The organism is Clostridium sp., assembly GCF_051650885.1.
Classification (GTDB): Bacteria; Bacillota; Clostridia; order Clostridiales; family Clostridiaceae; genus Clostridium.
Genome location: NZ_JBOFRG010000187.1, coordinates 1 through 57,671, shown reverse-complemented (window position 1 = coordinate 57,671; position 57,671 = coordinate 1). Strand labels below are relative to the sequence as shown.

The 57,671-nt window shown below is 30.0% G+C and carries 56 protein-coding genes (1 of these 56 running past the window's edge); 3 read left to right on the top strand and 53 right to left on the bottom strand.

Features of this window, described 5'->3' with window-relative positions; genetic code table 11:
- Window positions 1-657, bottom strand: the 5' portion of a protein-coding gene (locus ACRC28_RS09360; protein ID WP_438543182.1) for a pyridoxamine kinase. The gene continues 159 nt to the left of window position 1, outside the view; only the first 657 of its 816 coding nucleotides appear in the window; its start codon is at window positions 655-657; its stop codon lies off the left edge, out of view.
- Between the two features lie 161 nt (window positions 658-818).
- On the opposite strand from ACRC28_RS09360, the gene ACRC28_RS09355 reads away from it, so the two are divergent.
- Entirely contained in the window at window positions 819-1,058 is a 240-nt protein-coding gene (locus tag ACRC28_RS09355) for a hypothetical protein (RefSeq protein ID WP_438543181.1), read from the top strand.
- Between the two features lie 156 nt (window positions 1,059-1,214).
- Here ACRC28_RS09355 and ACRC28_RS09350 read toward each other — a convergent pair whose 3' ends face one another.
- From ACRC28_RS09350 to ACRC28_RS09335, 4 genes are read right to left on the bottom strand one after another with little or no spacing between them, the layout of a single operon-like run.
- Window positions 1,215-1,829: a PH domain-containing protein gene (locus tag ACRC28_RS09350; protein WP_438543180.1), complete on the bottom strand. Its 615-nt coding sequence runs from the start codon at window positions 1,827-1,829 to the stop codon at window positions 1,215-1,217.
- Between the two features lie 29 nt (window positions 1,830-1,858).
- Window positions 1,859-4,093 carry an AAA family ATPase gene (locus tag ACRC28_RS09345; protein WP_438543179.1) on the bottom strand — a complete coding sequence of 745 codons (2,235 nt, stop codon included), beginning with the start codon at window positions 4,091-4,093 and terminating at the stop codon, window positions 1,859-1,861.
- Between the two features lie 4 nt (window positions 4,094-4,097).
- The gene (locus tag ACRC28_RS09340; RefSeq protein WP_438543178.1) at window positions 4,098-4,391 is read right to left on the bottom strand and encodes an ATP-dependent Clp protease adaptor ClpS; all 294 of its coding nucleotides are present in this window, start codon (window positions 4,389-4,391) and stop codon (window positions 4,098-4,100) included.
- A gap of 51 nt (window positions 4,392-4,442) precedes the next feature.
- A complete protein-coding gene (locus ACRC28_RS09335) occupies window positions 4,443-5,054 on the bottom strand; it encodes a DedA family protein (RefSeq protein WP_438543177.1) in 612 nt (203 codons plus the stop codon).
- A gap of 234 nt (window positions 5,055-5,288) precedes the next feature.
- Here ACRC28_RS09335 and ACRC28_RS09330 point away from each other — a divergent pair, with 234 nt between their 5' ends.
- Entirely contained in the window at window positions 5,289-5,663 is a 375-nt protein-coding gene (locus ACRC28_RS09330; protein WP_438543176.1) for a hypothetical protein, read from the top strand.
- 68 nt (window positions 5,664-5,731) lie between these two features.
- On the opposite strand, the gene ACRC28_RS09325 is transcribed toward ACRC28_RS09330, so the two are convergent.
- The 41 genes from ACRC28_RS09325 to ACRC28_RS09125 all read right to left on the bottom strand — a co-directional run bounded on the left by ACRC28_RS09325 (window position 5,732) and on the right by ACRC28_RS09125 (window position 53,228).
- Window positions 5,732-7,234, bottom strand: coding sequence for a cobyric acid synthase (locus tag ACRC28_RS09325; RefSeq protein ID WP_438543175.1), 1,503 nt, complete (start codon window positions 7,232-7,234; stop codon window positions 5,732-5,734).
- A 216-nt stretch (window positions 7,235-7,450) separates the two neighbouring features.
- Window positions 7,451-8,881: an adenylosuccinate lyase gene (purB, locus tag ACRC28_RS09320; RefSeq protein WP_438543174.1), complete on the bottom strand. Its 1,431-nt coding sequence runs from the start codon at window positions 8,879-8,881 to the stop codon at window positions 7,451-7,453.
- A 146-nt stretch (window positions 8,882-9,027) separates the two neighbouring features.
- Window positions 9,028-9,855: a Cof-type HAD-IIB family hydrolase gene (locus ACRC28_RS09315; RefSeq protein WP_438543173.1), complete on the bottom strand. Its 828-nt coding sequence runs from the start codon at window positions 9,853-9,855 to the stop codon at window positions 9,028-9,030.
- Window positions 9,856-10,197: 342 nt separating this feature from the next.
- Complete coding sequence (locus tag ACRC28_RS09310; protein WP_438543172.1) at window positions 10,198-11,178, bottom strand: aldo/keto reductase; 981 nt, start codon at window positions 11,176-11,178, stop codon at window positions 10,198-10,200.
- A gap of 161 nt (window positions 11,179-11,339) precedes the next feature.
- Window positions 11,340-11,600, bottom strand: a complete 261-nt coding sequence (locus ACRC28_RS09305; protein ID WP_438543171.1) for an HPr family phosphocarrier protein — start codon at window positions 11,598-11,600, stop codon at window positions 11,340-11,342.
- Window positions 11,601-11,792: 192 nt separating this feature from the next.
- Window positions 11,793-12,053: a stage V sporulation protein S gene (locus ACRC28_RS09300; protein ID WP_438543170.1), complete on the bottom strand. Its 261-nt coding sequence runs from the start codon at window positions 12,051-12,053 to the stop codon at window positions 11,793-11,795.
- Between the two features lie 257 nt (window positions 12,054-12,310).
- The gene (rny, locus tag ACRC28_RS09295) at window positions 12,311-13,849 is read right to left on the bottom strand and encodes a ribonuclease Y (RefSeq protein WP_438543169.1); all 1,539 of its coding nucleotides are present in this window, start codon (window positions 13,847-13,849) and stop codon (window positions 12,311-12,313) included.
- Between the two features lie 318 nt (window positions 13,850-14,167).
- Complete coding sequence (recA, locus tag ACRC28_RS09290; RefSeq protein WP_438543168.1) at window positions 14,168-15,223, bottom strand: recombinase RecA; 1,056 nt, start codon at window positions 15,221-15,223, stop codon at window positions 14,168-14,170.
- Between the two features lie 196 nt (window positions 15,224-15,419).
- The gene (gene pgsA, locus ACRC28_RS09285) at window positions 15,420-16,010 is read right to left on the bottom strand and encodes a CDP-diacylglycerol--glycerol-3-phosphate 3-phosphatidyltransferase (RefSeq protein WP_438543167.1); all 591 of its coding nucleotides are present in this window, start codon (window positions 16,008-16,010) and stop codon (window positions 15,420-15,422) included.
- Window positions 15,994-17,334, bottom strand: coding sequence for a 30S ribosomal protein S12 methylthiotransferase RimO (gene rimO, locus ACRC28_RS09280; RefSeq protein WP_438543166.1), 1,341 nt, complete (start codon window positions 17,332-17,334; stop codon window positions 15,994-15,996). The genes pgsA and rimO overlap by 17 nt, the downstream gene beginning before the upstream one ends.
- 78 nt (window positions 17,335-17,412) lie before the next feature.
- Entirely contained in the window at window positions 17,413-19,818 is a 2,406-nt protein-coding gene (locus ACRC28_RS09275; protein WP_438543165.1) for a DNA translocase FtsK 4TM domain-containing protein, read from the bottom strand.
- Between the two features lie 95 nt (window positions 19,819-19,913).
- On the bottom strand, window positions 19,914-20,615 hold the full coding sequence (locus ACRC28_RS09270) for a ClpP family protease (RefSeq protein ID WP_438543164.1): 702 nt from the start codon (window positions 20,613-20,615) through the stop codon (window positions 19,914-19,916).
- Between the two features lie 56 nt (window positions 20,616-20,671).
- Window positions 20,672-21,871 carry an aspartate kinase gene (gene dapG, locus ACRC28_RS09265; RefSeq protein ID WP_438543163.1) on the bottom strand — a complete coding sequence of 400 codons (1,200 nt, stop codon included), beginning with the start codon at window positions 21,869-21,871 and terminating at the stop codon, window positions 20,672-20,674.
- An 18-nt stretch (window positions 21,872-21,889) separates the two neighbouring features.
- Window positions 21,890-22,180: a YlmC/YmxH family sporulation protein gene (locus tag ACRC28_RS09260; protein WP_438543162.1), complete on the bottom strand. Its 291-nt coding sequence runs from the start codon at window positions 22,178-22,180 to the stop codon at window positions 21,890-21,892.
- 109 nt (window positions 22,181-22,289) lie between these two features.
- Window positions 22,290-23,549, bottom strand: coding sequence for a M16 family metallopeptidase (locus tag ACRC28_RS09255; RefSeq protein WP_438543161.1), 1,260 nt, complete (start codon window positions 23,547-23,549; stop codon window positions 22,290-22,292).
- Window positions 23,550-23,624: 75 nt separating this feature from the next.
- Window positions 23,625-25,730 carry a polyribonucleotide nucleotidyltransferase gene (locus tag ACRC28_RS09250; RefSeq protein ID WP_438543160.1) on the bottom strand — a complete coding sequence of 702 codons (2,106 nt, stop codon included), beginning with the start codon at window positions 25,728-25,730 and terminating at the stop codon, window positions 23,625-23,627.
- Window positions 25,731-25,810: 80 nt separating this feature from the next.
- Window positions 25,811-26,074 (bottom strand): 30S ribosomal protein S15, encoded by a 264-nt coding sequence (gene rpsO, locus ACRC28_RS09245; RefSeq protein WP_438543159.1) that lies wholly within the window; start codon window positions 26,072-26,074, stop codon window positions 25,811-25,813.
- A 120-nt stretch (window positions 26,075-26,194) separates the two neighbouring features.
- Window positions 26,195-27,097 (bottom strand): bifunctional riboflavin kinase/FAD synthetase, encoded by a 903-nt coding sequence (locus ACRC28_RS09240; RefSeq protein WP_438543158.1) that lies wholly within the window; start codon window positions 27,095-27,097, stop codon window positions 26,195-26,197.
- A 17-nt stretch (window positions 27,098-27,114) separates the two neighbouring features.
- The gene (gene truB, locus ACRC28_RS09235; RefSeq protein WP_438543157.1) at window positions 27,115-27,990 is read right to left on the bottom strand and encodes a tRNA pseudouridine(55) synthase TruB; all 876 of its coding nucleotides are present in this window, start codon (window positions 27,988-27,990) and stop codon (window positions 27,115-27,117) included.
- Window positions 27,978-28,964, bottom strand: a complete 987-nt coding sequence (locus ACRC28_RS09230; RefSeq protein ID WP_438543156.1) for a DHH family phosphoesterase — start codon at window positions 28,962-28,964, stop codon at window positions 27,978-27,980. The genes truB and ACRC28_RS09230 overlap by 13 nt, the downstream gene beginning before the upstream one ends.
- A complete protein-coding gene (rbfA, locus tag ACRC28_RS09225) occupies window positions 28,964-29,311 on the bottom strand; it encodes a 30S ribosome-binding factor RbfA (RefSeq protein ID WP_438543155.1) in 348 nt (115 codons plus the stop codon). Before rbfA ends, ACRC28_RS09230 begins: the two co-directional genes overlap by 1 nt.
- 23 nt (window positions 29,312-29,334) lie before the next feature.
- A complete protein-coding gene (gene infB / locus ACRC28_RS09220; protein ID WP_438543154.1) occupies window positions 29,335-31,389 on the bottom strand; it encodes a translation initiation factor IF-2 in 2,055 nt (684 codons plus the stop codon).
- A 22-nt stretch (window positions 31,390-31,411) separates the two neighbouring features.
- Window positions 31,412-31,723 carry a ribosomal L7Ae/L30e/S12e/Gadd45 family protein gene (locus ACRC28_RS09215; RefSeq protein ID WP_438543188.1) on the bottom strand — a complete coding sequence of 104 codons (312 nt, stop codon included), beginning with the start codon at window positions 31,721-31,723 and terminating at the stop codon, window positions 31,412-31,414.
- Complete coding sequence (gene rnpM, locus ACRC28_RS09210; RefSeq protein WP_438543153.1) at window positions 31,716-31,982, bottom strand: RNase P modulator RnpM; 267 nt, start codon at window positions 31,980-31,982, stop codon at window positions 31,716-31,718. Before rnpM ends, ACRC28_RS09215 begins: the two co-directional genes overlap by 8 nt.
- Window positions 31,983-32,003: 21 nt before the next feature.
- Entirely contained in the window at window positions 32,004-33,143 is a 1,140-nt protein-coding gene (nusA, locus tag ACRC28_RS09205) for a transcription termination factor NusA (RefSeq protein WP_438543152.1), read from the bottom strand.
- A gap of 15 nt (window positions 33,144-33,158) precedes the next feature.
- Window positions 33,159-33,617, bottom strand: coding sequence for a ribosome maturation factor RimP (rimP, locus tag ACRC28_RS09200; protein WP_438543151.1), 459 nt, complete (start codon window positions 33,615-33,617; stop codon window positions 33,159-33,161).
- A gap of 253 nt (window positions 33,618-33,870) precedes the next feature.
- Window positions 33,871-38,217, bottom strand: a complete 4,347-nt coding sequence (locus ACRC28_RS09195) for a PolC-type DNA polymerase III (protein WP_438543150.1) — start codon at window positions 38,215-38,217, stop codon at window positions 33,871-33,873.
- Between the two features lie 73 nt (window positions 38,218-38,290).
- Window positions 38,291-39,340, bottom strand: a complete 1,050-nt coding sequence (gene ispG / locus ACRC28_RS09190) for a flavodoxin-dependent (E)-4-hydroxy-3-methylbut-2-enyl-diphosphate synthase (RefSeq protein ID WP_438543149.1) — start codon at window positions 39,338-39,340, stop codon at window positions 38,291-38,293.
- A gap of 10 nt (window positions 39,341-39,350) precedes the next feature.
- Complete coding sequence (gene rseP, locus ACRC28_RS09185) at window positions 39,351-40,370, bottom strand: RIP metalloprotease RseP (protein WP_438543148.1); 1,020 nt, start codon at window positions 40,368-40,370, stop codon at window positions 39,351-39,353.
- A gap of 12 nt (window positions 40,371-40,382) precedes the next feature.
- Complete coding sequence (gene dxr / locus ACRC28_RS09180; RefSeq protein WP_438543147.1) at window positions 40,383-41,537, bottom strand: 1-deoxy-D-xylulose-5-phosphate reductoisomerase; 1,155 nt, start codon at window positions 41,535-41,537, stop codon at window positions 40,383-40,385.
- 20 nt (window positions 41,538-41,557) lie between these two features.
- Entirely contained in the window at window positions 41,558-42,517 is a 960-nt protein-coding gene (locus ACRC28_RS09175) for an AI-2E family transporter (protein ID WP_438543146.1), read from the bottom strand.
- 75 nt (window positions 42,518-42,592) lie between these two features.
- Window positions 42,593-43,387: a phosphatidate cytidylyltransferase gene (locus ACRC28_RS09170; RefSeq protein WP_438543145.1), complete on the bottom strand. Its 795-nt coding sequence runs from the start codon at window positions 43,385-43,387 to the stop codon at window positions 42,593-42,595.
- Between the two features lie 16 nt (window positions 43,388-43,403).
- Window positions 43,404-44,171, bottom strand: a complete 768-nt coding sequence (locus ACRC28_RS09165) for an isoprenyl transferase (RefSeq protein ID WP_438543144.1) — start codon at window positions 44,169-44,171, stop codon at window positions 43,404-43,406.
- A 54-nt stretch (window positions 44,172-44,225) separates the two neighbouring features.
- Entirely contained in the window at window positions 44,226-44,783 is a 558-nt protein-coding gene (frr, locus tag ACRC28_RS09160; RefSeq protein ID WP_438543143.1) for a ribosome recycling factor, read from the bottom strand.
- A gap of 11 nt (window positions 44,784-44,794) precedes the next feature.
- Window positions 44,795-45,505 (bottom strand): UMP kinase, encoded by a 711-nt coding sequence (pyrH, locus tag ACRC28_RS09155; RefSeq protein WP_438543142.1) that lies wholly within the window; start codon window positions 45,503-45,505, stop codon window positions 44,795-44,797.
- A gap of 93 nt (window positions 45,506-45,598) precedes the next feature.
- Complete coding sequence (gene tsf / locus ACRC28_RS09150; protein WP_438543141.1) at window positions 45,599-46,507, bottom strand: translation elongation factor Ts; 909 nt, start codon at window positions 46,505-46,507, stop codon at window positions 45,599-45,601.
- Window positions 46,508-46,596: 89 nt separating this feature from the next.
- Window positions 46,597-47,298, bottom strand: coding sequence for a 30S ribosomal protein S2 (gene rpsB / locus ACRC28_RS09145; protein WP_438543140.1), 702 nt, complete (start codon window positions 47,296-47,298; stop codon window positions 46,597-46,599).
- Between the two features lie 231 nt (window positions 47,299-47,529).
- A complete protein-coding gene (gene codY / locus ACRC28_RS09140) occupies window positions 47,530-48,306 on the bottom strand; it encodes a GTP-sensing pleiotropic transcriptional regulator CodY (RefSeq protein WP_438543139.1) in 777 nt (258 codons plus the stop codon).
- Between the two features lie 215 nt (window positions 48,307-48,521).
- Complete coding sequence (gene topA, locus ACRC28_RS09135; protein ID WP_438543138.1) at window positions 48,522-50,618, bottom strand: type I DNA topoisomerase; 2,097 nt, start codon at window positions 50,616-50,618, stop codon at window positions 48,522-48,524.
- Between the two features lie 43 nt (window positions 50,619-50,661).
- Window positions 50,662-51,693, bottom strand: a complete 1,032-nt coding sequence (gene dprA, locus ACRC28_RS09130) for a DNA-processing protein DprA (protein WP_438543137.1) — start codon at window positions 51,691-51,693, stop codon at window positions 50,662-50,664.
- A gap of 14 nt (window positions 51,694-51,707) precedes the next feature.
- Window positions 51,708-53,228: a YifB family Mg chelatase-like AAA ATPase gene (locus ACRC28_RS09125; RefSeq protein ID WP_438543136.1), complete on the bottom strand. Its 1,521-nt coding sequence runs from the start codon at window positions 53,226-53,228 to the stop codon at window positions 51,708-51,710.
- A gap of 111 nt (window positions 53,229-53,339) precedes the next feature.
- On the opposite strand from ACRC28_RS09125, the gene ACRC28_RS09120 reads away from it, so the two are divergent.
- Window positions 53,340-53,708 (top strand): YraN family protein, encoded by a 369-nt coding sequence (locus ACRC28_RS09120; RefSeq protein WP_438543135.1) that lies wholly within the window; start codon window positions 53,340-53,342, stop codon window positions 53,706-53,708.
- A gap of 54 nt (window positions 53,709-53,762) precedes the next feature.
- Here ACRC28_RS09120 and ACRC28_RS09115 read toward each other — a convergent pair whose 3' ends face one another.
- From ACRC28_RS09115 to rpsP, 7 genes are all read right to left on the bottom strand, one after another.
- Complete coding sequence (locus ACRC28_RS09115) at window positions 53,763-54,575, bottom strand: ribonuclease HII (RefSeq protein ID WP_438543134.1); 813 nt, start codon at window positions 54,573-54,575, stop codon at window positions 53,763-53,765.
- Window positions 54,576-54,583: 8 nt separating this feature from the next.
- Window positions 54,584-55,426, bottom strand: coding sequence for a ribosome biogenesis GTPase YlqF (gene ylqF / locus ACRC28_RS09110; protein WP_438543133.1), 843 nt, complete (start codon window positions 55,424-55,426; stop codon window positions 54,584-54,586).
- A 77-nt stretch (window positions 55,427-55,503) separates the two neighbouring features.
- Window positions 55,504-55,854, bottom strand: coding sequence for a 50S ribosomal protein L19 (gene rplS / locus ACRC28_RS09105; protein WP_438543132.1), 351 nt, complete (start codon window positions 55,852-55,854; stop codon window positions 55,504-55,506).
- 99 nt (window positions 55,855-55,953) lie between these two features.
- Window positions 55,954-56,679, bottom strand: a complete 726-nt coding sequence (gene trmD, locus ACRC28_RS09100; protein ID WP_438543131.1) for a tRNA (guanosine(37)-N1)-methyltransferase TrmD — start codon at window positions 56,677-56,679, stop codon at window positions 55,954-55,956.
- Window positions 56,669-57,166: a ribosome maturation factor RimM gene (gene rimM / locus ACRC28_RS09095; protein WP_438543130.1), complete on the bottom strand. Its 498-nt coding sequence runs from the start codon at window positions 57,164-57,166 to the stop codon at window positions 56,669-56,671. The genes trmD and rimM overlap by 11 nt, the downstream gene beginning before the upstream one ends.
- A gap of 84 nt (window positions 57,167-57,250) precedes the next feature.
- Window positions 57,251-57,478 carry a KH domain-containing protein gene (locus tag ACRC28_RS09090; RefSeq protein WP_438543129.1) on the bottom strand — a complete coding sequence of 76 codons (228 nt, stop codon included), beginning with the start codon at window positions 57,476-57,478 and terminating at the stop codon, window positions 57,251-57,253.
- 42 nt (window positions 57,479-57,520) lie between these two features.
- The coding region (rpsP, locus tag ACRC28_RS09085) for a 30S ribosomal protein S16 (protein ID WP_438543187.1) at window positions 57,521-57,671 on the bottom strand (151 nt) is incomplete at its 5' end.

The window sequence follows — 57,671 nt, the reverse complement described above, 5'->3', positions numbered from 1 at the left end:
TACTGATGTAAATAAATCTCCTGTTCCACTAAAAGAATATGGATAATATTTTTCTTTAGCTATATAAACCTTATCCTTTTCTTTATCATATGCCATATTTATTATTTCATTTCCTTTTATTATTCCAGTTAAAACTACTATCTTAGGACCAAGCTCACTAAGTTCTCTTAAAATAAAGCTTCCTTCCTCTAAGCTTATTTCTTTTCCTAAAGTTCTGTCTGTAAGAATTTTTGCTTCTGTTATATTTGGCGTTATTAAACTAGAATATCTTATAAGCTCCTTCATTTTTCTGCACATCTCTTTAGAATATGTACTATAAACCTTCTCATTGTCTCCCATTATAGGGTCTACAATAACAAAGGCTTCTTTATTTTTTAATATAAAATTTCTTATTATATCTATTTGATTTATCGAACCTAAAAACCCTGTGTATATATAATTAAATTTTCGCTTTTCTTTTTCCCAAACATCCATATACCCTTCCATATGTGGAGTAAAATCGAAAAAAGAAAAGTCTTTAAAACCTGTTTGATTCGATAAAATTGCTGTTATTATAGGATATGATTCTATTTCAAAATATGAAAATACTGGTATCGATGCTGTAAGTGAGCATTTCCCCACTCCTGAAATATCATTTATTAAAGCTATATTATCCATATTTATTCCCCCGCTATTTAAAATTTCCATTTTAAATTTTATCATAAAATTCTTATTCTTTAAAAAGTACCGATACACTTTTTCTGTAACAAATGATACGGATTTTTTCTTTTAAAAGGGTTATACTATATTTAAATTCAATTTATTTAGGAGGTGTTTTTATGGCTTGTGGATGCGGAAGCACTAATGGTGATGGAAAGAAAATATGTGATTTAGTAAGAAGTAAAGGGTTTGACTCTATGCCTACAAAAGTTGTACATACAATAGAATGTTCTTGTGGTAAAGAATTTCAAATGGATACTTTAGTTCAAAATTGCCCACACTGTGGTATTACTTATGCAGTAACTCCTTGTAGTTCTGATAAAAAAGAAAGCATTGCTTCATGTGGTGAAAATTACTAGAAGTTATTAAAAAGCTATCTTAAAATAGATAGCCTATAAACTTTAATCTTGTATTTTACAATTTTATATAAGTTTTCAACTTAAATTAAAACCCAAGTAGAATCAAACTTCTCTACCTGGGTTTTTTGCTATCATTTTTTTGAAACAACTACGCTTTTAATTATTTATATATAATTCAAATACTTGTGCAAAATCTCTTACTGTATTATTTTTAATACTATCTATAATCCACTTACTTGAAAACTCTGTTATTTCTTTAAAGTCTTTTGCTATATCTGTGCTTGAAATTTTATCACCTGCAAAAACTTCTTCTGCACGTTTTAATGCGTCTCTATTAATATTCATTATAAGTTTATTGTCTCTTTGAATCATTTCTATTCTTAAAAGACTTTTATAAAGGTCCTTTAATCTTTCTAACTGCTTTTTATCTACATCTATAGAAAATCCTCTGTCACCTATTCCAAACTTTATTTCTACATCTAAATCAATATTTCCTGCTGTTTCTAAGCTTACATTGCTTATTTCATTTAAATAATACTCATATCTGTAAAGATTTCTTTTTTTACTTACCGCATTAGCTCCATCTACATGAATTAATGCTCTATTTGTAAAACAGTATTCATCTGATTTTGATTTTATAAGAAAAAATATTTTTTCCCCATCTTCATGTAATATATAATCATCCGATTCTACCTTATTGAAATCACTAGGATCTATTACCTTTCCTATATCTGATAATCCAAGTGCATCTGCTGCCATTTTTCCAAACATTTTAAACTCCCCCTTAATCCTCTTTTATATTATTCTACTATAAAACTATTCATATAATAAATGCTTAATTTATCTTTTTTAGAAAATAATATTTTTTCTGCAAGAATTGGCTTTAATTCTCTATTTACAACCTTAACTATATCACGTCCACCAAACTCTTTTATTTTAGCTTTTTCTAAAATTCCTTCAATTAAGCTATCGTAGCACATAACTACTTCTATATTTTTTTCTTTGATTTTATTTTCTAGCTTAATTAATTCTTTTTTAGCTATAAGCTTTCCTACCTTTTCATCAATAGGATTAAATTTTATTACTTCATCTAATCTATTTCTAAACTCTGGTGAAAATACTTTTTTAACTTCTTCAAATACAGAATCACTTTTTATTTCTCTTTCTAAGAAACCAACTAAAGGCTTTCCTATATTTCTAGCTCCTGCATTTGATGTCATTATTATAATTACATTTCTAAAGCTTACACGTCTTCCCTTGTTGTCTGAAAGGCTTCCATAATCCATAACTTGAAGTAATGTATCAAACACGTCTCCATGAGCCTTTTCTATTTCATCTAAAAGAAGAACTGCATTTGGATTTTTATAAATTGCATCTGTTAAAAGTCCACCATCTTCATATCCTACATACCCTGGTGGTGTTCCTATAAGCTTAGCTGCTGAATGCTTTTCTCCATATTCACTCATGTCAAATCTTAAAAGCTTTAAGTTCATTTCATCACTTAATACCTTTGCAATTTCAGTTTTACCTACTCCTGTTTGACCAACAAAAAGAAGGGATGCAACTGGTTTATCTTCATCCTTAAGTCCTGCCTTTGAAAGATTTATAGCCTTGCAAAGCTTATTTATAGCCTCTTCTTGACCAAATATTTTACTTTCTAATGCATTTTTAAGTCCTTTTATTCTTTCAAATTCATCTTTTTCAACAACTTCTTTTGGAATACTTACGATTTTAGAAATTGTTTCTTCAATCTCTCTTTTTCCTATGACTTTCTTTCCTTCTGTCATTGCACTTAATGCACCAGCTTCATCTATAATATCAATAGCCTTATCTGGAAGATATCTATCATTTATAAATTTATTTGTAAGCTTTACTGATTCTACTAATGCTTCTTCTGTATATGAAACATTGTGGTATTCTTCAAACTTTTCTTTTAAGCCTTTTAAAATCTCTATTGCTTCTTCTTCTGTTGATTCCTTTATTTCAATAGTTTGGAATCTTCTTTGAAGTGCCTTATCTTTTTCAAAGTATTTCTTATATTCATCAAAGGTTGTTGAACCTATAAATCTTATATTTCCTTCTTGAAGATATGGTTTAAATATACTTGATGCATCTAAATTACTTCCACCAAGTGCACCTGCACCTATAATATTATGAATTTCATCAATATATACTATTGGATTTTCATTTTTCTCTACATCTTTTAAAACAGATTTTATTCTTTCTTCAAAGTCTCCTCTGTACTTAGCCCCTGCAAGCATTCCTCCCATATCTAATGAAAATATTTTTGAATTCTTAAATCTCTCTGGAACATTTCCAGAAGAAATAAGATTTGCAAGCCCTCTAACTATAGATGTTTTACCAACTCCTGCTTCACCTATGTGAATTGGATTGTTTTTATTTCTTCTTAAAAGGACTTGAATAGTTCTAGCTATTTCTTTTTCTCTTCCTATAACTGGGTCAAGAAGATTATTTTTTCCTTTTTCTACAAGCTCTTCAGAATATTTATCTATATTTCTCTTTTTTTCTTTTTTTATCCCTTCAGCTTCTTCTTTAAACTCTTCTTCAAATTCGCCTTCTTCTAATATTTCTTCTTCTAACTCTTCTTCATTACCTGTTCTATTTAATAAATAAATTAAGATTTCTCTTTTTTTAATATTGTTGCTTTCTAATATATATAAAGAAAAGGATTCCTTAAGCTCATAGAAAGCTCCTACTATATGCTCAAGCTTTAATACACTATTTCCACTGCTTTCTGTCATAACTCCTGCATAAGATAATAATTTAGTAAACATATAGCTTTCAACTGCTATACTAGCTTCTTCTACTTCTTCATTGTTTTCCTCTATATATTCTTCTAATTCTTTTTTTATTTCTTCTATATTGATATTTTTCTCTTTTATAAACTCTTCTAAAACATCACTTTCTAAAATTTTCAAAAGTAACATTTCAGGAGTTATATACTCATATTTTTTCTTTTTAGCTTCTAAAAATATTTCTAAAATCATTTCATTTAATATGTCTTCTAATCTCATAATTTTAAACCTCTTCTACTGTCATCTTAAAAGGATAGTCATATTCTTTTGCAAACCTTAAAGCAGTGTTTACCTTTGTCATAGCTATATCATAGCTGTAGGTTCCTGCAATACCTCTTCCTTTATTATGAACATCTAACATTATTTTATTTGCTTCTATATCATTTTTCTTAAATATGTCTCTTAAAATAAAAACAACAAACTCCATTGTAGTAAAATCATCATTGTACATAATTGCATTGTACTTCTTAGGTTTTTTAAACTTAATTTTTTCTATAGGCTTTAAGCTTTCTTCCATTTTCTGTCCTCCATGTCTAACCTTTAAATAATATTCTTTAACACAATTATACTATATTTTTTTATTTAATCTCTTTTTATTTTTAAAATAGAAATATACAAATGTAAAAGCTATGGATACACATCCTATTGTATAACATTTATTTAATATACCTTCTATTGAGTGAATTTTTTCTGTTAAAAAATATCCCCCTATTATAAAGCTTGTATTCCATATAGTAATTCCTAAAAATGAATACACTAAAAAATCTATAAATTTAACCTTTTGAAGTCCTGCCCAAACTGATATAAACTTTCTTGTCATAGGAAGTATTCTGCATACTACTAAAGCATACCTTCCACATTTCCTTTCCCAAAACTCAAACTCTTGTAATAAGGCTTTTACTCCTGTATATTTTTTATTTGATAAGCTATATATTTTTCCACGTCCAAAATATCCAAAGTAATAAGCTACACTTGACCCTATAAGCCCCGCTATAATAGTTATTATTATTACCTCTAAATAAGAAAACATCTTTATATATATTAATACTCCTAAAAATAAGAGTGCTAATTCACTTGATATTGGCATTGAAGTATGTTCAATGCTAATAATTATAAAAATTCCAAGAAGTCCAAAATTACTAAAACATATATTTAATATACTTACTATTTCTTCAAACATCTTTCTCCCCTTTTTAACTTCTTTATTATAATTATTCTTTTTTTCTTTTTATATTTCTACTTTGCTAAAATAAATTTATTTTTTTTAATTTATTTTAATTTTTCCCTCTTTTTTTAAACTTTTTATAATTTGTATTTTTTATGAAGGATTTACTTATTTTTCCTAGAATAAATATATATAAGAAGTATAAAACCTATGAAAATGATGAGAGTAACGTAAAGGGGTGTATTATTTATGGGAATTTCAAATTTAAAGAGCATTGCTAACAAGAGTAACATTATTGAAAGAAAAGCTCTTCATGAATTATTAGAAAATGATAATTCTATCGACTTCTTAATATCTAATTCAATAAGCAATTTAGGATTTGATGTAAAAAAAGAATATTATTCAGAGGATGTTTTAATTCATTTTGTTTACTTAGATATTTTAAAAAATCATATTTATGGTAAAGAACAAAATTATTCTAATTTCCAAATAATTTTAGATCACATCGAAAAAGTAGAGGATATTTTAAATAATTTAGATTCAAATTCTAATATTGGACTTACAAACTTCAGAGCTTGGCTTGGAATTTCTGAAGCCTTCCATGAAGCTTTAATTTCACAATAAAAAACAAAAGCCACATAAAGGACTAATTCATACTTCTTTTAATCCTTTTATGTGGCTTTTTTTATTTTTTAAACTTCTTCACCATTTAAAACTTTATTTAATTTTTCTAAGTCTATATTTTCTTTAAAGATATTATAAAATTCTTCAAATCTTTTTTCCTTATATTCTTTGAAAGATTTTTCTTCTAAACCTTTATTGCTTGTTACAACACCATGCTTTTCTTTTAATATTTTTAATAAGCCTTGTCTAAACTCTTTACTTTCAAAAATACCGTGCATAAATGTTCCAAAAACATTTCCTTCTTTATTAGATAATCCAATAATATTATTCATTTTATCTACCATAAATGCTTCTGAACCTTCAAGCATATCGCTATCACCTTCTATAGATTCATATCCATAAATTTTTATTCCTGATAAAGATTTTAGGCTATTTGTCATATTACAAACATTTCCCTTTGCTATTGTTGTTTTATTTACAAAATCATATGTTGTTTTAAGAGGTATTAATCCTAAACCTTTTTCCTTAGCTCCTTTATTTTCAATGCTATAAAGATCTTCAATCTCTTCTCCTAGTATTTGAAAACCTCCACAGATTCCCATTACTGTCTTTCCTTTTTCTGCACCTTCTATAATCTTTTTATCTAATCCTGTTTTCTTTAAAAATTCTAAGTCCTTTAAAGTATTTTTACTGCCTGGCATAACTATAAAGTCAACATCATCAATATGCTCTGGCTTTTCAATTAAAGTCATTTTAACTTCTTTTTCATCTTCAAAAGGATAGAAATCTGATACATGAGAAAGTCCTGGTGTTTTAACAACTCCAATTATTAAATCGCCTTTCTTATCAAATCTATAATTCTTTCCATAATCTTCTGCTGTTAAAATATCTGTGTTTATGTTTGGCATAACTCCTAAGAAAGGAATCTTTAATCTTTTTTCAAGCTTTGAAAGTCCTTTATTTAAATACTCCATATCTCCATCATAGTTATTTATAATAATTCCTTTTATTCTTTTTCTATCATCCTTAGTTACTAATGAAAGAGTTCCATAAATGTTTGCAAATGTATTGTTATCTTCAAAATCACTAACTAAAATTATGTCTGATTGAACCTTTTTAGCAAAATTAAAGTTTAAGAACTCCTCTTCACGTTCCACATACTCTAAGCATTCACCAAAGCCTTCAATTAATGTAAAGCCTTCACCTTTTATCTCTTCAAAAGCATTATCCATAAATTCTTCAAAATCTAATCTTAACTTTTTATAGTCAAACTCTTCAGCCTTTGCATAACTTTTTCCATTTACATAAACCTTAGCTTTATTCTTGTTTTTTTCTATAACAATTGGATTATTAAATACACTTTTTTCACATTCTAATGCATCCATTTTTAAGCTTTCTTTATATCCTATTTTTAAGTCTTCTCCAATTGAAATAACTTTATTATCTATATCAAATGTTTTAAAAGGAATAACCTTTATACTTTTCTCTTTTAAAAATTTACCTATACACATACTAATTAGACTTTTTCCAACCTTTTCTCTTGTTCCTACTATCATTATTTTATCTTTCAAATCTATCATCTCCACAATTTCATCTTCTATTTTAAATGTTATACTCCTATTTTATCATCTACTCTTTTTATATTAAAGATTTATTTATGTACTTCCTTATTCTAAGTAATATATTTATTTTCTTTTACATATAAATAATCGAAAACTTCCTTTTATTCATATAATAAGTAAAGGTTCTAAACCAAACTTTGATTTAGAACCTTTTTCCTGTTTTAATTATACGTTTATTTCACTTTTTATATCTACTGCCTCTTTATATTTATCTACTATTGGATTTACATACTCATCTATAAATTCTACAACCTGACTTGATGCTCTTCCTGTAAATAATTTAGGGTCTATAATATCTAAAATTTCTTTTTCACTTAAGTTAAATGATTTATCATTTATGATTCTCTTAATTAAATCATTATCTAAACCTTCACCTTTAACTCTCTTTGCAGCTTCCATAGAGTGAACTCTTATATTTTCATGAAGTTCTTGTCTATCTCCACCTCTTTTAACACTTTCCATCATAATGTTTTCTGTTGCCATAAATGGTAACTCATTATCTACGTGAGCTCTTATTACCTTTTCATAAACAACCATACTTTCTGAAATGTTGATATAAAGATTTAATACTCCATCTAATGCTAAGAATCCTTCTGCCATAGCTATTCTCTTGTTTGCTGAATCATCTAATGTTCTTTCAAACCATTGAGTTGAAGCAGTTATAGCAGGGTTTAAAGCATCAACTATAACGTATCTTGCTAATGCTCCCATTCTTTCACTTCTCATAGGATTTCTCTTATATGCCATCGCAGATGATCCTATTTGGTGCTTTTCAAATGGTTCTTCCATTTCTTTCATACTTTGAAGTAATCTTAAGTCATTACTAAATTTATAACAACTTTGTGCAACTTCTGATAAAGTATTTAAAACTATTGAATCAAGCTTTCTTGGGTAAGTTTGACCTGTTACTCCATAGCTTGTAGAGAATCCCATCTTCTTTGCAACTATCTTATCTAGTTCCTTAACCTTTTCTTCATCTCCATCAAAAAGAGTCATAAAACTTGCTTGAGTTCCTGTAGTTCCTTTAACTCCTCTTAATTTTAAAGTGCTTAAAAGGAATTCAATGTTTTCCATATCCATTACTAAGTCTTGCATCCATAATGTAGCTCTCTTACCTACTGTAGTTAATTGAGCTGGTTGGAAATGAGTAAACCCAAGTGTTGGCATATCCTTATATTCCATAGCAAATTTACTTAATCTATCTAAAACTGTTACAATCTTATCACGTACAAGCTCTAAACCATCTCTTAAGATAATTACATCTGTATTATCTCCTACATAGCAGCTAGTTGCTCCTAAATGGATTATTCCCTTAGCACTAGGACACTGTAGTCCATATGCATATACATGACTCATAACATCATGTCTAACTTCTTTTTCCTTAGCAATTGCTTCATCATAATTTATGTTATCTATATTCGCTCTTAATTCATCTAACTGTTCTTCAGTTATATTTAAACCAAGCTCCTTTTCCCCTTCTGCTAAAGCCACCCATAGCTTTCTCCATGTTGAAAACTTCATGTCATCAGAAAAAATATAGCTCATTTCTTTAGACGCATATCTACTGTTAAGTGGTGTATTATAAATATTTCTCATATTATACCTCCATACGAATATATTTTTATTTTTTATTCTTTTCATTCGTATTATATCACATTTTTTCATTTTTTGATAATTTTTCTTTTAAATTTTAACTTTAAATTATAATTTTTATAATAATACTTTTCACCTATTAAAATAGCTTACTTTATCATTTCATAAATAGCATTGGCAACACCTGCATGGTCATTATCTAAAGTTACAAAATCTGCTTTTTCCTTTACAAAATCTAAAGCATTTCCCATAGCTACTCCCACACCTGCATATTGAAGCATTGAAAGGTCATTTTCACTATCTCCAATACAAAGTATTTCTTCTTTCTTTATATCAAACATTTCGGCTAACTTCTTAACTGCAAAACCTTTAGAAGTTCCTTTTTTCATTACCTCAAAATTATAAGGACTTGAACAAACTACTTCATATTTATTTAAATCTTCAATTTCTTTTCTTGCCTTTTTAACTTCTTCAAGCTTTTCCTTTGAATAATCTATGCAAATAGCCTTTAAAACTTCTCCATTATAGCTCTCTAAAGCTTCCTCTACATTTTCAGATACTACAAATTTAGTTTTTTCTTCCTCTGTGCATCCTTCATTACTAATCTTATATCCATGGTTACTTATAAACTCAGAATCACTAATTGCAGTATTCCAAGTATTAAAAAATCTACTTAAATCATATTTTTTTAATATCTTATAAATTTCTCTTCCCTCTTCTAAAGAAAGAGGACTTTTAAATAAAACCTTATTATTCTCTACATCCTTTATGTAAGAACCATTTGATGAAATTATAGGTGTCTTTATCCCTATAAGTCTTCCATAAAAATTTGCAGAAGTAAAAAGTCTACCAGTAGAAATAGCTATATGTACCCCTTTATCCAAAGCATATTTTAAGGCCTGCTTGTTTTCTTCACTCACAGAATGGTCTGTATTTAAAAGAGTTCCATCCATATCAGTACAAATTAATTTAATCATCATCATCACCTCTATAAAATCAGTCTAGCACCTAAAACTCCCTCTGTAAAGCACACCACCCCCTCCCACCTTCCAATCCTCCTTATCACCTCCCACTTCCCACTTTCCACTTCTCTTACGATAAAATTTGTCAACAGACAAATTTTGAGTCCCCAAACCCTCCCCTAAACTCTTCACTCTCACTTATTAACTCTTACCCCTTACCTCTTAACTCTTACTTATTAACTCTTACTTATTACCTCTTAACTCTTAACTCTCCCTCCTATTTCCAAAAAGAAAAAAACTCGCCAACAGCGAGTTTTCTTCAACAATTCTAAATTCTTAATTCTAAATTTCCAATTACTACCATAACTTATGAACTGATTCTTTTATATCTCTATCATAAATTTCTTTTACTATATCCATTTCTTCTTTTGTGAAATCTTCCATATCACTAGCTTTTGCATTATTTTTTATCTGCTCTGGTCTACTAGCACCTGGAATTACAGTTGAAACTTCATTGTACATAAGTATATATTTTAAAGCTTTCATAGCTAAATTTTCAGTATTTAATCTAGTCTTTAATTCTTTACTAGCTTTAATTCCAGTATTATAATCTACTCCTGAGAAAGTTTCTCCTTTATCGAAGAATTCTCCATTTCTATTATAATTTCTATGGTCTTCTTTTGAGAAAACAGTTTTCTCATCATATTTTCCTGTTAATAATCCACTTGCAAGAGGTACTCTTACAATTATACCAACATTCTTTTCTTTTGCCTTTTTAAAGAATTCTTCACTTGGTTTTAATCTAAACATATTAAATATGATTTCAACTGCTGAAATTCCATAATTTAAAGCTTCCATAGCCTCACTTACTTTTTCAACACTTACTCCATATGCATTTATCTTACCTTCAGTTTTTAATTCTTCTAATGCATTGAATACTTCATCTTTTTTATAAACTTCTGATGGTGGGCAATGTAATAAAACTAAATCTAAGTTTTTTACATCCATATTCTCTATTGAAGCTTCTACAAATGCTCTAATGTTTTCTCTATTGTACCCTTCTTCATTATGAGGATCTAACTTACGTCCACATTTAGTAATTACAAATATTTTATCTTCTTTTCCTTTAATGAACTTTCCAATAGCTTTTTCGCTTAATCCATTTTGATATATATCTGCTGTGTCAAAACAGTTTATTCCTTCATTAAATGCTGCTTCTAATGTATTTAATGCTACTTCTTCATTAAATTCATCTCCCCATTTTGAACCTAATTGCCAAGTTCCTAAAGAAACCTCACTTATTTTAAATCCTGTATTTCCAAACTCTCTATATTTCATACTTTTCTCCTTTTCTCTTTGCAATAGTCTTCTTTTATTTTTACATTTATTTTTCTTATATTCAAGTAGTTACTCTAACGTGCTTTAGTGAAATAGAAGTAACTATTAATTATTTTTAGATACAATAAAAGACCTTCAATTATGAAGGCCTTCTAAGTTAATTAATCCTCTAAGTTAGCGATTAATGTTGATATTTCTTCAACAGCTGCAGCTTCGTCGTCTCCTGAAGCTATAACAGTTACACTTGAGTTAGCTGTTACTGCTAAAGATAAAACTCCGATTAAACTTTTAACGTTAGCTTTTTTTCCGTTGAATTCAATGCTTACATCTGATTTGAAAGATGAAGCTTTCTTTACTAATAAAGTTGCTGGTCTAGCGTGTAAACCAGTAGCATTTTTTACTAAAACCTCTTTAGATACCATGCGAAATACACCTCTTTGCTTAATATTGTGTTAATTATTATTAACTTTCTTAATTATAAACGTTTTTATTTATAATTTCAACTATTCATAATATATTTATTGCATTATAAACCTATTATTTCCGCTTGTATACTTTTCACATTTCACTTTAGATTATTTTAACAAATTTTTATGCTATCTTTTTAATTTAATTTATCTAACTTGAACTATTAATTTTATTGCTGTTCTTTCTTCACCATCAATCTCTATATCTGTAAATGCTGGTATACATATTATATCTTTACCTGTTGGTGCTACGAATCCTCTTGCTATTGCAATTGCCTTTATCGCTTGATTTATGGCTCCAGCCCCTACAGCTTGTATTTCTACAGTATTTTTTTCCTTTATTATTGCAGCTAAAGCTCCTGCTACTGAATTTGGACTTGATTTAGTTGATACCTTTAGTACTTCCATTTTTATTTCCTCCCTAGTTTTACGAATAAATTTATTTATAATACCCATCTTCTGGTACTTTATATATATTCTACATTTATTTCAAATTTCCTTTATTTATTTGTCGAAAAAAGAAAATTTTATTCATTTTTCCTTTATTTATCTATTTTAATTAAATTTCATCACTTAAACTTAAGTTTTTTTGTTTATCTATGAAATATTTTACAGTAAAATTTAAAAGAGGTTATACTGAATAAAAATTCAATATAACCTCTTTCTTATTTCGCAAAATCAATGGCTCTAGTTTCCCTAATTACACTGATTTTTATTTGTCCTGGATATTCTAGTTGCTCTTCTACACTCTTAACTATATTACGTGAAAGTTCTATAGCTCCTGCATCGTCAACTTGATCTGGTTTAACCATAATTCTAATCTCTCTACCAGCTTGAATGGCATATGACTTTTCTACACCTTCGTACGAATTTGCAATTTCTTCTAATTTTTCTAATCTTTTAATATATGCCTCTAATGTTTCTCTTCTTGCTCCTGGTCTAGCTGCAGATATAGCATCCGCTGCTTGAACTAAGACTGATTCTAAGCACTCCATTTCAACATCTCCATGATGAGCTGATATAGCATTTACTACTGCACTAGATTCGCCGTATTTCTTAGCAAGTTCACCACCTATTAATGCATGTGGTCCTTCTTGATCTTGATCTACAACTTTACCTATATCGTGTAATAATCCTGCTCTTCTAGCTAGAGTAACATCTAAACCTAGTTCTGAAGCCATTAATCCAGCTAAATATGAAACTTCTATAGAATGTTTTAATACATTCTGTCCATAGCTAGTTCTATACTTTAATCTTCCAATTAGTTTTATAAGCTCTGGGTGAAGACCGTGAACAGCAGTTTCTAATGTTGCTTGTTCTCCTTCTTCTTTAATATTGTTTTCTATTTCTTTTTGAGCTTTTATTACCATTTCTTCGATTCTTGCTGGATGGATTCTTCCATCCACTATTAACTTTTCAAGTGCCATTCTAGCAACTTCTCTCCTTATAGGATCAAAGCTAGATAAAATAACTGCTTCTGGAGTATCATCTATTATTAAGTCTACTCCTGTTAAAGTTTCTAAAGTTCTAATGTTTCTTCCTTCTCTACCTATTATTCTACCCTTCATTTCGTCATTTGGCAGTGCAACAACGTGAACTGTTGTTTCTGAAACATGGTCGGCAGCACATCTTTGAATAGCAGTTGTAACGATCTCACGAGCTTTTTTATCGCCCTCTTCCTTCGCTCTGCTTTCAATTTCTTTTATCATCATAGCTGCATCGTGTGATATCTCTTTCTTTATTTCATCTAAAAGAATTTCTTTTGCTTCCTCTCCAGAAAGACTAGCTATTCTTTCAAGTTCTTCCCTTCTTTTAGAATGAAGATTATTTGCATCATCTTCTATTTTCTGAACATCAATCACTCGTCTATTAAGTACCTCTTCTCTTTTCTCTAAAAGATCGCTCTTTTTGTCAAGAGATTCTTCTCTTTGAATTACTCTTCTTTCAAGTCTTTGAACTTCTGATCTTCTCTCACGAGAATCTTTTTCTAGTTCATTCCTTAATTTATGAACCTCTTCTTTAGCTTCTAAGATAGCTTCTTTCTTTGTAGATTCCGCTTCCTTTTTAGCATTTTCTAGAACCTTTTCAGCTTCCTTCTCTAGAGCCTCAATTTTATTTTTTGATTTTATTTGAATTGTTTTGTATACTACTACTCCTAAGATAAGTAATATTACTATATATCCAATAATACCTGCAATCTGCAAAATAACACCTCCTAAGCCTAATTCTCTACTAGCATAGTCAGTGTCATATTTCATTCATGGTTATTCTTGAATATGATAAACCAGTATTTGTTATTATTGTATATTAAAATTAAAATTATGTCAAGTTAAGTGATTTAAAGAAAAATTCTAGTGCTTTTCTTCTTTTTTCTTCTCTTTACACCATTATTCTATTATTTTTTTCTTCTTTCTTAAAGCTATCATTTGAAAATTCTTTTCATCACTTTTGTACATTTTATTAAATCATATTTTTACTATAAAAAAAGCATATCCACTTGAATATGCTTTTCAAAAAAAATTCTATTTTTCTTCTTTAGATGCTGCTTTATCTGCTGCAACTTCTAATTTAGCTTCCATTATTGGAAGATTATATTTTTCTCTAATTGTGTTTTCAATTTCTAATGCTACTTCTGGATTTTCTTTTAAATATCCTTTTGCATTTTCTCTACCTTGACCTAATCTTATATCTCCATAAGAGAACCAAGCTCCACTTTTTTGTACAATACTTTCTTTAACTCCAACATCTACAATATTTCCTTCTCTTGAGATACCTTCGTTGTACATAATGTCAAATTCCGCTTGTCTAAATGGTGGTGCAACTTTATTTTTTATAACCTTAACTCTTGTTCTGTTACCTACCATGTTTTCACCTTGTTTTATAGAGTCAATTCTTCTAACATCTAGTCTTACTGATGAATAGAATTTTAACGCTCTTCCTCCAGGTGTTGTTTCAGGACTTCCAAACATAACTCCAACCTTTTCTCTAAGTTGGTTTATGAATATAGCTACACAGTTAGTTTTATTTATTGTTCCTGCAAGCTTTCTTAATGCTTGTGACATAAGTCTTGCTTGAAGACCTACGTGAGAATCTCCCATTTCACCTTCAATTTCCGCTCTTGGTACAAGTGCTGCAACTGAGTCAATTACAATTGTATCTATTGCTCCTGATCTTACTAACGCCTCTGTTATTTCTAGAGCTTGTTCTCCTGTATCTGGTTGTGAAACTATAAGACTTTCAGTATCTACTCCTAAGTTTCTTGCATATGATGGGTCTAAAGCATGCTCTGCATCAATAAATGCTACTGCTCCGCCTCTTTTTTGTGTTTCTGCTACTATGTGAAGAGCAACTGTTGTTTTACCTGAACTTTCTGGTCCATATATTTCAACTATTCTTCCTTTTGGTACTCCACCAATTCCAAGTGCGATATCTAAATCTAAACACCCTGTTGATATTGCTTCTATGTCTAAAGTCGCTTTTTCTCCAAGCTTCATTACTGCACCTTTACCAAATTGCTTTTCAATCTGTCCCATTGCAGCTTCTATGGCTTTTAATTTATTAACATCTATATTGCTCATTAATTCATTTCCTCCTCTTATAGAACAAACGTTCTTCTTAATTATTAGTATATAGTATCATATTATTATAGTCAACATAATTTATCAATATTATACATATGTTTTTTACTTTTATTCCATTTTATGTATTTTAAATAAATGCATAAAATAAGAGAGTGTCTTTAAGCTAAGACATTCTCTTATTTCTTTTAATAAACTACTTATTTGTTGATATTACTCCTCTATTTTTTGCAAAGTAATCATACCCTGAAATAAGTGTTATTATAACTGCTAAATATAACATTATTGCTGGAAGCCCTGTAAATATAAAGTGTATTATACTATTACTATTTACAAATGTAGTAAGCCATGCTGAGGTATTAATATTTACTTCAATCAATAACAATATTATTGCTATCATTTGGATAACAGTTTTTATTTTTCCCCACCAACTTGCTGCTATAACTTTCCCCTCTGATGCCGCAAGAGTTCTTAGTCCCGAAACTGCAAATTCTCTAGCTATAATTATTATTGCTGCCCAACTTGGAACAAACCCTAATTCTACTAATGATATTAATGCAGCTGTTACTAGTAATTTATCTGCTAATGGGTCCATAAACTTTCCAAAATTCGTTATTTGATTTCTACTTCTTGCAATATATCCATCTAACTTATCTGTTATAGATGCAAGAATGAATATGAACGTTGCAATAAAAGTTCCATATGGTATGCCCTTAACTATTATAAATACTAGGAATATTGGAACTAATAAAATTCTTATTATTGTTAGCTTATTTGCAAGATTCACATATACCAACTCCTATTAGATCATACTCCTCATTGTCTTCAATTTTCACTTTTACAAAATCACCTTTTTTAACATCATCACAGCCTTTTTTAAAGAATACTGTTCCATCGATATCTGGTGCCATTTCGTAATTTCTTCCTATATAATATTCTCCATTTTTTCCTTCAACAAGAACATCATAAACTTTCCCAACTTTTTCTCTATTTACTTCTTTAGATACTTTTCCTTGAACAAGCATAAGTTCTTTTTCTCTTAAAGCCTTTACTTCTTCATCTACTTGATTTTCCATAATAGCCGCTGGTGTTCCTTCTTCTCTTGAATAACTGAATACTCCAACTTTATCTAACTTCTTTTCTATTAAGAAATCTTTAAGTTCATTAAATTCTTCTATTCCTTCATTTGGGAATCCTACAATAAGTGATGTTCTTAGAACTATTCCTTCTACTTCATTTCTTAAAGTATCAATCTTATCTAAGATATCTTTTTTAGTTGTTTTTCTTCCCATAAGTTTAAGTATTTTATCACTTATATGTTGTATTGGTAAATCTAAGTATTTTACTACCTTTTCGTTTACTTTCATTTCCTCTATTAATTCTGGATAAATTTCTTCTGGATAACAGTAAAGTAATCTTATCCATTTTAAACCTTCTATTTTAGAAAGTTCTCTTAATAGTATATGTAGGTTTTGTTCCCCATATATATCACTTCCATACATTGTTGTATCTTGTGCTATTAAAATTATCTCTTTTGTTCCTGAGTTTACTAATGTATTAGCCTCCTCAAGAATGTTTTCCATTTTTCTACTTCTGAATTTACCTCTTATTTTAGGTATTATGCAGTAAGTACAAAAATTATCACACCCTTCAGCTATTCTTAAATATGCTGTGCTTTTATCTGTTGTAAGTAATCTTATACCTTCATTTATGTTTTGATCTGAATAATTTACTGCATCTAAGATTTCATTGTTATCTATAAACTTAACTATCATCTTATCTATCTCAGCATAATCATTTACACCAAGTATAATATCTATTTCTGGCATTAACTCTTGAAGTTCTTTTCCATATCTTTGAGTTAAACATCCAGTTGCAATAAGAAGCTTACATTTATGGTCTTCTTTATATTTTGCCATTTCTAAAATTGTATCAATTGATTCTTGTTTCGCTTTTTCAATGAATCCACATGTATTAACGATTATTATGTCAGCTTCTGTTGGATTATTTGTTATTTCATAAACCTTATTCATAACACCAAGCATTATTTCTGAGTCTACTCTGTTTTTATCGCAGCCTAAACTGACCATTCCTACTTTATATTTTGCCAAACCATTTTCCTCCTGTGTTCCTGTTTGCTTATTTTATTGTATATCTCTTTTTATTTTATGACAAGTAATTTTTCTTATCTACTCTTCATCACTAAAGTATTCTTCTTTACTTACTAAAACTTGTCTCGGTTTACTTCCATCTCTTTCTGAGATTATTCCTCTTTCTTCAAGCTCATCCATTATTCTAGAGGCTCTGTTAAATCCAACCTTAAATTTTCTTTGTATAAATGAAGTAGATGCTTGATTAAATGTAATTACAGTTTCTATAACATCATTTAAAAGCTCATCAACCTCTTCTCCTCCTCCACTACTTGCAGTGTTTTGAGTTTCCTTTTGAATATGTTCTAATATATCTTCTTCATATTTTACTTCTTCTGAATCTTTTTTCACATATTCAACAACCTTTTCAACTTCTTCTTCTGATATGAAGCATCCTTGAACTCTTAAAGGCTTACTTTCTCCAACAGGATAATAAAGCATATCTCCTCTTCCAAGTAATTTTTCTGCTCCACTACTATCTAAAATAGTTCTTGAATCAATTTGTGATGAAACAGCAAAGGATATTCTTGATGGTATATTTGCTTTTATAACCCCTGTTATAACATCTACTGATGGTCTTTGAGTTGCAATTACAAGATGCATTCCTGCAGCTCTCGCCATCTGTGCAAGTCTTCCTATATAGTCTTCTACGTCATTTGCGCAAACCATCATAAGGTCTGCAAGCTCATCTACTATTATAACTATATAAGGTAATTTTTCCTCTATTACACCTTTTTTATACAATTGATTGTAAGAATCTATATTTCTAGCTCCTGAATCTGCAAACAGCTTATATCTTCTTGTCATTTCATTTACAGCCCAATTTAAAGCTGCTGCTGCTTTTTTAGGATCTGTTACAACTGGAATTAAAAGATGTGGTATTCCATTATATACGCTTAATTCTACAACCTTTGGGTCTACCATAAGAAGCTTAACCTCGTCTGGTGAGTATTTATAAAGAATACTTACTATTAATGTATTTATACATACACTTTTTCCTGAACCTGTAGCTCCTGCAATTAATGTATGTGGCATTTTACTTAAATCTCCAATAACACATTCTCCACCTATATCTTTTCCAAGGGCAATAGCAAGTTTTTTATCACTATCTAAAAATTCACTTGTTCCTAAAACTTCTCTTAAAAATACTGGAGTTTGTGTTTTATTTGGAACCTCAATTCCAACTGCTGCCTTCCCTGGGATTGGTGCTTCAATTCTTACCCCTGATGCTGCAAGTCCAAGGGCTATATCATCTGCTAAATTAACTATTTTACTTACCTTTACCCCTGGGCTTGGTTGTAATTCAAATCTAGTAACCGATGGTCCTTTTGTAACTTGGTTTACTTCTGCTTCAACACCAAAGCTTAAAAGTGTGCTAGTTAGCTTGTCCGCACTCTTTATTAAATCTTTTCTATCACTTCCATTTAACTCAGTGTCTTTGTTTATTTCTAAAAGCTCTATACTCGGCTTTATATAAACAGAATTCTCTTCACTCTTTTTGCTTTCTCTTAAACTATCTTCAATTTCTCTATTTACACTTTCTTTTTCTGAAGCATCTTTTTTACTAGCCTTTTCTATCATTGGCTCATTTATTCTAGGTATAGTTTTCTTTTTCTCTTCTACTTTAGGCTTAGATATGTTGGTAACTTTTTTCTCTATAAAGCCATCCTCTTCTTCATCTTCAACATGCATTTTAGAATTATGCATAAACTCCATTGTCTTTAACTTATTTTTATAGTCATCACCGAAGGATTCAGTTTTAGATTTTTCTTTTTCTATCTTTTTAGGCCTTATACTCTCTTCTTTTTCTTCACGTTTTATATTTCTTACATTTTTTATTACTTTACTTTTATCCTTAACCTTTAGTCCTAAATCATATAAGGTTATATCAAAAACTAAGATTGTTCCTATTACTACAAATGCAAAGTATACAATGTACGAACCTATTGACCCTAAAAATTTATATAATGGGTATGCAATAAAATATCCAAGGACTCCTCCATTGATTCCTCCTGTACTTTTTACTATGCTATTAAATCCTTCTGAAAAGCTAAGCTTTTGTACTCCACTTAGATATATAGTTGAACTAATTAATATAAATATAATTACGTAAATTGTTACCCCAGTGAAATTCCTATTTAACTCTACGCTTCCTTTTCCTTTCACGTACTCATATCCTAAATATAATACATATATAGGTATTGCATATCCTCCAATTCCGATTAAGAATCGAGCTATATTTTGTGACATTACAGATAATGTTCCTATTAAATTAGTATATATTGCTAAGGATAGTATTATTCCAATAGCTATAAATACTACTCCTTTTATATCTCCACTTTTATTTGAGCTTCCTTTATTTGAATTCCCCTTAGTTTGTACTGTTTTTTTTCGACCTGTATTTCCATTTACTTTTGTTCCCCTACTTTTATTTTTTGTACTCACTTAATCACCTCACTTTTTTTATTCTACAAAGAGATAGAAAATTCCTTTTTTAAACAGAACAAAATCAGCCATATTAATATAGCTGACCTTAATCTTTACTCTTGGTCTATTAAGCTATCAAGCTTTTTAATGGCTTCTTTTATTCCACCAACGCTATCTATAAGTCCGCATTCTACAGCTTGTTCTCCAATTAAAATAGTCCCCATATCATTTAAAAGGTCTCCTGTTTGTCTTAACAATTCTTCTAATTTTTTCTCTTTTATTTTTGATGTTCTTATTATAAATCCATTTATTCTTTCTTGCATCCTTTTAAAATATTCAAATGTTTGTGATACTCCAATTATAAATCCATTCATTCTAATTGGATGAACTATCATTGTTGCTGATGGTGTAATAAAGGAATATGTTGCTGATGTAGCAAGTGGCACACCTATTGAATGTCCTCCACCAATTACTATAGAAACTGTTGGTTTTGATATTGAATTTATCATTTCAGCTATCCCAAGTCCCGCCTCTACATCTCCTCCTACTGTATTTATTACAATTAGGATTCCTTTTACCTTTTTATTTTGTTCCATCTCTATAATCTGTGGAATAATATGTTCATATTTTGTTGCTTTTGTTTGTGCAGGTACTGCTACATGCCCCTCTATCTGCCCAATTATTGATAACACCCTTATTCTTTCATTGTTATCTACAACTCCTGTATTTCCAAGTTCCTTTATAGCCTCAACCTTTGCATTTTCTATCTTTGAATCTTCTATTACTTCTTTTTTTTCTTCTATCTTTTTTTTCATAAAAACACCTCCCGTACAAATTTATTTTGTACGAGAGTTATTTTTTTATACATTAATTATGCTAATTCAAAAGTTTTATGTAGGGCATTTATCGCCTTTTCTACATTTTTTGTATGAATAAGACACCAAATAGTCATATGTGAATCTGCTGTTTGTAATACTTCAATATTATTATCATTTAAGCCTTGAACTATTTTTGCAATTACACCTGGTATACCAGTCATTCTACTTCCAACTATAGCAAGTTGACTACATTCCTCTACTAATTCATATTTTAAACCTATAGAATGAAGGACTTTTTCTAGCTTTTCTTTTCTATCAGCACCTATAGTAAACACTTGTCTTTCTGGGAAAATGTTTATTAAATCTAAGCTAATATCATTTGCGGCTAAAAGCCCTAAAAGATTTCTATAATTTGAATTGTTTTTATTTTCATCAAATTGTATTTTTACTTGAATTCTATCATTTTGATGTGTAATTCCTGTAATAATCTTAGGATGCTTTATATCACCATTATTATTTATAAGAGTTCCTTCACAGTCACTCATTGTATTTTTTATTAATAATGGAATATTCCCTTTCATAGCCACATCAATTGCTCTAGGATGAATAACCTTAGCTCCATGGTCTGCTAATTGGAATACCTCATTATAGCTTATAACATTAATAAGAGATGCTTCTTCTACAATCCTTGGGTCTGCTGTCATTATTCCATCTACATCTGTATATATTTCAATTCTTTCAGCTTCTAACGCAACTCCAAGTATAGCACCACTTGTATCACTTCCACCTCTTCCAAGTGTTGTAAAATATCCATCTTCTGTCATACCTTGAAACCCTGTTACAACTGGTACTTTACCCTTAGCTAATAATTTTTTAATCTCTTCAGCATTTACTTTTATATGTTCTGCTTGAGTAAACTCATTATTTGTTATGATACCAGCTTGCCCACCTGTTAATGCTGTTGCATCTATCCCTGCATTGAATAATTCATTACACATTACAACCGAGCTTATAAATTCACCGCAACAAGTTAAAAGGTCTGTTGATTGTTTATTATACATTTTAAACTTATTGTCTATTAAAGAAAGTAATGTATCCGTTGCATAAGGTTCTCCTTTTCTTCCCATAGCCGATACAACAACTACTGGAGAAAAACCTTCATTTATAGCTTTTTTTACTTTTTCTATTACTTTCTCTCGTCTTTCTTTTGTTGATACAGATGTTCCACCAAATTTTTGAACAACTATTTTCACTTTAATTCCCCCTTTAATCTATACCTTTGCCCGCCTCATACTTCTTTCATCGGCATCAAGTATTATGGTTTTCGCCCCAACTTTTTGAACACAGTTCCAGTCAATTTCTAAAACTTCTCTAGCTCCACCAAAAAGACTAAACTTAGATGTTGCTACATCTATCAAGAGAAACTTTATATTCCCTTCATCATCTATAACAATGTCATTATTTTGAAGATAATCATACTTTTCTCCATCATTAATATTTATAAGTTCATACCTTTCAAGCTCACTTAGATATTTTATATTCTTTTCACCATGTATATACATAAATATACCTCCCTTTATTAATAAATACTATATGTATATTCATTCTCCAGGGAGATATTCTTAATTATATATCATGTTTTATTTTTTTTCTATTTATATATATTAGTTTTTAATTAAATATAATTGAATTTAATTCTTCTCTATCAATAGTTGGCCCTACATACGCAGTGTTCAAAGCCCCGTCTTTAAAGCAATACTCGATTACTTCATTAACATTTTCCATAGATATATTATCTATTTTTTCTATAACCTTTTCCTCTGTTCTTATCTCACCTCTAAATAGTAAAGATTTGGCATTGGCGAACATTTTTGAACTTGTGCTTTCCTGACCTAATATATATGTCCCTTTTATTTTTTCTTTATTTATCTTAAGCTCTTCTTCTGTTATTCCTTTTTGAACAAAGTTATCCATGCTTTCCTTTATAACTTCTAAGGCTTTTTTAGCTGAATTTTTATTTAAACCTAAGTATATATTCATACCTCCAGCACCTCTATATGAATCCATATATGAGTATATAGAGTAACATAACCCAAGTTCTTCACGAACCTTATTAAATAATATTGAAGATGCTCCACCACCTAGTATAGTATTTACTAAAACTAATGCATATGAATTTTTATGATTATAAGGAAGTCCTTTATATCCAATATTTATATGTAATTGCTCAATTTCCTTTTCTATACTTAAACTGCCTTCTTTTGCTTCAAACTTTTCATTATTCTCTTTAATTTCTTCTTTATTCTTCCATTCCCCAAAATATTTTGTAACTAAATCTTCTATCTCATTAAATTCTAACTTTCCACAAATAGATATTACTGAGTTTTTAGGTACATAACGTCTTTCTATGTAATCTACTATCTTTTCTCTTGTAAAACTCTTTACAGTTTCATGAGTTCCAAGTATTGGTCTTTCTAAAGAGGTATCTTTAAATGCTATGCTAGAATGTAAATCCTCTAAAACTTCCTCTGGTGAGTCAGTACTCATATTTATTTCTTCTAAAACAACACCTTTTTCTTTTTCAATTTCATCTTTATCAAATTTTGAATTTAAAATTATATCAGATAAAACATCTAATCCTGTTTCAATATGACTTCCTAACACCTTCACAAAATAACAAGTAGTTTCCTTTCCTGTAAAAGCATTTATTTGCCCACCTATGTTTTCAATGGCACTTGTTATTCCATTAAAGCTTCTTTTTTCTGTTCCCTTAAAGAACATATGCTCAATAAAATGACTTATTCCATTTATATCTTCTGTTTCATCTCTTGAGCCGTTTCTAACCATTACTCCAACACTTACAGAGTTTACTCCATCTATCTTTTCCATTACTATCTTTAATCCATTTTTTAGTTCTATAACTTTGTGCATAAACCTTCTCCTTCTTCAACTGTTACTTTAATTCATTATAACAAAAAAAAGGCAACATAATTGCCTTTTTATATATTAATCATTCTTTTCTTCAGAATTTTCTTCTAATGCGTCTTTTCTTGAAAGATTAACTCTTCCTTGGTTATCAATTTCAGTTACTTTAACTAAAATCTCATCTCCAACTGAAACAACATCTTCTACCTTGTTAACTCTTTCTTTAGCAAGTTTAGAAATGTGTACTAATCCTTCTTTTCCTGGTAAAATTTCTACGAAAGCTCCAAAAGTAGTTATTTTAGTAACTTTTCCTAAGTAGATTTCACCAACTTCAGCTTCTTTAGTTATACCTTCAATTATTTCGATTGCTTTGTTAACACCAGCATGATCTACAGATGATACAAATACAGTTCCATCTTCTTCAATGTCAATCTTAACTCCAGTATCTTCAATAATTTTGTTTATAACTTTTCCACCTGCTCCAATAACTTCTCTTATTTTATCAGGATTGATTTTTATAATTGATGTTTTTGGTGCATATAAAGAAACGTCAGCTCTTGGTGCTTCGATACATTCATTTATCTTTCCTAAGATAAACATTCTTGCATCTCTTGCATTTTTAATAGCAGTTTTTACTACATAGCTGCTTAATCCTTTAAGCTTAGTATCAACTTGAATTGAAGTTATTCCTTTTTCAGTACCTGCAACTTTAAAGTCCATGTCTCCAAAGAAATCTTCTATTCCTTGAATATCAGTTAAAACTTCTTCTTCTGATAAATCTGCTGAAGTTATAAGTCCCATTGCAATACCTGCAGCTGGTCTCTTAAGTGGTACACCAGCATCTAATAATGCAAGTGTTGATCCACAAACTGATGCTTGTGAAGTTGATCCATTTGAGCTTAATACTTCTGATACTAATCTGATTGAGTATGGGAATTCATCCATTGAAGGAATTAATGGCTCAAGTGCTCTTTCTGCAAGTGCTCCATGCCCTATTTCTCTTCTTCCTGGTCCTCTAAGAGGTCTAACTTCTCCTACGCTGTAAGCTGGGAAGTTATAGTGATGCATATATCTTTTTGATTCTGCTTCATCTATACCATCTAAAGTTTGAACTTCACTTACTGAACCTAAAGTTGCAACAGTCATAACTTGAGTTAATCCTCTTGTAAATAATCCTGTTCCATGAGTTCTTGGTAAAATTCCAACTTCACAATCAATCTTTCTTATTTGATCAAAAGATCTACCATCTGGTCTTCTTTTATCTTTAAGTAGCATATCTCTTACTACTTCTTTTTGCATATTATAAAGAATCTCTTTTATGTCTCCTGCTTTTCCTTCATGCTTTTCAGCAAATTCAGAATAAACTTTTTCGTTTACAGCTGACATAGCTTCATTTCTTTCATCTTTGTCGATGATGTACATAGCTTCTTTAACCATGTCACTTGCAAATGCTCTTACATCAGCTTCTACTTGTTCATCAACTTTATATAATTCTGGCGTTATTTTTTCTTTTCCAAATTTAGCTTGAGCTTCTTTTTGGAATTTTATTATATCTTGACATGCATCAAATCCGAAATCAATTGCTTTTATCATTGTATCTTCATCAATTTCATTTCCGCCTGCTTCTATCATCATAACCTTTTCTTCTGTTGCACAAACAGTAAGATCTAGTTCTGTAACTTTTCTTTCATCTGATGTTGGGTTTAATACGAATTTTCCATCTATAAGTCCAACTTGAACTCCTGCAACTGGAATTGTATAAGGTATGCTTGATAACAATAATGATGTTGATGCAGCATTTATTGCTAATATTTCAGGTATATTATCCTTCTCAACTGATACTACAGTACAAACAACTTGAACATCATTTCTATATCCTTTTGGGAATAATGGTCTTATTGTTCTATCAACAGCTCTTCCGTGTAGAATCGCTTTATCAGTAGGTCTTCCTTCTCTTTTTACAAATCCTCCTGGAATTTTACCAACAGAGTATAATCTTTCTTCATATTCAACACTTAGTGGAAAAAAGTCTATCCCTTCTCTTGGTTGTTCTGAGGCATTAACGTTATTTAGTATTACAGTGTCCCCATAACTGAAAAAAGTTGCCGCATTTGATAACATACCAAATCCACCAAACTGAACTTTCATTTCTCTTCCAGCTATAACTGTTTTTAATTCATTCCTCATAAAGGACCTCCCTTCGCCTTTAATTACAAATTTTTCTAATAATTTTAAAATAATAGAGCGGGAATGCCCGCTCTAAGATATTATCTTCTTAAACCTAATTTTTTGATTACAGCTCTGTATCTTTCGATATCTTGCTTAGCAACATAGTTTAAAAGACCTCTTCTTTGTCCAACCATCATTAAAAGACCTCTTCTTGAGTGGTGATCTTTCTTGTGAACTTTTAAGTGAGCTGTTAACTCGTTAATTCTTTCAGTTAATAATGCGATTTGAACTTCAGCACATCCTGTGTCTTTTTCGTTCTTACCAAATTCTTTAATTAATTCTAATTTTCTTGCCTTATCCATGTGTATCTACACCTCCGTATAATTATCCCCTTAATTCCAAGTAAAAAGATGGCACCTTTTAACATAGAACTAGGTTTACTTTGTAAGTATATCAAAAATAATTTATTTTGTAAACATAATTTATGTCTTAGAATAAATTCCCTTTTTTATAGCAAACTCTTTATCTTTTTCTAATCTTTTAACTAACTCATCTAATGAGTTAAACTTCTTCTCATCTCTTATTCTTTCCAAAAATAATAATTTTAAACTTTCACCATAGATTGTTTTGTTAAAATCGATAATATATGTTTCAATTGTTAGCTTTTCACCATTCACTGTAGGATTATTTCCAACAGATGTTATTCCCTTATATATCTTTTCTTTATATATTACATTTGTGTAATATACACCTTTTTTAGGAATTATATATTGCTTTTCTACTTTTAAATTGGCAGTTGGAAATCCTATTGTTCTACCAAGTTTTTTTCCTGAAACTACAATCCCTTCTAACATATATGGTTTATCTAACATCTCTTTTACTTCTACAACTTCACCATTTAACAATTCATTTCGAATTCTAGTACTGCTAACAACATCTTCATTATACATATATGGTTTTATTACTTTAACTAAGAAATTATATTTCTCACCAAGTTTTTGTAATAATTCTATATCACCTTTATTTTTAAATCCAAATCTGTAATTAAATCCTACAACTATTCCTTTGACATTGTATTCATCACATAATTTTTTAATAAACTCTTCTGGTAATAACTTCATTAGCTCTTCATCAAATTTTTCTAAAACAACTTTATCTATGCCTTTGTTTAATAATATTTCTTTTTTTTCAGTGTTTCCCATTAAATATTTGAATTTAAACCCTTTATTTATGACTTCTCTTGGGTGATTTGAAAAAGTAAATACCATACTTTTAGAATCATTTTCTTTTGCTAATTTTTTTATTTCACAAATAAGCTCTAGATGACCTTTATGAAGTCCATCAAAACTTCCAAGGGCTATATAATATCCTTTTTTCTCTTTCATCACTTTATTTCCCAAGTTTAAGATAGATGTTTCTCTATCTTAAATCCTTCCTCATCTTTTTTTCCAAGTCCTAAGAAATTTCCATCTCCATCATAAACCCTATATAGAACATTTTCTTGAACTTCTGATGTATAAAGTCTTTTATCATATACCTTTGCACCATTTTTTATAAGCTTTAAAAATTTATTATTTATAGTAACTTTTTCATAATCCTTTAAAGCTTCTTCAATAGAAATAATATGCTCACCTATATTTTCTTCAGTTAAATCTTCAATGTTTACACTTTCTTCTTCAGTAAAGTTTGATGTAGCATTTCTTTTTAACTTTGTCATAACAGCACCAACATTTAACTCTTCTCCAATATCATAGCAAAGACTTCTTATGTAAGTTCCTTTTGAACATTTTACCTTCATTTCTATTATAGGATTGTTTATCACAATATTTTCAATGTAATAGATAGTTATATCTCTACCTTCACGTTCTACTTCAATCCCTTTTCTAGCTAATTCATATAATCTAACTCCATTTTGTTTAAGAGCTGAGTACATAGGTGGTACTTGATTGTACCCTCCCTCAAACTTTGAAATAGCTTTTAATATTTCTTCTTCAGTTAAGTGGCTACAGGCTTTTTCTTCTAATACTTTTCCTTCTAAATCATAAGTATCAGTTTTCATTCCTAACTTAAACTGAACTGTATATACTTTTGGAGCTCTCATTATATAATCTATAATTTTTGTTCCTTTTCCTATACATACAGGAAGAACCCCACAAGCCTCTGGATCTAGAGTACCTGTGTGGCCCACTTTACCTGTTTTTGCAAGCTTTTTGATTTTTCTTACTACATCAAAAGAAGTCATTCCTGTGTTTTTAAAAACATTAATTACGCCTTCCATACTTCTAGCTCACTTTCAATTTTTTCTAAAAGGCTTTCTTTAGCATCTTCTAAATAAACACCTTTTTGCATAACACCTGATGCTTTTATGTGACCTCCGCCACCAAAACATTCAGCAACACGTCTAACGTCAAAATTATTTTTCGAACGTAAACTTGCCTTTGTTCCATCAGCTGTTTCTTTTAATAAAACTGCTACTTCTACACCTTTTACACTTAATAGATTTCCTATTACATCTGATGTATCTTCTTGCTCGCAGTCATATTTTTTAAGAACATCCTCTGATAATCCTACAACAATAACCTTATCTTGGAAATAAAGTCTTGCTGTTTCAAAAGCATATCCCATAAGGTTTAGCTTTTTCATTTTTCTATTATCAAAAAGATTTCTATAAATATCTGTATTATCTACTCCCACACTAATTAGCATACTTGCTATTTTGTGAGTTCTTTCTGTTACGTTAGAATGTCTAAACGAACCTGTATCTGTTACGATAGTTGTATATAGACATGTCCCTATCTTTTTCAAAATGTCTGTTTTTTCATTGAAGTTAATTGAAAGATTATTTAAAAGCTCAAATATAATTTCACCAGTTGATGCAGCTTTTGCATCTACATAGTTTAAGTTTCCATATTCGTCATTTGAAATGTGATGATCTACATTTATTAAAAATCCTTTATAAAAAGAAAGATCTGCAGAAATTCTTTCAAAATTTCCGCAATCTACTACAACTACTAAATCTGTTCCTTGCACAGGGCTTACAGTATTTCCATCAACTTCATTTCCAAGTGATAGAAACTCTAAGTTTTCTGCAATAACATCTTTAGATATTATATAAGCATCTTTCTTTAGGTATCTTAAACCATTTAGAAGTGCTAAAGCACTTCCCATTGCGTCTCCATCAGGAGACACATGGAAAGATATACCTATTTTTTTTGATTCTAGTATTTTCTTTGCTACATCTTTTAAAGACACTATTTTTTAGACCTTTCTATTAATGCATCAATTTTCATACCGTAATCTATAGATTCATCTAATTCAAATATAATTTGTGGTACTGCTCTTAATTTAACTCTTTTACCAACTTCTCTTCTTATGAAGCTACTAGCTCCTCTTAATGCTTTTAAATTTTCTTCTTTCTCTTCTTGACTAATGCAGAATATACTTACATATATTTTTGCAAAACTTAAATCTCTTGTAACTTCAACATCAGTTACAGAAATCATAGCTGTTAGTCTTGGGTCTTTAACTTCATTTTGAATTAGATTGCTAACTTCTTTTTTAACTTCTTCGTTTATTCTTCCACCTCTATAGTTAGCCATTTATCTTCACCTCTATTTTTAAATTAAAGTTCTTTTCTTTCAATTGCTTCTATAGCATAAGCTTCAATAAGGTCTCCCTCTTTCATGTCGTTAAACTTCTCTAAGCTTAATCCACACTCATATCCACTCTTAACTTCTTTTACATCGTCTTTAAATCTTTTTAATGATGATAAAGTTGTTTCGAATATTACTATTCCATCTCTTATGATTCTAACTTCACCATTTCTTACTAATTTACCATCAGTTACATAACATCCTGCAATTGTTCCAACGCTTGATATTTTGTAAGTTTCTCTGATTTCAGCTGTTCCTAATATAACTTCTTTATATTCAGGCTCAAGCATTCCTATCATAGCTGATTTAACATCTTCTATTGCATCATAGATGATTCTGTAAGTTTTAACTTCAACACCATCTCTATCAGATGCCATTAAAGCATTTCCATCAGGTCTTACGTTAAATCCAATAACTATTGCATTTGAAGCTGATGCAAGTGTTATATCAGTTTCAGTTATAGCTCCAACTCCACCGTGGATAACTCTAACTTTAACATCATCAGTTGATAATTTTTCAAGTGATTGTCTTATAGCTTCAACAGAACCTTGAACGTCTGCTTTAACTATTATACCAAGCTCTTTAACAGTTCCTTCTTTGATTTGGTTATATAAACCTTCAAGAGAAACTCTGTGGCTTGATGCAAAATTTTCATTCTTAATTTTATTTTTTCTTTTTTCAGCCATATTTCTTGCTGTTTTTTCATCTTCAACTTCGTTGAATCTGTCTCCAGCTGCTGGTACTTCTGAAAGTCCTAAAACCTCTACAGGGATTGATGGTCCTGCTGATTTTATTTTCTTTCCTGTATCATCAAACATAGCTCTTATTCTACCATATGTTGTTCCAACTAAAATTGAATCTCCAACATTTAAAGTTCCTGTTTGAACAAGTAAACTTGCAACTGGTCCTCTTCCTTTATCAAGCTTAGCTTCTACAACTGTTCCGTTTGCATTTCTGTTAGGGTTAGCTTTAAGCTCTAACATTTCTGCAGTTAAAAGTACCATTTCTAGTACATTTTCGATACCAATTCCTTGCTTAGCTGAAACAGGAACACATATTGTATCTCCACCCCAGTCTTCTGCAACTAATCCATATTCAGTTAATTCTTGCTTAACTTTATCTATGTTTGCACCATCTTTATCAATTTTGTTTATAGCTACAATCATAGGAACATTTGCAGCTTTACAGTGACTTATAGCTTCTTTAGTTTGTGGCATGATTCCGTCATCAGCTGCAACAACTAATATAACTATATCAGTAATTTGTGCTCCTCTAGCTCTCATTGATGTGAAAGCTTCATGTCCTGGAGTATCTAAGAATGTTATTTCTTCGCCTTTTAATGTTACAGTGTACGCACCTATATGTTGAGTGATTCCACCTGCTTCTGATTCAGTAACCTTTTCTTTTCTTATAGCATCTAAAAGAGAAGTTTTACCATGGTCAACGTGTCCCATTACAGTTACGATTGGTGGTCTTTTTTCTAATGTTTCTTCTTCATCTTCTATGATAAGATCATCTAATTCATCATTTCTTTCGATCTTTTCAGCTATGATTTCAAACTTTTCACAAACTTTTTTAGCAGTTTCAAAGTCGATTTCTTGGTTCATTCCAGCCATAACGCCACAGAACATAAGCTCTTTTATAAGCTCTGCATATGGTTTTTTGATTTTTTCTGCTAAATCTTTAACCATTATAGTTTCGTTTATTTCAATTACTTCTAAACTATTTGCAGCAGCAAGTGCAGCAGCCTCTGCTTCCATTTGCTTTCTAGTTTTCTTTTTCTTTCTATTTCCTTTATTAACTTCCTCAGCTAATATATCTTCGTATTCATCTACTAAAGTTTTCTTAATGATGTCTTCTCCACCCTCTGCAATAAGCTCTTTTATAAGCTCTGCATCTTCTTCTTCGATAATACTCATGTGGTTTTTCGCTACAACGTTAAACTCTTTTTTTAACAACTCAATTAAATCAACTGAACTTACGCCAAGTTCCTTTGCTAATTCATATACTTTAATTTTTGACATACAGTCACCCCCGGTTAAATTTTTACATTTTCGGATCCTCCTTGTAAAGACTTAATAATTTATTTGCCATATTCTTATCTTTTATAGCTAATATTTTTATCTCTTCTTTACCTATAGAAGCTCCTAATTCTTCTTTATTAAAATCTTCAATATACGGTATTTTCTTTTCCTCGCAGTGTTTTAAAAACTTTTTCTTAGATGATTCTGATGCATCTTTTGAAATTATAAAAAGCTTTAGTCTTGCTCTGTTTCTTTGCTCATCACATTTACTATAACCTTCTATTAAATTACCTGATCTTTTTACAAGCCCTAAAAAATTGAAAAACTTATTCATCATTCATTTCTTCCCTTAGTCTATTATAAATCTCTTCACCAATTTGAACATCTAAATTTCTACTTAATCGTCTCGTTTTATAAGCCTTATTTAAGCAGTCTTCTGATTTGCATACATATGCTCCTCTTCCAGGTTTTTTTCCTACAAGATCAACTGAAACTTCACCCTCTTTAGACTTTACAACTCGTATAAGTTCTTTTTTAGGCTTCATTTCTGAGCATCCTGTGCACATTCTCAAAGGTATCTTTTTAATTTTCATAAAAATCACCCCTCACTTCAATTATTCTTCAATCTCTAAGATTTCATCAATAATTTCATTTACAACTTCTTCTTCTATTTCTTCAGCTATTTCCTCAGCGATTTCTACTCTTTCAGCTTCACTTTGGCTTTTGCTTTTTATATCTATTTTCCAGTTAGTTAACTTAGCTGCAAGTCTAACATTTTGACCTTCTTTACCTATTGCTAAAGAAAGTTGGTTATCATCAACAACTACTTCTGCTGATTTAGTTTCTTCATTTGCAACTACGCTTATAACTTTTGCAGGACTTAATGAGTTTGATATAAATTCAGCTGGATCCTTGCTCCATTTGATTATATCAATTTTTTCATTTTTAAGTTCGTTAACAACAGCTTGAACTCTGATTCCTTTTGGTCCTACACATGCTCCCATTGGATCTATTTCTTCGTCATTTGAGAATACTGCTATTTTACTTCTTGAACCAGCTTCTCTTGAGATACTCTTAATTTCTACTATTCCTTCTTGTATTTCAGGAACTTCTAATTCAAATAATCTCTTAACTAATCCTGGATGTGTTCTTGAAACGTGAACTTGTGGTCCTTTTGGAGTTGATTTAACTTCAACTATATATAGTTTTAACTTTTCGTTGAATCTATATTCTTCACCTTTCATTTGCTCATTTGGTCCTATAACACCTTCGATTTTACCAAGATTTACAAAAACTAAACCTTTATCTTTTCTTATTATAGTTCCTGTGATTATATCAAATTCAAGCTCTTTATATTCTTGGAATATAATGCTTCTTTCTGATTCTTTTATTCTTTGAGTTACCATTTGTTTTGCATGTTGTGCTGCAACTCTTCCAAAGTTCTTTGGAGTAACTTCAATTTCAACAATATCATCTACTTCAAATCTTGGATTTATTTCTTTTGCTTCTTCAAGGCTTATTTCTGTTATATCATCAAATATTTCATCAACAACAACCTTTTGTGCAAATACTTTTATTTCCCCATTATCCTTGTTTATTCTAACCTTAACATTTTGTGCATTTGTGTATTGGTTTGAATAGTTTTTCTTATAAGCAGATACCATTGCATCTTCAATTGTTGCAAATAATAGATCCTTGCTTATTCCTTTTTGTTTAGTTATCTCTTCAAGAGCTACTATAAACTCTTCATTCATCGTAATTTCCTCCTCTTATAGCTCCCCTTGTATGTTCGCTGATTTTATTTTTTCTTTTGGAATGTTTATAGTAACATCCCCCTCTATAATTATATCATTTTCATTTAATTCTTTTAAAATCCCTGTGATATGTTTTATTCCATCTATGGCACCTGTAAATTTAACAAATACTTTTTTATCTAAAGCATTTTTAAAATGTTCTTCTTTAAATAAGCCTCTGTCAATCCCTGGTGATGATACTTCTAAATAATATGATTTATCAATAGGGTCTTCTGCATCTATAACATCACTTATCTGTCTTGATACAGCTTCACAATCAGTTAACTTTATTCCTTCTTCGCTGTCAATATAAACTCTTAAATAGTTTTCTCCATCTTCACGAACAAATTCTACATGATATAATTCATACCCTAATTCATTTGTAACCGGTAAAAATAATTCTTCTAACTTTTCCATTAAAGCATCCTTTTTCATCTGTTAACCTCCTTTTAAATATTCAATTTTTTATATTATTCCCTAAAAGTACTATTTTAATTAATAAACGCAACTAAAATAAGTTGCGTTTATTAAACAGAAAGAGCGGGATAAATACTTTCCCACTCCTTCCATACTTCCGTGCAATAATCTTTTCTGTATAAGCATAACATAAATCCTTTTTCAATTCAAGTTTTTATTTTTCTGCCTGGCTTTTCATATTTTTTACTATGATTTATTTTTAATAACTATTTTAAAATAATGAAAGCTGATTTGTTTCTGGAACTCCTTCTAAGCAACCATGGTTACTTAAAGTTTCTATATTTGTTTTTGTTATTTTTGCTCTAAGTCTTAAATCTTCTTTTGATATAAACTCTCCATCTTTTCTCGCTTCAACTATTGCTTCTGCTGCATTTGCACCAACACCTTGAAGTGCACTTATAGGAGGTCTTATTACTCCTTTTTCTTCAATTACAAATTTAACTGCTTCTGATTTATAAAGGTCTACCTTTAAGAATTTAAGTCCTCTTTTGCTCATTTCATAACAAAGTTCTAATGATGTTATCATCCCTTTATCTTTTACTGTTGCAGCATTTCCAATTGCATATAACTCTTCTAGCTTTGCTGTAATTGCACTTTCTCCTTTTGAAATAAGCTCTGCATCAAATTCATCAGCTCTTACTGTAAAGAATGTTGAATAATAAGCTTCTGGATAATAAACCTTATAATAAGCTATTCTAACTGCCATCATAACATAGGCTACTGCATGCCCTTTTGGGAACATGTATTTTATTCTTTTACAAGATTCAATATACCATTCCGGAACATCATTTTCTTTCATTAATGCTTCATCATCTTCACTTAATCCTTTTCCTTTTCTTACTTTCTCCATTATAGTAAATGCAGTCTTAGGTGGTAAGCCTCTATACATTAAGTAAACCATAATATCATCTCTAGTTGATATACAATCTTTTAGTGTAGTATACCCTTCCTTTATAAAGTACTGTGCATTGTTAAGCCAAACGTCAGTACCATGTGAAAGACCAGATATCCTTACTAAGTCTGCAAAAGTCTTTGGTTGTGTATCTATAAGCATCTGTCTTACGAATTTAGTTCCAAACTCAGGAAGTCCATAACTTCCAACTTCTCCAAATATCTCACTACCTATCTTTTCTTTTTCTATTCCAATTCCTTTTCCACTTGTGAAAAGACTAATTACTCTTTCATCATTTAATGGAATAGTTTTAGGATCAAGTCCTGTTAAATCCTGTAGCATTCTTAATACAGTAGGGTCGTCGTGCCCTAGTATATCTAGCTTTAGAAGTCTACCACTTATAGAGTGATAATCAAAGTGTGTTGTTATAAAATCTGCTGAGTTATCATCTGCTGGATATTGTATTGGTGTAAAGTTAAATATTTCATTATCACTTGGTACAACCATGATTCCTCCTGGATGTTGCCCTGTAGTTCTTTTTATTCCTGTACATCCAAGAGTAAGCCTTTCTATCTCAGCATTTGAGGCTCTTATCCCTCTTTCATCTAAATATTTTCTTACATATCCATAAGCTGTTTTTTCTGCAACTGTTCCTATAGTTCCTGCCTTAAAGACAAATCCTTTTCCAAAGAGAACTTCTGTATATTTATGAATATCTGCTTGGTTGTCTCCTGAGAAGTTAAGGTCAATATCTGGCTCTTTATCTCCTTCAAATCCAAGGAAGGTTTCAAACGGTATATCATGCCCATCTTTTATATAAACACTTCCACATTCAGGACAGTTTTTATCTTCTAAATCTGCTCCTGAGCTTATTGATCCATCTAAGAAAAACTCAGAATTTTTACAATTAGGGCATACATAATGTGGTGGAAGCCCATTAACCTCAGTTATATCAGACATTGTTGCTACAAAGGATGATCCAACCGATCCCCTTGATCCAACTAAATAACCATCCTTTAATGATTTTGCAACTAATTTTTGAGCAATAAGATAAAGTACGGCATATCCATTGTTTATGATAGAGTTTAACTCTTTATCTAATCTTTTTTGTATAACCTCTGGTAAATCATCTCCATATATATTATGAACTTTAGTTAAAACCATATTTCTGATTTCATCTTCTGCTCCTTCTATCTTAGGTGGATAAGTTTCATCTGGTATTGGCTTAACATCCTCTACTTCATCTGCTATTTCATTAGGTGCTTTAATTACAACTTCTCTTGCTTCGCTACTACCTAAATAACTAAATTCTCTTAGCATTTCATCTGTAGTCTTATAATATAATGGTGGTTGGTCATCTGCATCTTTAAATCCTTTTCCCGCCATTATTATTTTTCTAAAATCACTATCATGAGGCTCTAAGAAATGAACATCTCCTGTTGCAACGACTCTCTTACCTAATTTTTTTCCTAAATTATATATCTTTCTATTTATTTCTCTTAATTCATCATTATCTTTAACATTACCTTTATCTATAAGGAATTTATTATTACCTAAAGGTTGTATCTCTAAATAATCATAAAATTCTGCTATCTTTTCAATTTCTTCATCACTTTTACCTGATAAAACTGCCTTGTATACTTCCCCCGCTTCACAAGCTGAGCCAATTATAAGTCCATCTCTCATAGACTGAAGTTTACTTTTTTTAGTTCTTGCACTTCTAAAGAAATTATCTACATGTGCTTCTGATACTAATTTATAAAGATCTTTTATCCCATCTTGATTTTTTGCAAGTATTATTATGTGTGATGTAGGTTGTTTCTTTATATCAAAGTTTTCTAAAAATCTTTCATTTAAAGTTTTAAGTGTAGTTATTTCTAGCTCCTCTTCCATCTTTTTAAAGCAAACTAAAAGAATATCGCATGTAGCTTTTGCATCATCTACTGCTCTATGGTGATTTTCTAATGATATTCCTAAATGTTTAGCTACAATATTCAGTTTTACCTTTTTAAGCTCTGGGTATAAAAATCTAGCTAGCGGTACTGTATCAAGCACTGTAAAATCATATTCTAAATTTTGAAGCCTACAATTATGTTTTATAAAGGATTTATCAAAAGGTGCATTATGTGCTACTAATACACTTCCTTTGCAGAAATCTAAAAAGCTTGGAAGAATTTCTTCTATAGTTTTTGCTCCTTCAACCATAGTATCAGTTATACCTGTAAGCTCTGTAATTTTATATGGTATATTTCTTTCTGGATATACAAATTCACTAAATCTATCTATAATTTTCCCATCTTTAATTTTCACTGCTCCAATTTCGATTATTTTATCATTTTTAGGTGAGAATCCTGTTGTTTCTAAGTCAAATATTACATATTCACTATTTAAATCCTGTCCTTTTTCATTTAAAACAACTGGCACTCCATCATCTACTAAGTAACCTTCTACTCCATAAATAATCTTTATCTTGTTTTTCTTTGCAGCACTTTGTGCATCTGGGAAAGATTGAACTCCTCCATGGTCTGTTATTGCAATTGCCTTATGTCCCCACTTAGCAGCCCTTTCTACAAGTTTTCCAACTGATGTCATTCCATCCATTGTACTCATAGCTGTATGAAGGTGAAGCTCAACTCTCTTTTCATCTGCTCCATCCATTCTTTCTATCTTTTTCATTCTTACTATATCACGACCCATTATAACTACTTCTCTAGCATATGTGTCGTAAACAGCTTCTCCACGAACCTTGCAGTAAAGTCCTTTTTTAACATTGTCTAAAACTTCTTCTTTTTCTTTTTCCTTTAAGAAGCATTTTACAGTTATAGAACTTGTGTAATCAGTAATATAGAATGTTAAGATAGTTTTTCCTGTTCTTGTTTCAATAGTTTCAGTTTTGAATACTTCCCCAAGTATAGCTACATAACCTGATGTTTCATCTATTTCATCTATTGTTATAGGCTCATCTTTTATTCCTCTTCCTAAAATACTATTTTCATCCTTAGGTTCACGTCTATAACTTTCCTTATTGTATGTACTTTTTTGCTTAGGTTTATCTTCTTTCTTAGCTTCTCTTTGCTCTCCATTTGAATGACTTAAACCTCTATTTTTAACTGCATCTTGCATTATTTTTAAGTATTCTTCTTTTTTAGCATCTTCGTATTCTTTATCCTCTAAATTTTCATTATACTTTATTTCCACTAAAGGATTTATTCCAAATATATCGTTTATTTTTCTTGTTATTTCTTTTCCTACATTCTTTCTTTTTGCATGGTCTACTATCATTTCACAACCATACTCAATAATAACTTTTCCTTCTTCTACTTTTCTATTTTTAGAATAAAGCATTGCCGTTGCAAGTGGCACTTTTTTGCCTATTTCCATTACTATATCCATCCAATGCTCTTTTATAATATCTTCTAAAGGCATCCCTTCAACGTCTTTAAATATTTGAAGTTCTATTTTAAAATTCTTTCCTATTCTACTTTCTATCAATCTTACTATATAGTTTTCTTCTTCTTCTGTAAGTGATACCTTTGTTTTTAATATTACTTTTAAAACTCCACTCTTCTTAAAAAATTGAAATCTTTTTAAAGATAATTCCTTGTCCTCTAAGGTTTCATTTTTATTTATTTCTTTATTTAATAATTTTATAAAGTCTTCTCCCACACTTATCCCTCCTCCTTAAAAATTTTAGTCCTCAAAAATAAATTTTGAGGACTTTCTTTTAAATTCACTATTTCTATAAAGATTCTATTTCTTTTAATAGTTCTTCTACTAATTCTTCTTCTTTTACTTTTTTAATTATTTCGCCTTTTTTAAAGATTATTCCAACACCTTTTCCACCAGCAATTCCAATATCTGCTTCTCTAGCTTCTCCAGGTCCATTTACAACACATCCCATAACAGCAACCTTTATTTTCTTTTTAGAACCTTTAAGTCTTCTTTCAACTTCTTCTGCAATTTCAATAAGCTTTATTTCTGTTCTTCCACATGTAGGACATGAAATAAATTGTATTCCATTTTCATAAAGTCCAAGTGCTTGAAGTAATTCTTTAGCAACTTCAATTTCATCTATAGGGTCTGATGTTAATGATACTCTTATAGTATCCCCTATCCCTTCTGCTAAAAGGGTTCCTATTCCTACACTTGATTTTATTGTTCCTTTAAATTTAGTTCCTGATTCTGTTACTCCTAAATGAAGAGGATAATTTACCTTTTCACTCATAAGTCTGTATGCTTCTATCATCATTCTTACATCTGATGATTTTATTGAAATAATTATATCATAAAATTCTAAGTCCTCTAATATTTTAACATGTCTTAACGCACTTTCCACTAGTCCTTTAGCAGTAGGCTTTCCATCTCTTTCTAAAATATCCTTTTCTAAAGAACCTGAGTTTACTCCTATTCTTATAGGAATATTCTTTTCTTTAGCCTTAGTAACTACTTCTTTAACTCTATCTATACTTCCAATATTACCTGGATTTATTCTTAATTTAGAAATTCCATTTTCTATTACTTTAAGAGCTAATCTATAATCAAAATGTATATCTGCAACTATTGGTGCTGGAGATTTTAAAACTATTTCTTTTATAGCTTCAGCAGCTTCCATATCTGGAACTGCACATCTTACCATTTGACATCCTTCATTTACTAATTTATTTATTTGCTCTAAAGTTTTCTCTACATCTCTTGTATCTGTATTTGTCATAGATTGAATTACAACTGGATTATCTCCTCCAACCTTTAATTTATCTATTTGTACTACTCTTGTTTTCTTTCTTTCCATTTTTTTCTCCTTATAATCCTATAGGAAATATTATATCTTTAATGGTTACTAATACCATTAGTACCATAAGCATAATAAACCCTACTGCATTTATTACATTTTCAACCTTTGTTGGTACTTTTATCTTTGTTATCATCTCAAATAAATAGATAAGGAATCTTCCACCGTCTAAGGCTGGTACTGGAAGTGAATTTATAACTGCTAAGTTTATACTTAAAAATGCTGTTAGATTTAAAAGTGGCCATATTCCCATTTTAGCAGCTTCTCCAGTCATTTTTATTATTGTAACTGGTCCTCCAACATCTTTAGTTATTGAGCCTTGCCCTGTTACAAGCATTTTAAGCCCTCTAAATGTTTGCTTTATTACACTTACACTTTCTATCGCTCCATGCTTAAGACTTTCTGTTATACTTGGGTTTTTTACATAATCAAAGCCTACTCCAATTAAGTAACGTCCTTCAACTTCTTTTGGTGTTAAATTTACACTAAAATCTTTTCCATCTCTATCTATTAAAAGATTAACACTTTTTCCTTCAGCCATTCCTACTTCTGCTGTTACATCAGTAGTTGCAATTACCTTGCTTCCATTTATCTCTTTTATAACATCACCAGGTTTTATTCCAGCTTCCATTGCAGGACTTCCTTTAGTTATTTCTCCAATTTTTGTAGTTGCATATCCAAAATGACTTCCCATTGCCGCAAATATAATAACAGCTAGCATTACATTCATAAAAACTCCTGCTGCTATTACTAATATCTTTTGAATTGGCTTTTTGCTATTAAGAGTTCCTTCTAAATCTACATCTTCCTCTTCATCACCAAGTTCTCCCGCCATTTGGACATATCCCCCAATTGGAAGTATCCCTAATGAATATTTTGTATCATTTTTAGTTATAGTAAATAGTTTTGGTCCCATCCCAATAGAAAACTCAACTACATTTACTCCATTTATCTTAGCTAATATAAAGTGTCCTAGCTCATGAACTATTATTAATGAACTAAAAGCTAGTATCGCATAAATTACATACAATCCCTTCTCCTCCTAAAAATTATTTCTTACATACTCTTTTACTTCTCTATCTAATTCTATAATATTTTCAATAGTTAAAGCTTCATCTATTCTAGATGAATATTTTTCTATAGCTTTTTCTATAATATTTCCTATATCTAAAAACTTAATTTTCTCTTCTAAAAATAGTGCTACTGCCTCTTCATTTGCACCATTTAATATGGTAGGCATAAGCCCTCCTCTTTTTCCTACTTCAAATGCTAATTTTAAGCATTTAAAAGTTTCCATGTCTGGTTTTTCAAAAGTTAAATTACACATTTCATAGAAATCTATTTCTTTAGCAATTTCTTCTTTTCTATCAGGATAATTTAAAGCATATTGTATAGGTAATCTCATATCTGGTGAACCTATTTGTGCCATTACACTATTATCCTTATATTCTACCATTGAATGTATCATACTTTGAGGATGTACTACAACCTTTATATTTTCATAATCACAGTTAAATAAAAAGTGTGCTTCTATAACCTCAAGCCCTTTATTCATAAGGCTTGCAGAATCAATTGTTATCTTTCTTCCCATACTCCAGTTTGGATGATTTAAGGCATCTTTTAAAGTAACTTTCTCCAAGTCTTTTAAAGTTCTTCCTCTAAAAGGTCCACCTGATGCAGTTAATAAAATATTTTTCACTTCACCCTCTTTATTTCCTCTAAGTGCTTGGAAAATTGCACTATGTTCTGAATCTACTGGTAATATTTTAACACCATTTTCCTTAGCTTCCTTCATAACAATTTCTCCTGCTACTACAAGAGTTTCTTTGTTAGCTAATGCAATATCTTTTTTAGCTCTTATAGCTTCTATAGTTGGTCTAAGCCCTATCATCCCAACTACAGATGTTACCACTATATTTATTTCTTCTAGAGTTGCAATTTTTATAAGTCCTTCAATTCCGCTATATACCTCAATCTCTAAAGAGTTTTCTTTTATATATTCTTGAATTTCTTTTGAAGAATTTTTATCCATCATTCCCACATATTTAGGTTTGAATTCCTTTATTATCTCTTTCATTTTTTCCACAGAAGTATTTGCAGTTACCCCTACAACTTGTATATCCTTGCTTTTTCTTGCTACATCTAATGTTTGTATTCCAATAGATCCTGTAACACCTAATATTGATATGTTTTTCATCTATATTCCTCCACCCTTTGTTAATCTTCACTTATTATATCCAATAATGTCATACAAAATATAGGTCCAATAAATATTCCTATAAATCCAAAAACTTTTACACCTACATAAATTGATAAAAAAGATAATAATGGATGTATATTAAATTTATTGCTTACTAATTTTGCTTCTAATATTTCTCTTACAATTTGTATAAGTAAATAAAGACATATTAATCCAAATGCAATTAAATATTTTTTTACAATAATATTGTATATTATTATTGGTATAAATACAATTATAGTTCCAACATAAGGTAAAATATCCAAAAGTCCACATACCACTCCAAGCAACACAGAATTTTCTATTCTTAAAATTTTAAAGCCTAAAATTATTATAGTTGTTGATATCATTAACAATAAAAATTGTATTTTCAATACATTTCTTAAATTCATTATTATTCTCGTAATTCTTTTATTTATTTTATATGGAATCAACTCTCTTATCTTTTTTCTTATTTTTTCTTTATCACTTAAAACAAAAAAAGCACAAATATTCCCTACAAAATATGCCATTACATTATCTCCTGTAGATTCCGCACCAATTTTTATATAATTAAAATCCAACATACTACTTACATTTTTCATTATGTTTATTTCTCCTATAATCCCCTCCACGAAGACTTCAGATTGAATTAAAAAGCTTTTTATTTCTTCTATATTATTTCTTATAGCTTCACTTATTTCGCTATACAAAGCATTCCATAAGTAAAATAACATAAATACAACAACTGCATTTAAAAATAAAATTGTTATACCAGCACAAAGTTTTTTATACCTTAGTTTCCTTCGTAAAAATTTATTTATAGGATTTCCTAAAAAATATAAAACTAAAATCCATATAAAAGGTTTAAAATAGTTGTCCACTAAAAATATAAATAAGATTATTCCAAATCCCCAAATTAGGATTTCTTTTATTTTTTCTAAATTTAATGTTTTCATAAAAATTCCTCCACATAAGTATTTATATGCAGAAAAAAAAGCCTTATGAAGAAGTATTCTTCAAAGACTTTATTTTTATCTAACTATAAACGTTAAATAATAAAACACTATTAATCCAGAAAATAAAATACTGTCAAATCTATCTAGTATTCCACCATGCCCTGGTATAAGCTTGCTATAATCTTTTATTCCTACATATCTTTTTACAGATGATGCAACTAAATCTCCAAATTGACTAAACACTCCACATAATGCTCCTATAATAAAGAAATTATAAAGTGGCATTATATAAATATTAAATCCAAAGAATAAAACTATTCCAAATAATCCACATACTATTGTAGCCCCAATAGCTCCACCTACTGAACCTTCAATAGTTTTCTTTGGACTAACCTTTGGACATAATTTATGTTTACCAAATAGTTTTCCTGAATAGTAAGCTGCTGTATCTGTTACCCAAGAACCGATAAATATAAGCCATACAAGAAATTCTCCTCCACTCTTTATACTTACTAAGTAAATAAATGAGAATAATATTCCTACATAAAGAAAACCTAAAATAGTAATTCCTACATCAATAAAAGTATACTTTAAATTTATAACTGGCAACATTAATAAAATAAAAGTTATAAAGATTAATGCATACATAGTAAGGGATAAATCATTATTGGTTAAATAATAAATTACCACTAAAAGATATCCTGCTATTGGGAAGGGGTTAAAATTCTTCGCCTTTAACGCATTATAAAATTCATGTAATCCTATTAGAGATAATACTACTGTTAGTCCTTCTAAATATATCCCACCTAAGAATATAAATATTATAAATGGTGCAATAATAAGAGCTCCTAAATATCTATTATCTTTCACTTAAAAATCACCTCTTTTATTTTTTTATTCCTCCAAATCTTCTATCACGCCCTTGGAAGTCATAAATTGCTTGATGAAGATCTTTTTCTTTAAAATCTGGCCAACATATATTAGAATACCAGAATTCTGAGTAAGCACATTGCCATAATAGAAAATTGCTTAATCTTTGTTCTCCTGATGGTCTAATAATAATATCTGGGTCTGGAACCCCTTTTGTATATAAATAATTCTCAAACATATCTTCATTTATATCTGAAACTTTTATTTTCCCACTTTGTATTTCTTCTGCTATCTCTTTAATACCTCTAACTATTTCATTTCTTCCTCCATAATTAAGAGCAATATTCATAGTTATTCCTGTATTATTTTTAGTTTTTTCGATAGACTTTTCTATTTCTTCCACACACTCCTTAGGTAACATATCTATGTCTCCTAAGACATTTATTCTAACTCCATTTTTATGTAGTTCATTTATTTCTTGTCTTAAATATTGAACTAAAAGTTTCATTAATGCGCCAACTTCTTCTTTTGGTCTTTTCCAATTTTCAGTTGAGAACGCATAAAGTGTCATATATTTTATTCCTAATCTATCTGCTTCTTTTAACACTCTTCTTATTGTTTCTACACCAGCTTTATGGCCCATAGTTCTTGGAAGTTTTCTTTTTTTTGCCCATCTTCCATTACCATCCATAATTATAGCAATATGCTGTGGTATATTTTCCATATCTATACTTATATCTTCTTCTGTCCCTTTAATTTTTTCACCTTTAAAGAATTTTATCATATCAAAATCTCCCCATATAATTATTTAAAAAACCTGCAAAAGCAGGTTTTTTAATTAAATTGACATAACTTCTTTTTCTTTACTGTCTACTAAGCTATCTATTTCTTTTACAAACTTATCAGTGATTTTTTGAATATCACCTTCCGCTTTTTTAACTTCATCGTCAGTTATTTCCCCATCTTTTTTTAGGGCTTTAATTTTATCATTTGCATCTCTTCTTATTGATCTTAATGCAACCTTTGAATCTTCCCCTGTTTTCTTAACATTTTTAACAAGAGTTTTTCTTGTTTCCTCTGTTAATTCTGGAATTATAAGTCTTATTATACTTCCATCATTTGAAGGGTTTAAACCTAAGTCGGATACTAATATTGCCTTCTCAATATCTTTTAATAAAGATGCTTCCCAAGGTGATATTTGTAATACTCTTGGTTCTGGTGCTGAAATATTTGCAACTTGTGAAAGTGGGCACATGCTTCCATAATACTCTACTTGAACTCTATCAAGCATTGTTGGGTTTGCTCTTCCTGCTTTCATTGTTGATAAATCATTTTTTAAAATACTAATTGTTTTTTGCATTTTTTCTTCTGAATTTTTTATAATGCTTTTAACCATATATATCCTCCTTATTTTGAAACTATAGTTCCTATTTTTTGACCTGTAATAGCTTCTTGTATATTTCCTGGCTCATCTAAACCAAATACTAATATTGGAATTTCATTATCCATACATAGAGATATAGCTGTTGAATCCATTACTTGAAGTCCTCTTTCTAAAACCTCTATATAAGATAGTTTATCATATTTTACTGCATCGTCAAATTTGTTTGGATCTTTATCGTAAACTCCATCAACATTTTTAGCTAAAAGTATAGCATCAGCTTCAATTTCAGCTGCTCTAAGAGCTGCAGTTGTATCAGTTGTAAAGTAAGGATTTCCAGTTCCAGCTGCAAATATAACAACTCTTCCTTTTTCTAAATGTCTCATTGCTCTTCTTCTTATGAAAGGTTCAGCAATTTCTTTCATTTCTATAGCAGTTTGAACTCTTGTATTTACTCCAAGTTGCTCTAATGAATCTTGAAGTGCTAAAGCGTTTATACAAGTAGCCATCATTCCCATGTAGTCAGCAGTAGTTCTATCCATACCTTCTCCGCTTCTACCTCTCCAGATGTTTCCACCACCAACAACGGCACCAACTTCAACACCTTGCTCTACTAAAATCTTTATTTCTTCAGCAATTCTTGTTGCCATAGTGAAATCTATTCCAAATCCATTTTTCCCTGCTAATGCCTCACCAGAAAGTTTAAGCATTACTCTTTTATATTTACAATCAGCCATTTTCAAATCCCTCCAAAATTTCAACTTCTTAATATTTTATTTATTATTTCAAAAAAAGAGAACACCAAAGTGTTCTCTCCTCATAAAGTAGAATTATTTACCCATTTGTTTTGCAACTTCTGCAGCAAAATCCTCTTCTACTTTTTCGATTCCTTCTCCTCTTTCGAATCTAGCAAATTTGCTTATTGTCATTGGAGAACCTACTTCTTTTGATTTTTCTTCTAATAATTTAGTTATTGTTTTATCTCCATCTTTAACCCAAACTTGGTCTACAAGACATACTTCTTTGTAGTACTTTTGAATTCTTCCCATAACCATTTTTTCAACGATTTTTTCAGGTTTTCCTTCATTTAAAGCTTGAACTCTGTAGATTTCTTTTTCTTTTTCTAAAGCATCAGTGTCAACACCGTCTCTATTTAAGAATAATGGGTTAGCAGCAGCAACTTGCATACAAACTTCTCTAGCTACTTCAGTAACTACAGGGCTGTTAGCTTCACAAGCGATTTCTACTAAAACTCCGATTCTTCCGCCACCGTGGATGTAGCTTTGGATAGCTCCATTTTCGATTGACATTCTTTCGAATCTTCTAACTGTCATGTTTTCACCTAATTTAGCAACTAATGCTGTAAGTGTTTCTGAAACAGTTTTATCTCCCATATTTTCATTAACTAACTCTTCAACAGTTTGAACGTTTGAGTTAGCTGCTAATTTAGCTAATTCTGTAGCGAATGCTACGAATTCTTCGTTAGCTGCAACGAAATCTGTTTCACAGTTTACTTCTACTATAGAAGCAACTTTGTTGTCTTCTGAAACGTAAGTCTTAACTATACCTTCAGCAGCAACTCTTCCTGCTTTTTTAGCAGCAGCAGCTAATCCTTTTTCTCTTAAAACTTCAACCGCTTTTTCTAAATCTCCATTAGTTTCTGTTAAAGCTTTTTTACAGTCCATCATCCCTGCACCAGTTTTTTCTCTTAATTCTTTAACTAACTTTGCTGTAATCATTATTCAATTTCCTCCTTAAATATATAAGCATTATGTCTTTTTAGGATAAAAGGTAAATGAATAAATTCACCTACCTTCTATGTTAAAGACTATTCTTCTATTTGCTCACCTTGTCTTCCTTCAATGATAGCGTCAGCCATTTTAGCAGCTATTAATTTAACCGCTCTTATAGCGTCATCATTTCCTGGAATTACGTAATCTACTTCTTCTGGGTCACAGTTTGTATCTACGATAGCTACAACTGGAATTCCTAAGATTTTAGCTTCAGAAATAGCATTTTTTTCTTTTCTTGGGTCTACTACGAACATAGCTCCAATGTTAGTTGAATCTAAGCTTTTAATACCACCTAAGTTTTTAACTAACTTTTCCATTTCTCCTTTAAGTTTAATAACTTCTTTCTTAGGAAGAACATCGAAAGTTCCGTCTTCTTGCATTTTTTCTAAATCTTCTAATCTTCTAATTCTTGTTCTGATAGTTTTGAAGTTTGTTAACATACCACCTAACCATCTGTTGTTTACGAAGTGCATATTTGATCTTATTGCTTCTTCTTGGATAGCTTCTTGAGCTTGCTTTTTAGTTCCTACGAAAAGGATATCTTTTCCTGTTTCTGAAACTTCTCTTAAGAAATTGTATGCTTCTTCAGCTTTCTTAACAGTTTTTTGTAAATCTATGATATAGATTCCGTTTCTTTCAGTGAAGATGTAAGGAGCCATCTTAGGGTTCCATCTTCTAGTTTGGTGTCCAAAGTGTACACCTGCTTCTAATAATTGTTTCATTGATATAACTGACATTTTGTTACCTCCTGGTTTTTCCTCCACTATCTACTTTTACTGTAGGAACCTATTTAAAGGACCAACCTACAAATTAGATAATGTGTGTATTTTATTACCTTAGTTAGTATAACATAAGCTTTTCTTCCTCGCAATAAAAAAAATTACTTTTATTTAATTTTTCTTAGATTTTACTCTTATTTTGTCTTTTTATAAGAAAAGCAAAAAGGATAGCTTAATTAAAAGCTACCTCTACTTTATTTTTTTTAGTTCATCTAGTAATTTATCATTTAAAACTCTTATGTGAGTTCCCTTCATTCCAAGGGATCTTGATTCAATTACTCCTGCACTTTCAAACTTTCTTAATGCATTTACAATAACACTTCTTGTTATTCCTACTTTGTCAGCAATTTTAGATGCTACTAAAAGCCCTTCATTTCCATCAAGTTCATTGAATATATGTTCTACAGCTTCAAGTTCCGAATAAGAAAGAGTTCCTATAGCTAATTGTACTACTGCTTTTTTTCTTGTTTCTTCAGCAAATTCTTCTTGCTTTGCTCTAAGCATTTCCATTCCTACTATTGTTGCACTATATTCACATAAAACTAAATCTTCATCTGTAAACTCTGTTCCAAACCTTGCTAATAAAAGTGTACCTAATCTTTCTCTGTTACCTATAATAGGAACTATTGTTGAAAGTTTATCTTTTAATGTACATTCTTTTTCACCTTCAAATACACATTCACCTTTATTTACTAAGTTAGCTAATGTTTCTGATACATTTAAAAGCTTCTCATTGTAGTCTGTTGGAAACTTTCTCTCATCAGTTACCTTTTTTTTCATTATGTCACATTCAAATTTCTCAGAAAAACTATATCCTATAACTTTCCCTCTTTTGCTTGCTATGTACACATTGCATTCTAATACATCACTTAATAACTTACATATATCTTCAAATACAACTGGTTCTGTTCCTGTCTTTTGTAAAATTCTATTTAATTTTCTCGTTTTATCAAGTAATGATGTCATCAATACTCCTCCTCGAATTCATTTGGTTAATTGTTAGAAAATTCACAATAATCTAACTCTTTTCACTAATTCTGCTTTTCAGTATATCACAGTAATTCCCTAATTTCAACACACTTCTCTCTGTTTATCTAGTTTGTTTAAAGCAAAATTATACCCTAAATTCTAAATTTACACTTTAGAATTTAGGGTTATATAAAAATTAGATTTATAAAGCTTTATTTTTCTTCTTTAGCTTCATTTTTTTCTTCTTTTAATTCCTCTTTATGTTTACATTCATCATTAGAACATAATAAATATTCTCCAGCTTTTTTAGAATATTTTTTCATCATAAATGCACCACATTCTGGACATTTCTTTTCTACTGGTTCACTCCAACTTACAAAATCACATTCTGGGTAGCTCGCACAACCAAAGAATTTATTTCCTTTTTTACTTCTTTTAGCATATACTTTTCCACCACATTTAGGACATGGAGCTTTAATTTCTTCAACGATAGGTTTTGCATTTTTACAATCTGGATATCCAGGACATGCTAGGAACTTACCATATCGTCCTCTTTTTATAACCATCATTCTTCCACATTTATCACATGGAACATCACTTACTTCATCTTCTATTACAACTTTTGCAATTTCTTTTTCAGCTCTATCGATAGCTTCTTTTAACGGACTAAAGAAATCTCCTACAACTGTTCTCCACTCTGTTCCGCCCTCTTCTATAACATCTAGCTTTCTTTCCATCTCTGCAGTAAACTCTACATCTGCAATTTGGTGGAAATAATCTTCAATTATATTATTTACAATAAAACCAAGTTCTGTTGGAATTAAGTTTTTCTTTTCTCTAACTACATATTCTCTTCCTAATAAGGTAGATATAGTAGGTACATAGGTACTTGGACGTCCTATTCCTTTTTCTTCTAACAATTTTACGAATGATGCCTCATTGTATCTTGCAGGTGGCATTGTAAAGTGTTGACTTATATCTAAGGATGCTTCTTTTAACACTTCCCCTTCTTCAAGTTCAGGAAGTCTTGTGTTTTCCTCATCGCTACTTATATCATAAACTTTCATAAATCCATCAAACTCTATTGTTGATCCACTTGCTTTAAATGTATAATCACCATTTTTTATAGTTATTGAATTTGTGTTTAATTTACAAGATTCCATTTGAGATGCTAAGTATCTATTCCAAATTAAAGTATATAATTTATACTGCTCTGGAGTTAAACTTTTCTTTGCCATGTCAGGTGTTATTTCAACATGTGTTGGTCTAATAGCTTCATGGGCATCTTGAATATTTTTCTTTCCCTTATAAATTCTTTCTTCTTTAGGTAAGTAGTTTTCTCCAAATGACTCTTTTATAAAATCCTTCACTTGCATTTTTGCATCATCTGAAATTCTAACTGAGTCTGTTCTCATATAAGTAATTAAACCTACTGTCCCATACCCTTTTACTTCTACACCTTCATATAATACTTGCGCAACTGACATTGTCTTTTTAGTCATATAATTAAGCTTTTTATTTGCATCCTGTTGAAGTGTACTTGTTGTAAATGGAGCTAAAGGTTTTCTTTCTTTCTTACCTTTTTTAATTTTTTCTATTTTAAATTCTCCATCTTTTAAGTCTTCTAAAATTTCTTTTGCTCTTTTTTCTTCTATCATTTCAAGCTTTTCAGTTTTATACTTTGATAGATTAATTTTAAATTTCTTTCTTTCCTTTTTTAATTCACAATCTACTGTCCAATATTCTACTGGATTAAAAGCTTTAATCTCTTCTTCACGTTTGCATATAAGATTAAGTGCTGCTGATTGAACTCTTCCTGCACTTAGTCCCCATCTTACATTTCTCCAAAGAATTGGGCTTATCTCATATCCTACTAGTCTATCTAGAATTCTTCTTGCTTGCTGTGCATCTACTAATCCTTCATTTATAGTTCTTGCATTTTTCAAAGAATTTTTTACTGCTGTCTTTGTTATTTCATTAAAAACAATTCTGCATTTTTCTTTTCCATCTATTTTTAAAAGGTTTGCTAAATGCCATGAAATAGCTTCCCCTTCTCTATCTGGATCGGTTGCAAGATATATCTTATCTGCTTTTTTTGCAAGCTTTCTAAGGGACTTTAAAAGCTCCCCTTTTCCTCTTATTGTTATATACTGTGGTTCATAATTGTTTTCTATATCTACACCTAATTTACTCTTAGGTAAATCTCTAACGTGTCCCATTGATGCTTCAACCACATAATTTTTTCCTAAATACTTTTCAATGGTTTTAGCCTTCGCAGGAGACTCAACTATTACTAATTTTTGGCCCATAAATAAACTCCACTTTCTATTGGAGTTATTCACCCCCTCAAATCTATATTATTCTGGCATAATAGTTACCAGGTAAACTTACTACTTCATTTTTAATTTGCATTTCAAATAATAACCTATATAAAGTATTTCTGTCAACCTGTGACTTTTCAAATATTTGGTCAATATGCACAGGTTCATCTCTTATTATATTCAAAATTTCATTTTGTATTAAAGAATTCATACTTTTTATCTTTACTTTTTTCAAACCTAGAAAAGCTTGTAATGTTTCTCTTGATACAATTGGTGAAGCTCCATCTGCTAAAACTAAATTACTTCCCTCACCGTACTCTGAAAATATTTGTGATGGAACAATTCCTACTTCACGATTTTGATTTATTGCAAAATTCACCGTAATTAAAGAACCACTCTTTTTGCTAGCTTCTGTCAAAATAAGTTTTTGTGATAATCCACTAATTATCCTATTTCGCCTTGGAAAGTTTTTGCTATAAGGTTCTGTTCCTGGCATAAACTCTGAAATCAATAATCCCTCTTCAATTACTTTTTCAAATAATCTTTTATTTTCTTTAGGATATATTACATCAATTCCTGAGCCTAATACAACTATTGTCTTTCCCTTATTTATAAGAGCTTCCTTATGAGCTATTGAATCAATTCCTCTTGCTCCACCACTTACTATGGTAAAACCTTGAAAGCTTGATTCCCTTGCTATAAATCTAGTTGCCCTTTCTGCGTAAAGACTATGCTGTCTTCCACCAATTATAGCTACACATTCTCCTTTTACCAAAGATATATCTCCTTTATAAAAAAGCACATATGGTGGATTCTTTATATCTAGTAAAAGTTCTGGATATTTATCATCTCCATAGGTTGTATAACTAATTCCTTTTTCTAAGAGTATCTTTTTCAAATCTTTAATTTTATTATTATCTATATCTCTAACATCTTTATAGCTTCTTCTAATTTCATCAAAATTATCAAAAACATTCTTTTCATTCTCATAATATTTAAGTAATCTTATTTTAATGCTATTTTTTATTTCTAACGATATTAACCATAGTACATAAAATTCCATCTGTCTACCCCTTTTTATATAAATTCTCCATTTATATCCTTTCTAAAGTTTATTGCCTCCATTAAAAATTCCACTTCAATCTTCTCTGCATCTTCCATGTCAGCTATTGTTCTTCCAAGCTTTAGCATCTTTCCATAGCTTCTTATGGATGAATCACTTCTATCAAAAAAAGTTTTCAAAAAATTCTCACTTTCTCTCGTTAAAACACAATATTTGAAAATATCCTTTCCAACTAATTCCGAATTATAATTATATTTTGTTCCCTCATATCTTTTCCTTTGATTTTCTCTTCCTCTTAAAATATCTTCTCGTAATTTTTCTTTTTCCTTTTTGTATCCTTTATTTAATTTTGAAAACTCAATTCTAGGCACATAATTAAATATATCTATTCTATCTCTTAATGGCTTTGATAATCTATTTTGATAATTTCTCCTCTCCCTTTCAGTACAAGTACACTTTTTCTCATTATCTAAATCTAAACTAAACTTCCCACAAGGACATAAATTTAATGCTCCTATCAAAATAAAATTTGCAGGAAGTATTCCATTAAAATTAAGCCTATCAATTTTCACTTCTTTTTCTTCTAATGGCAATCTAAGCGATTCTAATAGTTCCTTTTTAAACTCCAATATTTCATCTAAAAATAAAATACCATTGTGTGCTAAAGTAATCTCTCCCGCCTTTCCTTCCCTTCCTCCACCTATAAGCCCTATCTTTGTTATAGTGTGATGTGGTGCCCTAAAAGGAATATTAAACTTCTCTACATTTTTCATTAATCCATTTGCTGAATAAATTTTAAACACTTGAAGTTTTTCTTCTTCCGTAAGACTCGGCATTAAACTTCTAAAAGCCTTTGCAAGCATAGTTTTTCCAGCACCTGGAGTACCAAAAAGTAATATATTATGCTTTCCTGTAGCAGCTATGCTTAAAGCTCTTTTTGAAAGAGTTTGACCTATTATAGAATCTATATCCTCACACTCTTCAATTATTTTAATTTCATCCTCTAGTTTTATTGGTGCTAAATCTCTATTTTCTAAAAGCCTTACTACTTCTGTAAGATTTTCTAACGGATATATATGTCCTTTTCTTACCCTTCTTACTTCTTCTAAATTTTCTAAAGGACATATATAAGATTTTATCTCTTTTTCTAACCCACTTAATATTATTCCTATACCACCTTTTATTCCTTTTAAACTTCCACCTAAGGATAACTCTCCAAAAAGAAGAAAATCATCTATCCCTTCTTTTCTTATTTGTTTGCTTTCTATTAAAATCCCTATTGCAATAGGTAAATCTAAAAGACCACCTATCTTTTTTATATCTGCTGGAGAAAGATTAACTGTTATACGACCTAAAGGAAATTTAAAACCTGCATTTATTATTGCCGCTCTAACTCTTTCTTTTGACTCTTTTACAGAAGCATCTGGAAGTCCTACAATTGTAAACATAGGTAACCCAGTTGATATTTGTACTTCCACGTCTATTAAAATACTTTCTACACCTAAATTTGTTGCACTCTTCAATATTACAGCCATACTCAACTCCTCCTCTTTTATTACTCATTATTAACCTTTATTTTATTTTTAAACAATTCTTTTTTACTTTATATGGTTTTTGTCAATAATTTAATTAAAGGAGGTGTCTTTTTGAAAAAACTTAACAAAACCATTGGAAACTACGGAGAAGATTTAGCAGAAAAATTTTTACTTTCTAAGGGATTTAAAATTTTAAAACGTAACTTTAGAAATCGCTTTGGCGAAATTGATTTTATCTGTCAAAAAGACTCTACTATCTCATTTGTGGAAGTTAAAACTAGATACTCTAACACTTTTGGATTTCCTTTAGAATCTGTAACTTCTAAAAAAAGAAAAAATATTATCTATCTATCTAAATACTATATTCTAGAAAATAATGTTACAGATTTTTTTCTAAGATTCGACATTTTAGAAATTTACTTAAATCATAATAACGACAATATTAAATTTAATTTTTTAGAAAATGCTTTTCAATTATAATTCTAAAAATAAAAAAGTAAGTCTAGTAAAAATTAATTTACTAGACTTACTTTTTTATAATATGTTTCTTAAAAAACTCATTCTATGAATTTCTGTTGGACCATTTTCTTTTATAGCTTCTATATGCTTAGTTGCTCCATAGCCAACGTTACTTTCAAATCCATACTCTGGATATTTCGTGCCATATTCTTTCATTAAATTATCTCTATAAACCTTTGCTATAATCGATGCCGCTGCAATAGTTGCACTTTTAGTATCACCTTTTATAACTGATTTATTTTCTATGCCTACTTCTTTTATCAAATATCCATCTGATAAAACTATATTAGGCTTTACATTCAAGCCTTCAAGTCCTTCTAAAAAGATTTTATTATTACAGTAAGCAATTCCTAAATCATCGATTTCCTTGTTGCTTTTTTCTGCAATTGCATAGGAAATTGCTTTTTCTTTTATTATCTTAGAAAGTTCTTCTCTCTTTTTTTCATTTAACTTTTTAGAATCATTTAAATAAAAAATCATTTCATCATCTAAAACATTTAAATCTAGAACTACACAAGCTGATACTATAGGTCCTGCTAAAGGCCCTCTTCCAACTTCATCTACTCCTGCTAAAAGTCCATCTTTAGAAAAAGCTCTATCAAAGTCATACATAGCCTTTACTCTAACTTTTTCATCTTCAATAGCTTTTAATCCCTTTTCTATTTTTGTTCCAAGAGCTATAACATTTTTTCTTTTATCATTTAAAAAAGCTTCTTTTACTATTAATAATTCTGAATCTGTTAAGCTTAATTCTTCAAATTCATCTTTAATAACCTTATAGCTTTTTTTCTCTAAATTTTCTAATAAACTTTCCATACTAAATCCCATCCTTTAGATTAAGGTCTTTCAAGGGATATGTTCCCCATCTTTCCACCTCTAAACTCATCTAGTAACATTACTGCAAGTCTTGTATAATCTATTTCTCCACCTTTAACTATGCACCCTCTTTTTTTTCCTATTGCATTTAAAGTTTCTAATGGATCTTCATGTATCTCATCTATCTTAAATCTTTCTTTTAAAAGAGCTCCATAATGAATACTCATTCTTTCTATTAATCTATAAGAAAGATCTTCTATATCCATAATTTCATCTTTTATTGCTCCTGTAAAAGCTAAGTTTAAAGCTGTTTCATCATCTTCAAACTTTGGCCATAATACTCCTGGTGTATCTAAAAGCTCAATTCCAATAGATGTTTTTATCCATTGCTTGTTTTTAGTTACTCCCGGTCTATCTCCTGTTTTTGCAATACTATTTCTAGCAAGCTTGTTTATGAATGTAGACTTACCTACATTTGGTATACCTACAACCATTACTCTAATAGTAAGACTTTTAAGTCCTTTTCTTTTCATTCTTTCTATTTTTTCTTTTAATAACTCTTCTAGTGCTGGCTTTATTTTATTTGTTCCTATTCCTTTTAAGCAGTTTACCTCTATTGCCATAACATTATCTCTTTTTAAGGCTTTCATCCATGATTTTGTTACTTCTTTTTGAGCTAAATCACTTTTATTTAAAAGAATAAGTCTTGGTTTGTTTTCAACTAACTTATCAATATCAGGATTTGCTGAACTTCTTGCAATTCTTGCATCCCTTATTTCTATTACAGCATCTACAACCTTTAAATTGTCTTTTATTTCTCTTTGAGTTTTTTTCATATGACCTGGAAACCAGTTAATTGCCATTTAAATCACTCCCTTTTAATTTATAGTATATAGTAAAAAAAAAGGACTTATATTAAGCCCTTTCTCTCTATGGTTAATTATCTTGTTATTAACTCTCTAACTTTAGCAGCTTTACCAACTCTGTCTCTTAAGTAGTAAAGTTTAGCTCTTCTTACTCTACCTCTTCTAGTGATCTCGATTTTCTCGATCATTGGAGCGTTCATTGGGAAAGTCTTTTCAACACCAGTTCCGAAAGCTAATCTTCTAACTGTGAAAGTTTCTCTTAAACCACCGTTTTGTTTTTTAATAACAGTACCTTCGAATACTTGGATTCTTTCTCTGTTACCTTCTTTAATTTTTTGGTGAACTTTTACGTTATCTCCTACGTTGAAGCTTGGTAAATCAGTTCTGATTTGTTCTTGCTCGATTGCTCTTAATATTTCGTTCATTGTGCATTCCTCCTAGTAATAAATTTTGACGTTCATTCCAGAGCTTAAAATCTAGAAGAGGACCGCCGGTACTAACACGAAGTTCATTTTAACATATTTTTATCTTCTTTGCAAACAGTTATTTTTTAACAATTTCTTATCTTCTTTTGTTAGCTCTATTTTTTCATATAAATCTGGTCTTCTTTCTTCTGTAATTTCTAAAGATTTTACTCTTCTCCACTTACGTATATTTTCATGGTGTCCTGATAAAAGCACATCCGGAACCTTTTCACCTTCAAACACTTCTGGTCTTGTATATTGTGGATATTCTAAAGCCCCATCTGAAAATGACTCATCCATAAAGCTTTCATCTTTTCCAAGCACCCCTGTTTTTAATCTTAAAATAGAATCAATTACAGGTATTGCTGCCATTTCCCCACCTGTTAATATAAAATCACCTAAAGAAATTTCTAAATCTACATACTTATAAGCTCTTTCATCTATTCCTTCATAATGTCCACAAAGAAATATTAACTCTTCTTCTTTAGAAAGCTCTACTGCCATATTATGATTAAAAGTTTTTCCTCTTGGTCCTAAAAATATAACTTTACCCTTATTAGATTCTTTAACCTTTTTTATTGAGTCAACTATAGGCTGTGCTGCCATAACCATACCTGCACCACCACCATAAGGATAATCATCTACTTTTTTATGTCTGCTATTAGTATAATCTCTTATATTTATAGCTTCTAAGTTTATTAATCCTTTTTCTTTTGCTCTACCAATAATACTGTGATTAAAAATATCAAACATCTCAGGGAACAAAGTTAAAATATTAATCTTCATCTTGCCACTCTCTAACAGGTTTAATAGTTATTTTTTCTTCATCTAAATCAATATCCACTACTATATTAAGTAAAGCTGGTATTAATAATTCCTTAGGCTGTCTTATCCAATATACATCATTATTTTTAGTTTCTATTATATCGTATATAGCTCCTAAATCTTTTCCTTCAGTATCAAATACATGCATTCCTATTAAATCTCTTACATAAAACTCATCTTCGTCTAAATCTGGCTCATTTTCTCTTAAAACATACATTTCTGTTCCTTTGTAAGTTTCTGCATCTTCAATAGAGTTTATTCCTTCCAATTTTAAAATAACTCTATCCTTTTGGAATTTTACTCCCTCTATTTTAACTTCTACTTCATTTATTAAAACATAGCCATATCTTTTAAAGTTATTTACGTCCTTTGTTTTTGCCATAACTTTAACTTCACCTTTAAGTCCATGTGTATTTACTATTTTTCCTACATTAAACACTTCTCCCATGCTTAAACACCTCTTTCCTTAAAATATGTACTCTAACTTTATATATTTATCACAAAAAAAGAGTCAGGTCAAGACCTAACTCTTTTATATAATTTCAACTACTACTCGTTTGTCTTCTTTAATTGCTACAGCTTTTACAACTGTTCTAATAGCTTTTGCTATTCTTCCTTGCTTTCCAATAACTTTACCCATATCTTCTGGAGCTACCTTTAATTCAAGGATAACAGATTGTTCGCCTGCAATTTCATTAACTCTAACTTCTTCGGGTCTATCCACTAATGACTTAGCTATCATTTCAACTAATTCTCTCATATAGTGCTGCAATATGTAACTTGCAGTTTTCACCTCCAAATATTATTTGTTAATTCCTGCTTTAACGAAAAGCTTTTTAACTACGTCTGTTGGTTGAGCACCATTTTGTAGCCATTTGTTAGCTTTTTCTTCATTGATTTTTATTTCTTTTGGTTGAGCAACTGGATTGTAGAATCCGATTTCTTCGATGAAT

Excerpts from the sequence above, each read along its gene's own strand:
- ACRC28_RS09345 (WP_438543179.1), bottom strand. The coding sequence starts at position 4,093 with ATGAGATTAGAAGACATATTAAATGAAATGATTTTAGAAATATTTTTA.
- codY (WP_438543139.1), bottom strand. The coding sequence starts at position 48,306 with ATGACATCATTACTTGATAAAACGAGAAAATTAAATAGAATTTTACAA.
- recA (WP_438543168.1), bottom strand. The coding sequence starts at position 15,223 with ATGAGCAATATAGATGTTAATAAATTAAAAGCCATAGAAGCTGCAATG.
- ACRC28_RS09310 (WP_438543172.1), bottom strand. The coding sequence starts at position 11,178 with ATGAAATATAGAGAGTTTGGAAATACAGGATTTAAAATAAGTGAGGTT.
- rplS (WP_438543132.1), bottom strand. The coding sequence starts at position 55,854 with ATGAACGAAATATTAAGAGCAATCGAGCAAGAACAAATCAGAACTGAT.
- ACRC28_RS09305 (WP_438543171.1), bottom strand. The coding sequence starts at position 11,600 with ATGGTATCTAAAGAGGTTTTAGTAAAAAATGCTACTGGTTTACACGCT.
- ACRC28_RS09260 (WP_438543162.1), bottom strand. The coding sequence starts at position 22,180 with ATGTATATACATGGTGAAAAGAATATAAAATATCTAAGTGAGCTTGAA.
- rnpM (WP_438543153.1), bottom strand. The coding sequence starts at position 31,982 with ATGAAAATTAAAAAGATACCTTTGAGAATGTGCACAGGATGCTCAGAA.
- rimM (WP_438543130.1), bottom strand. The coding sequence starts at position 57,166 with ATGGGAGAAGTGTTTAATGTAGGAAAAATAGTAAATACACATGGACTT.
- ylqF (WP_438543133.1), bottom strand. The coding sequence starts at position 55,426 with ATGGCAATTAACTGGTTTCCAGGTCATATGAAAAAAACTCAAAGAGAA.
- ACRC28_RS09315 (WP_438543173.1), bottom strand. The coding sequence starts at position 9,855 with ATGATTAAATTAATTTGTACTGATATGGATGGAACTCTTTTAAATACA.
- ACRC28_RS09250 (WP_438543160.1), bottom strand. The coding sequence starts at position 25,730 with ATGAGGAATGAATTAAAAACAGTTATAGCTGGAAGAGAAATGAAAGTT.
- trmD (WP_438543131.1), bottom strand. The coding sequence starts at position 56,679 with ATGAAGATTAATATTTTAACTTTGTTCCCTGAGATGTTTGATATTTTT.
- rpsO (WP_438543159.1), bottom strand. The coding sequence starts at position 26,074 with ATGGATAAGGCAAGAAAATTAGAATTAATTAAAGAATTTGGTAAGAAC.
- ACRC28_RS09215 (WP_438543188.1), bottom strand. The coding sequence starts at position 31,723 with ATGAATAAGTTTTTCAATTTTTTAGGGCTTGTAAAAAGATCAGGTAAT.
- purB (WP_438543174.1), bottom strand. The coding sequence starts at position 8,881 with ATGAGAAATATTTATAATACACCACTTAACAGTAGATATGCGTCTAAA.
- tsf (WP_438543141.1), bottom strand. The coding sequence starts at position 46,507 with ATGATTACAGCAAAGTTAGTTAAAGAATTAAGAGAAAAAACTGGTGCA.
- ACRC28_RS09240 (WP_438543158.1), bottom strand. The coding sequence starts at position 27,097 with ATGAAAGAGAAAAAAGGATATTATATAGCCCTTGGAAGTTTTGATGGA.
- ACRC28_RS09350 (WP_438543180.1), bottom strand. The coding sequence starts at position 1,829 with ATGTTTGGAAAAATGGCAGCAGATGCACTTGGATTATCAGATATAGGA.
- ACRC28_RS09330 (WP_438543176.1), top strand. The coding sequence starts at position 5,289 with ATGGGAATTTCAAATTTAAAGAGCATTGCTAACAAGAGTAACATTATT.
- ACRC28_RS09335 (WP_438543177.1), bottom strand. The coding sequence starts at position 5,054 with ATGTTTGAAGAAATAGTAAGTATATTAAATATATGTTTTAGTAATTTT.
- rimP (WP_438543151.1), bottom strand. The coding sequence starts at position 33,617 with ATGAAAAAGGATGCTTTAATGGAAAAGTTAGAAGAATTATTTTTACCG.
- rbfA (WP_438543155.1), bottom strand. The coding sequence starts at position 29,311 with ATGGCTAACTATAGAGGTGGAAGAATAAACGAAGAAGTTAAAAAAGAA.
- ACRC28_RS09355 (WP_438543181.1), top strand. The coding sequence starts at position 819 with ATGGCTTGTGGATGCGGAAGCACTAATGGTGATGGAAAGAAAATATGT.
- ispG (WP_438543149.1), bottom strand. The coding sequence starts at position 39,340 with ATGGAAAGAAAGAAAACAAGAGTAGTACAAATAGATAAATTAAAGGTT.
- frr (WP_438543143.1), bottom strand. The coding sequence starts at position 44,783 with ATGGTTAAAAGCATTATAAAAAATTCAGAAGAAAAAATGCAAAAAACA.
- rpsB (WP_438543140.1), bottom strand. The coding sequence starts at position 47,298 with ATGTCAGTTATATCAATGAAACAATTATTAGAAGCAGGTGTACACTTT.
- infB (WP_438543154.1), bottom strand. The coding sequence starts at position 31,389 with ATGTCAAAAATTAAAGTATATGAATTAGCAAAGGAACTTGGCGTAAGT.
- ACRC28_RS09270 (WP_438543164.1), bottom strand. The coding sequence starts at position 20,615 with ATGAAAAAAAAGATAGAAGAAAAAAAAGAAGTAATAGAAGATTCAAAG.
- topA (WP_438543138.1), bottom strand. The coding sequence starts at position 50,618 with ATGGGCCAAAAATTAGTAATAGTTGAGTCTCCTGCGAAGGCTAAAACC.
- ACRC28_RS09090 (WP_438543129.1), bottom strand. The coding sequence starts at position 57,478 with ATGAGAGAATTAGTTGAAATGATAGCTAAGTCATTAGTGGATAGACCC.
- ACRC28_RS09175 (WP_438543146.1), bottom strand. The coding sequence starts at position 42,517 with ATGAAAACATTAAATTTAGAAAAAATAAAAGAAATCCTAATTTGGGGA.
- dxr (WP_438543147.1), bottom strand. The coding sequence starts at position 41,537 with ATGAAAAACATATCAATATTAGGTGTTACAGGATCTATTGGAATACAA.
- truB (WP_438543157.1), bottom strand. The coding sequence starts at position 27,990 with ATGGAAGGCGTAATTAATGTTTTTAAAAACACAGGAATGACTTCTTTT.
- pyrH (WP_438543142.1), bottom strand. The coding sequence starts at position 45,505 with ATGGCTGATTGTAAATATAAAAGAGTAATGCTTAAACTTTCTGGTGAG.
- ACRC28_RS09300 (WP_438543170.1), bottom strand. The coding sequence starts at position 12,053 with ATGGAAGTACTAAAGGTATCAACTAAATCAAGTCCAAATTCAGTAGCA.
- ACRC28_RS09115 (WP_438543134.1), bottom strand. The coding sequence starts at position 54,575 with ATGGGATTTAGTATGGAAAGTTTATTAGAAAATTTAGAGAAAAAAAGC.
- ACRC28_RS09125 (WP_438543136.1), bottom strand. The coding sequence starts at position 53,228 with ATGGCTGTAATATTGAAGAGTGCAACAAATTTAGGTGTAGAAAGTATT.
- ACRC28_RS09255 (WP_438543161.1), bottom strand. The coding sequence starts at position 23,549 with ATGCACAAAGTTATAGAACTAAAAAATGGATTAAAGATAGTAATGGAA.
- ACRC28_RS09340 (WP_438543178.1), bottom strand. The coding sequence starts at position 4,391 with ATGGAAGAAAGCTTAAAGCCTATAGAAAAAATTAAGTTTAAAAAACCT.
- nusA (WP_438543152.1), bottom strand. The coding sequence starts at position 33,143 with ATGAATGAAGAGTTTATAGTAGCTCTTGAAGAGATAACTAAACAAAAA.
- dprA (WP_438543137.1), bottom strand. The coding sequence starts at position 51,693 with ATGGAATTTTATGTACTATGGTTAATATCGTTAGAAATAAAAAATAGC.
- ACRC28_RS09165 (WP_438543144.1), bottom strand. The coding sequence starts at position 44,171 with ATGATAAAATTCTTTAAAGGTGAAAAAATTAAAGGGACAGAAGAAGAT.